The organism is Prevotella sp. AGR2160, from assembly GCF_000424185.1.
In the GTDB taxonomy this organism is placed as follows: Bacteria; Bacteroidota; Bacteroidia; order Bacteroidales; family Bacteroidaceae; genus Prevotella.
Genome location: NZ_AUJK01000016.1, coordinates 1 through 57,671, shown reverse-complemented (window position 1 = coordinate 57,671; position 57,671 = coordinate 1). Strand labels below are relative to the sequence as shown.

49 protein-coding genes, 1 other RNA gene and 1 pseudogene (1 of these 51 running past the window's edge) are annotated in these 57,671 nt (G+C 52.4%); 24 read left to right on the top strand and 27 right to left on the bottom strand.

The genetic code is table 11. The features are described 5' to 3' along the window. Positions 1-837, bottom strand: partial view of a 2-oxoacid:acceptor oxidoreductase subunit alpha gene (locus G604_RS0109770; protein WP_028910400.1) — the beginning only. 1,047 nt of this gene lie to the left of the window's left edge; only the first 837 of its 1,884 coding nucleotides appear in the window; the start codon lies at positions 835-837; its stop codon lies beyond the left edge, outside the window. Positions 838-1,079: 242 nt separating this feature from the next. Here G604_RS0109770 and pckA point away from each other — a divergent pair, with 242 nt between their 5' ends. The 12 genes from pckA to G604_RS0109710 all read left to right on the top strand — a co-directional run bounded on the left by pckA (position 1,080) and on the right by G604_RS0109710 (position 13,515). Further along, complete coding sequence (gene pckA / locus G604_RS0109765; protein ID WP_028910399.1) at positions 1,080-2,696, top strand: phosphoenolpyruvate carboxykinase (ATP); 1,617 nt, start codon at positions 1,080-1,082, stop codon at positions 2,694-2,696. Positions 2,697-2,851: 155 nt separating this feature from the next. Then, on the top strand, positions 2,852-4,201 hold the full coding sequence (locus G604_RS0109760; RefSeq protein WP_028910398.1) for a DUF6242 domain-containing protein: 1,350 nt from the start codon (positions 2,852-2,854) through the stop codon (positions 4,199-4,201). A 13-nt stretch (positions 4,202-4,214) separates the two neighbouring features. Continuing rightward, positions 4,215-4,919, top strand: a complete 705-nt coding sequence (locus tag G604_RS0109755; protein ID WP_028910397.1) for a DUF6089 family protein — start codon at positions 4,215-4,217, stop codon at positions 4,917-4,919. 3 nt (positions 4,920-4,922) lie between these two features. Next, positions 4,923-5,714 (top strand): isoprenyl transferase, encoded by a 792-nt coding sequence (locus G604_RS14130; protein WP_051220350.1) that lies wholly within the window; start codon positions 4,923-4,925, stop codon positions 5,712-5,714. Positions 5,715-5,728: 14 nt separating this feature from the next. Continuing rightward, entirely contained in the window at positions 5,729-8,371 is a 2,643-nt protein-coding gene (locus tag G604_RS0109745) for an outer membrane protein assembly factor (protein WP_028910396.1), read from the top strand. Between the two features lie 47 nt (positions 8,372-8,418). Then, the gene (locus tag G604_RS0109740) at positions 8,419-8,955 is read left to right on the top strand and encodes an OmpH family outer membrane protein (RefSeq protein ID WP_036905270.1); all 537 of its coding nucleotides are present in this window, start codon (positions 8,419-8,421) and stop codon (positions 8,953-8,955) included. Positions 8,956-9,045: 90 nt separating this feature from the next. Further along, on the top strand, positions 9,046-9,531 hold the full coding sequence (locus G604_RS0109735) for an OmpH family outer membrane protein (protein ID WP_028910394.1): 486 nt from the start codon (positions 9,046-9,048) through the stop codon (positions 9,529-9,531). A gap of 9 nt (positions 9,532-9,540) precedes the next feature. After that, entirely contained in the window at positions 9,541-10,044 is a 504-nt protein-coding gene (locus tag G604_RS0109730; RefSeq protein WP_028910393.1) for an OmpH family outer membrane protein, read from the top strand. Between the two features lie 6 nt (positions 10,045-10,050). Next, the gene (gene murI, locus G604_RS0109725) at positions 10,051-10,893 is read left to right on the top strand and encodes a glutamate racemase (protein WP_028910392.1); all 843 of its coding nucleotides are present in this window, start codon (positions 10,051-10,053) and stop codon (positions 10,891-10,893) included. 76 nt (positions 10,894-10,969) lie between these two features. Then, entirely contained in the window at positions 10,970-11,305 is a 336-nt protein-coding gene (rbfA, locus tag G604_RS0109720) for a 30S ribosome-binding factor RbfA (RefSeq protein ID WP_028910391.1), read from the top strand. 13 nt (positions 11,306-11,318) lie between these two features. Next, entirely contained in the window at positions 11,319-12,548 is a 1,230-nt protein-coding gene (locus G604_RS0109715; protein ID WP_028910390.1) for an FtsX-like permease family protein, read from the top strand. Positions 12,549-12,660: 112 nt separating this feature from the next. Next, positions 12,661-13,515, top strand: coding sequence for a PfkB family carbohydrate kinase (locus tag G604_RS0109710; RefSeq protein WP_028910389.1), 855 nt, complete (start codon positions 12,661-12,663; stop codon positions 13,513-13,515). On the opposite strand, the gene G604_RS14125 is transcribed toward G604_RS0109710, so the two are convergent. The 3 genes from G604_RS14125 to aroQ form a co-directional block, all read right to left on the bottom strand. Further along, positions 13,477-14,127, bottom strand: a complete 651-nt coding sequence (locus tag G604_RS14125) for an ABC transporter ATP-binding protein (protein WP_036905267.1) — start codon at positions 14,125-14,127, stop codon at positions 13,477-13,479. The two genes, G604_RS0109710 and G604_RS14125, sit on opposite strands and share 39 nt — an antisense overlap. A gap of 62 nt (positions 14,128-14,189) precedes the next feature. Beyond that, the gene (locus G604_RS0109700; RefSeq protein ID WP_028910388.1) at positions 14,190-14,849 is read right to left on the bottom strand and encodes an O-methyltransferase; all 660 of its coding nucleotides are present in this window, start codon (positions 14,847-14,849) and stop codon (positions 14,190-14,192) included. Further along, entirely contained in the window at positions 14,839-15,267 is a 429-nt protein-coding gene (gene aroQ, locus G604_RS0109695) for a type II 3-dehydroquinate dehydratase (RefSeq protein ID WP_028910387.1), read from the bottom strand. The genes G604_RS0109700 and aroQ overlap by 11 nt, the downstream gene beginning before the upstream one ends. 88 nt (positions 15,268-15,355) lie before the next feature. Here aroQ and xerA point away from each other — a divergent pair, with 88 nt between their 5' ends. Continuing rightward, a complete protein-coding gene (gene xerA, locus G604_RS0109690; protein WP_036905263.1) occupies positions 15,356-16,267 on the top strand; it encodes a site-specific tyrosine recombinase/integron integrase in 912 nt (303 codons plus the stop codon). Between the two features lie 300 nt (positions 16,268-16,567). On the opposite strand, the gene G604_RS0109685 is transcribed toward xerA, so the two are convergent. Further along, the gene (locus tag G604_RS0109685; protein WP_028910385.1) at positions 16,568-17,569 is read right to left on the bottom strand and encodes an endonuclease/exonuclease/phosphatase family protein; all 1,002 of its coding nucleotides are present in this window, start codon (positions 17,567-17,569) and stop codon (positions 16,568-16,570) included. A 705-nt stretch (positions 17,570-18,274) separates the two neighbouring features. Between G604_RS0109685 and G604_RS0109680 the strand changes: the two genes are divergently transcribed. Continuing rightward, a complete protein-coding gene (locus tag G604_RS0109680) occupies positions 18,275-19,816 on the top strand; it encodes an ATP-binding protein (RefSeq protein WP_028910384.1) in 1,542 nt (513 codons plus the stop codon). A gap of 16 nt (positions 19,817-19,832) precedes the next feature. Further along, entirely contained in the window at positions 19,833-21,371 is a 1,539-nt protein-coding gene (locus G604_RS0109675; protein WP_028910383.1) for a phosphoethanolamine transferase, read from the top strand. Here G604_RS0109675 and G604_RS0109670 read toward each other — a convergent pair. From G604_RS0109670 to G604_RS0109645, 6 genes are all read right to left on the bottom strand, one after another. Next, a complete protein-coding gene (locus G604_RS0109670; protein WP_231376133.1) occupies positions 21,368-22,342 on the bottom strand; it encodes an acyltransferase family protein in 975 nt (324 codons plus the stop codon). The two genes, G604_RS0109675 and G604_RS0109670, sit on opposite strands and share 4 nt — an antisense overlap. A 100-nt stretch (positions 22,343-22,442) precedes the next feature. Then, the gene (locus G604_RS0109665; protein WP_036905260.1) at positions 22,443-24,455 is read right to left on the bottom strand and encodes a two-component regulator propeller domain-containing protein; all 2,013 of its coding nucleotides are present in this window, start codon (positions 24,453-24,455) and stop codon (positions 22,443-22,445) included. A 3-nt stretch (positions 24,456-24,458) separates the two neighbouring features. Next, a complete protein-coding gene (locus G604_RS0109660) occupies positions 24,459-25,058 on the bottom strand; it encodes a non-canonical purine NTP diphosphatase (protein WP_028910380.1) in 600 nt (199 codons plus the stop codon). Beyond that, positions 25,055-26,011: a YitT family protein gene (locus tag G604_RS0109655; RefSeq protein WP_028910379.1), complete on the bottom strand. Its 957-nt coding sequence runs from the start codon at positions 26,009-26,011 to the stop codon at positions 25,055-25,057. The genes G604_RS0109660 and G604_RS0109655 overlap by 4 nt, the downstream gene beginning before the upstream one ends. A gap of 1 nt (position 26,012) precedes the next feature. Continuing rightward, on the bottom strand, positions 26,013-28,901 hold the full coding sequence (leuS, locus tag G604_RS0109650) for a leucine--tRNA ligase (RefSeq protein WP_028910378.1): 2,889 nt from the start codon (positions 28,899-28,901) through the stop codon (positions 26,013-26,015). 229 nt (positions 28,902-29,130) lie between these two features. Continuing rightward, on the bottom strand, positions 29,131-29,778 hold the full coding sequence (locus tag G604_RS0109645) for a DUF4294 domain-containing protein (protein WP_028910377.1): 648 nt from the start codon (positions 29,776-29,778) through the stop codon (positions 29,131-29,133). A gap of 124 nt (positions 29,779-29,902) precedes the next feature. Here G604_RS0109645 and G604_RS0109640 point away from each other — a divergent pair, with 124 nt between their 5' ends. Genes G604_RS0109640 through G604_RS14120 form a run of 4 tightly spaced genes read left to right on the top strand, consistent with a single transcriptional unit; the run spans position 29,903 to position 33,857 of the window. Beyond that, a complete protein-coding gene (locus G604_RS0109640) occupies positions 29,903-30,700 on the top strand; it encodes a polysaccharide deacetylase family protein (RefSeq protein WP_028910376.1) in 798 nt (265 codons plus the stop codon). Further along, entirely contained in the window at positions 30,697-31,644 is a 948-nt protein-coding gene (locus tag G604_RS0109635) for a glycosyltransferase family 2 protein (protein ID WP_028910375.1), read from the top strand. The genes G604_RS0109640 and G604_RS0109635 overlap by 4 nt, the downstream gene beginning before the upstream one ends. 3 nt (positions 31,645-31,647) lie before the next feature. Further along, positions 31,648-32,064 carry a GtrA family protein gene (locus G604_RS0109630; protein WP_028910374.1) on the top strand — a complete coding sequence of 139 codons (417 nt, stop codon included), beginning with the start codon at positions 31,648-31,650 and terminating at the stop codon, positions 32,062-32,064. A gap of 5 nt (positions 32,065-32,069) precedes the next feature. Next, positions 32,070-33,857: an ArnT family glycosyltransferase gene (locus G604_RS14120; RefSeq protein ID WP_051220348.1), complete on the top strand. Its 1,788-nt coding sequence runs from the start codon at positions 32,070-32,072 to the stop codon at positions 33,855-33,857. 8 nt (positions 33,858-33,865) lie between these two features. Here the strand turns inward: G604_RS14120 and G604_RS0109620 are convergent, their stop codons facing one another. The 3 genes from G604_RS0109620 to G604_RS0109610 form a co-directional block, all read right to left on the bottom strand. Continuing rightward, on the bottom strand, positions 33,866-35,809 hold the full coding sequence (locus tag G604_RS0109620; RefSeq protein WP_028910373.1) for an LTA synthase family protein: 1,944 nt from the start codon (positions 35,807-35,809) through the stop codon (positions 33,866-33,868). Between the two features lie 95 nt (positions 35,810-35,904). Beyond that, positions 35,905-36,702, bottom strand: a complete 798-nt coding sequence (locus tag G604_RS0109615) for a glycosyltransferase family 2 protein (RefSeq protein WP_028910372.1) — start codon at positions 36,700-36,702, stop codon at positions 35,905-35,907. Beyond that, positions 36,702-37,463, bottom strand: coding sequence for a lipopolysaccharide kinase InaA family protein (locus tag G604_RS0109610; RefSeq protein ID WP_231376131.1), 762 nt, complete (start codon positions 37,461-37,463; stop codon positions 36,702-36,704). The genes G604_RS0109615 and G604_RS0109610 overlap by 1 nt, the downstream gene beginning before the upstream one ends. Before the next feature lie 211 nt (positions 37,464-37,674). On the opposite strand from G604_RS0109610, the gene G604_RS0109605 reads away from it, so the two are divergent. After that, on the top strand, positions 37,675-38,625 hold the full coding sequence (locus G604_RS0109605) for a galactofuranosyltransferase (RefSeq protein WP_231376129.1): 951 nt from the start codon (positions 37,675-37,677) through the stop codon (positions 38,623-38,625). Positions 38,626-38,821: 196 nt separating this feature from the next. Here G604_RS0109605 and G604_RS14115 read toward each other — a convergent pair whose 3' ends face one another. From G604_RS14115 to G604_RS0109570, 7 genes are all read right to left on the bottom strand, one after another. Then, complete coding sequence (locus tag G604_RS14115; RefSeq protein WP_051220347.1) at positions 38,822-39,829, bottom strand: glycosyltransferase family 2 protein; 1,008 nt, start codon at positions 39,827-39,829, stop codon at positions 38,822-38,824. 6 nt (positions 39,830-39,835) lie between these two features. Further along, positions 39,836-40,621, bottom strand: coding sequence for a glycosyltransferase family 2 protein (locus G604_RS14110; RefSeq protein WP_036905257.1), 786 nt, complete (start codon positions 40,619-40,621; stop codon positions 39,836-39,838). A gap of 266 nt (positions 40,622-40,887) precedes the next feature. Continuing rightward, on the bottom strand, positions 40,888-41,832 hold the full coding sequence (locus G604_RS0109590) for a lysophospholipid acyltransferase family protein (RefSeq protein ID WP_036905254.1): 945 nt from the start codon (positions 41,830-41,832) through the stop codon (positions 40,888-40,890). A gap of 50 nt (positions 41,833-41,882) precedes the next feature. Continuing rightward, positions 41,883-43,724: an ABC transporter ATP-binding protein gene (locus G604_RS0109585; protein WP_028910368.1), complete on the bottom strand. Its 1,842-nt coding sequence runs from the start codon at positions 43,722-43,724 to the stop codon at positions 41,883-41,885. Next, a complete protein-coding gene (gene miaB, locus G604_RS0109580) occupies positions 43,721-45,052 on the bottom strand; it encodes a tRNA (N6-isopentenyl adenosine(37)-C2)-methylthiotransferase MiaB (protein ID WP_028910367.1) in 1,332 nt (443 codons plus the stop codon). Before miaB ends, G604_RS0109585 begins: the two co-directional genes overlap by 4 nt. Further along, positions 45,045-46,013, bottom strand: coding sequence for a phosphatase PAP2 family protein (locus G604_RS0109575; RefSeq protein ID WP_028910366.1), 969 nt, complete (start codon positions 46,011-46,013; stop codon positions 45,045-45,047). The genes miaB and G604_RS0109575 overlap by 8 nt, the downstream gene beginning before the upstream one ends. Beyond that, a complete protein-coding gene (locus tag G604_RS0109570) occupies positions 46,010-47,032 on the bottom strand; it encodes an NAD-dependent epimerase/dehydratase family protein (RefSeq protein WP_028910365.1) in 1,023 nt (340 codons plus the stop codon). Before G604_RS0109570 ends, G604_RS0109575 begins: the two co-directional genes overlap by 4 nt. A 141-nt stretch (positions 47,033-47,173) precedes the next feature. Between G604_RS0109570 and rnr the strand changes: the two genes are divergently transcribed. Both rnr and G604_RS0109560 read left to right on the top strand, forming a co-directional pair. Then, a complete protein-coding gene (gene rnr / locus G604_RS0109565) occupies positions 47,174-49,486 on the top strand; it encodes a ribonuclease R (protein ID WP_028910364.1) in 2,313 nt (770 codons plus the stop codon). Next, a complete protein-coding gene (locus tag G604_RS0109560; protein WP_028910363.1) occupies positions 49,486-50,922 on the top strand; it encodes a C69 family dipeptidase in 1,437 nt (478 codons plus the stop codon). The genes rnr and G604_RS0109560 overlap by 1 nt, the downstream gene beginning before the upstream one ends. Before the next feature lie 132 nt (positions 50,923-51,054). On the opposite strand, the gene tyrS is transcribed toward G604_RS0109560, so the two are convergent. From tyrS to metK, 6 genes are read right to left on the bottom strand one after another with little or no spacing between them, the layout of a single operon-like run. Then, positions 51,055-52,359, bottom strand: a complete 1,305-nt coding sequence (gene tyrS, locus G604_RS0109555; protein ID WP_028910362.1) for a tyrosine--tRNA ligase — start codon at positions 52,357-52,359, stop codon at positions 51,055-51,057. A 26-nt stretch (positions 52,360-52,385) separates the two neighbouring features. Then, complete coding sequence (yidD, locus tag G604_RS0109550) at positions 52,386-52,637, bottom strand: membrane protein insertion efficiency factor YidD (protein ID WP_028910361.1); 252 nt, start codon at positions 52,635-52,637, stop codon at positions 52,386-52,388. Next, entirely contained in the window at positions 52,634-53,014 is a 381-nt protein-coding gene (gene rnpA, locus G604_RS0109545; protein ID WP_028910360.1) for a ribonuclease P protein component, read from the bottom strand. The genes yidD and rnpA overlap by 4 nt, the downstream gene beginning before the upstream one ends. 44 nt (positions 53,015-53,058) lie before the next feature. Next, the gene (locus G604_RS0109540; RefSeq protein WP_028910359.1) at positions 53,059-53,808 is read right to left on the bottom strand and encodes a uroporphyrinogen-III synthase; all 750 of its coding nucleotides are present in this window, start codon (positions 53,806-53,808) and stop codon (positions 53,059-53,061) included. A 40-nt stretch (positions 53,809-53,848) separates the two neighbouring features. Then, on the bottom strand, positions 53,849-54,880 hold the full coding sequence (locus G604_RS0109535; protein WP_028910358.1) for a DUF4271 domain-containing protein: 1,032 nt from the start codon (positions 54,878-54,880) through the stop codon (positions 53,849-53,851). Between the two features lie 3 nt (positions 54,881-54,883). Further along, complete coding sequence (gene metK, locus G604_RS0109530; RefSeq protein ID WP_028910357.1) at positions 54,884-56,167, bottom strand: methionine adenosyltransferase; 1,284 nt, start codon at positions 56,165-56,167, stop codon at positions 54,884-54,886. Positions 56,168-56,362: 195 nt separating this feature from the next. Here metK and ssrA point away from each other — a divergent pair. Continuing rightward, positions 56,363-56,761, top strand: a transfer-messenger RNA (tmRNA) gene (ssrA, locus tag G604_RS15045). 686 nt (positions 56,762-57,447) lie between these two features. After that, positions 57,448-57,671, top strand: a pseudogene (locus tag G604_RS15565) (IS4 family transposase); the annotation flags it as partial.

Genomic DNA, 57,671 nt, shown 5'->3' with positions numbered 1-57,671 from the left:
TTCGATGAGGATATCCGATGCCGGCGTGATGGGATAGGAGCCGAGATAGAGTTTCAGCCCCGCTTTCTCCGCTGCCGCCATGAGACCGTAGGCCGTTGCCTTGTTGCCCGTGATATCCATGTAGCGTCCCGGATGGTGCTTGACGGTATCGATGCGGTAAGTGGCGGGCACGGAGGCGTGGGTGTTACTGCCGAAGCGGTAACCGTTCTCGAAGACCTCGATATTGTTCCCCGCCACTTCCGGATGCCGGGCGAACTTCTGCCGCAGGAAGTTGGCCACGAGATGTCGGTCACGCTGGAAGAGCCAGCAGACGATGCCCAGGGCGAACATGTTACGTGTTTTCAGCACCTGTTTCCGTGGCGTCGTCTTGGCGAAGTCCATGGCGAGGATCATCTTCGTCATCGGACAGGCCACGACACAGTCGGTGTCGATGCCAAGTTCGCCGAGATAGTCATCGGTCTTGAACTCCGCCTTCTTTAGGTCCGCGGGACCGAAGTTGTCGGTGTCGATGATGATGGTGGCCTGCGGCTTGCAGTATTTGAGCTGCGTCTTCAGCGCCGCGGCATTCATGGCCACGAGGACGTCACATTTGTCGCCGGGGGTTAGGGCGTTGTCGATGTCGTCGCTGATATGTACTTGTGCGGCACTGACGCCCGTGAGCGATCCTTGCGGGGCGCGGATGTCGGCGGGATAGTCGGGGAGGGTGGAGATGCCGTTTCCGACGATGGCGGAGACGGTGGAGAAGATGTTGCCGGCCAGTTGCATGCCATCGCCGGAATCGCCGGAGAAGCGTACGACAACGTCGTCCAGGTGTTTGGTATGATTCTCTTCTGTCATAATGAGAGTGGTTAGGTCTTGTTCGTATATTTCTTGCAAAAATAATACATTCATTTCGCTTTTGCAAAGTCTAATTGACAAATATCAAGTGCCCTGTAAATATTTTAAATAATTTAACCTAAAAACCGAAACCAATAAGATTTTTTGTAAATTCTGAATTTGCGTTTCTCTTTCTTTTTTGCTAACTTTGCGGTCGGTTTAAGAGTAAAGAATACATTCACAACTTAAATACATTTTATAAAATGGCAAAGTTTGACAAATCAGTTTTAGCAAGCTACGGAATCCAGACAGGTACTGCTGAGGTTCTGTACAATCCTTCTTACGAGGTGCTGTTCAATGAAGAGACCAAGGAAGGTCTTACGGGCTTCGACAAGTGCCAGGAGACAGAGCTTGGTGCCGTCAACTGTATGACCGGTATCTACACGGGCCGTTCTCCTAAGGATAAGTTCATCGTTGACGATGAGACTTCTCACGACACCGTATGGTGGGACTCTGAGGAGTATCACAACGACAACCACCGCGCAAGCAAGGAAGCTTGGAAGGCTGTGAAGAAGATCGCTCAGGAAGAGCTCTCCAACAAGAAGCTGTATGTCGTTGATGGTTTCTGCGGCACACACCGTGACACCCGCATGAAGGTCCGCTTCATCGTGGAGGTCGCTTGGCAGGCTCACTTCGTGACGAACATGTTCATCCGTCCGAAGACTGAGGCTGACTTCGAGCAGGAGCCTGACTTCATCGTTTACAACGCATCCAAGGCAAAGGTTGAGAACTGGAAAGAGCTCGGCCTCCACTCTGAGACCGCTGTTGTCTTCAACGTTACCTCTAAGGAGCAGGTCATCATCAACACATGGTATGGTGGTGAGATGAAGAAGGGTATGTTCTCTATGCAGAACTACTTCCTCCCGCTGCGTGGCATCGCTTCCATGCACTGCTCTGCCAACACCGATATGAACGGTGAGAACACCGCTATCTTCTTCGGTCTCTCCGGTACCGGTAAGACCACGCTGTCTACCGATCCTAAGCGTAAGCTGATCGGTGATGATGAGCACGGATGGGATGACAAGGGTGTCTTCAACCTCGAGGGTGGCTGCTATGCAAAGGTCATCAACCTCGACAAGGAGGCTGAGCCCGACATCTACGGCGCTATCACGCGTGACGCCCTCCTGGAGAACGTCACTGTTGACAAAGACGGTAAGGTAGACTTCGCTGATAAGAGCGTTACGGAGAATACCCGTGTTTCTTATCCTATCTACCACATCAAGAACATCCAGCGTCCGGAGAGCCAGGGTCCCGCTGCTAAGCAGGTGATCTTCCTCAGCGCTGATGCCTTCGGTGTACTGCCTCCTGTTTCTATCCTGAACGCTGAGCAGACGAAGTACTACTTCCTCTCTGGTTTCACCGCTAAGCTGGCTGGTACTGAGCGCGGCATCACTGAGCCGACTCCGACCTTCTCCGCTTGCTTCGGCCAGGCATTCCTCGAGCTGCATCCTACCAAGTATGCTGAGGAGCTCGTCCGTCACATGGAGAAGAGTGGTGCTAAGGCTTACCTCGTGAACACAGGTTGGAACGGTACCGGCAAGCGTATCTCTATCCGTGATACCCGTGGTATCATCGACCGTATCCTCGACCACGAGATCGACAAGGCTCCTACGAAGACCATTCCTTACTTCAACTTCGTCGTTCCTACAGAGCTCGAAGGTGTGAACAAGGACATCCTGGATCCTCGCGACACTTACAAGGACGCTTCTGAGTGGGATGCTAAGGCTAAGGACCTCGCTGCTCGCTTCATCAAGAACTTCAAGAAGTATGAGGGCAATGAGGCTGGTAAGGCTCTCGTTGCTGCTGGTCCCCAGCTCTAATCGTTAAGATTATATCAAAACGAACATAATTGGCCCGGTGAGTTGATGCTCACCGGGCCTTTTTGTATTAAATTTGCGTAATAAAAAGGGCGGATAGCGTGTTTTTTGAATAATAATCTGTAAATTTGCACACAAAAACCATTCTGTAAGTAATCATGCATAAGAAGATTATATTGCTCGCAACGCTGTTGTCTGTCGTTCTCGCCCTCTCCTCCTGTCTGGGAAATGACGATGAGGATACGACGACCTATTCCGACGACACGGCAATTACGGCTTTTAGTATCTCCACATACAAATATCTTGCACATACCACTTCCTCTACGGGAGCGGACAGCACCTATACGACGACGGCTTCCGGTACGAAGTATAAATTCGTCATCGACCAGGCGCAGGGCTTGATCTACAACCCCGACTCTCTGCCTTATGGTACTGATCCCTCGAAACTTCTCATCTCTGTGACCAATGAGGCCAGTGGCGTCACCGCCTATCTGCCCCTCGATGCCGACGGTAACGAGCGTGCGGAGGTCCTCGACAGTATGCGGGCCTATAGCAGCAGCGATACCATCAGCTTCGCCAAGCCCCGTCACCTCTTCGCCTTCAATATCCTCCGTACCGCCTACAGGAAGTATCTCGTGAAGGTCAATGTCCATCGGCAGGACTCCGCCGCCTATCAGACCGTGAAGGTCGCCACCGTGGAGACGTTCAAGACACTCAAGGGCATGAAGGCCTTCGCCTGGGACGACAAGATGGTCGTCACCGGTACCCACGGCTCCGACCTCTGCTTCTTCACCACCGACAAGAACGACGGCACGACGTGGAAGGAGATCATCCCGACATCACCCGCCAACGCCACTTTCTCCTCCGACGCGTGGAAGCGTGTCGTCGCCACCGATGATGCCGTCTATCTCTATGACAACGGACAGATCTACGCCTCCACAGACCTGAAGACGTGGACGGCCAGCAACATGCTCCTCAGCAACCTGGCTACCGACGGCACGACAACTGACTCGCTGCCAACGACGAATGCCAACCTCGCCCTCATCCCCTCGACGACGAATGCCGACATGACCATTGCCGTCCTCACGGGAATGGCCGACGGACATTTCGTCAGCTGGTATGGCTATTATCAAGCCAACCGTCCCTTTGAACTCGTCTACGGACAGCCCCGCGCTTACAAGACCAACAGTGGCGGCACCCTCTCCCAGCAAATGTATTTCCCCGGCACTGTCAGCGCTACGGCTTACGGCTCCGACCTTGAGGCCCTCTGTCGGAAAGAGAATGCCGACGGAACGATTTCCACGACACTCCTCACCTCGAAAGATAAGGGTATCACGTGGCAGACGGATCTTAACGCGTCATGCCCCATCACCCTCTCCTCCGTCTACGGCTTCGCCGGTGACAGCAGCAACTGGCTGTGGTTCATTGACGCCGAGAGCGGACAGATCGTGAAATACCGTCAGAATTATCGCGGCTGGACGATTGAGAATAAGGATTTTACGGAATAAGGAGTTTGGCGGTATGAGAAAACTCGCTATACTGCTCAGTTGTCTCTTCGCAGTCCTCGTCGTGCAGGCACAGGATGAGCCGGAATACCGCATGGAGATCGGTGCCGGTGTCGGCGCCATGACCTATCAGGGCGATTTCTCCGGTAGTCTGGTGAAAAATGTGCAGCCCGCCGCCGGTCTCGTCTGGCGCTATCTCTTCAATCCCCGCAACGCCCTCCGTGTGCAGGGGACCTATGGCAAGTTGAAAGGCAACAGTGATAATTCCGAGACATGGTATCCCGATTATACGGGAACTGATGTCACGCAGCGTGCCCATTACGATTTCACGTCCACAGTGGTCGATGTCAGTGTGGTTTACGAATATAATTTCCTGCCCTATGGCACGGGACGCGACTATTTCCGGGCCAAGCGCTTCACGCCGTTTGTCTTCATCGGACTCGGCGCCACCAATGCCAAACCCAGCAACGGCGACAGCAACATGTCGCTGAGCTTCCCCTTCGGACTCGGCATCAAATATAAGATGGGCACAAGAGCGAACCTCAGCGTCGCCTGGGGCATGCACTTCACCACCGGCGACCAGCTCGACGGCGTGAAAGATCCCTACGGCATCACGAGTTCGGGACTCTTCAAGAATACCGACTCCTTCTCGCTGCTCATGGTCTCGCTGACCTACAGCTTCAAGGCCAAGTGCCGCACGTGTAATAATGATCATTTCTAACGTATGAATATACCCCAGCATATCGCCATCATCATGGATGGTAACGGACGATGGGCCCAAGAGCGCGGCAAGGACCGCTCCTACGGCCATCAGGCAGGCGTCGACACCGTCAGACGCATCACTGCGGAGTGCGCACGCCTGGGCGTGAAATATCTCACCCTCTATACTTTCTCTACGGAGAACTGGAACCGGCCGGAGACGGAGATCCATGCCCTCATGGGCCTCGTGCTGGCCAATCTCGAGGATGAGATCTTCATGAAGCACGATGTACGCTTCCGCGTCATCGGAGATATCGGCCGCCTGCCGCAGGTCGTTCAGGATAAGTTGCAGGAGACGATAAAGCATACGAAGAACAATACGAAGATGACGATGGTCGTCGCTCTGAGCTATTCCTCCCGCTGGGAGATCACGAAGGCCTGCCGCGACATCGTCCGGGAGGCGCTGGAGAAGAATGAGAGCCATCCGATCTCTGCCGCCGACCTCGACACCCTCATCACCGAGCAGACGGTCAGCGACCATCTCGAGACGAAGTTTATGCCCGACCCCGATCTCCTCATCCGTACGGGCGGGGAGCTGCGCATCAGCAATTATCTCCTGTGGCAGATCGCTTATACCGAACTGTATTTCTGTGATACTTACTGGCCCGACTTCTCGGAGGAGGACCTCCACAAGGCCATCGAGAGTTACCAGCACCGTCAGCGCCGCTACGGCAAGACGGAGCAGCAGATTGAGAACGAGGAGGGTGGCTCACAGCAGGCCAACGCTCAGAAAGGCTGCGAGCATTCAGACAAATAGGAAAATCAAAGACGATGAACAATATCAATAAGGTGTTAATCTGCCTCGCCGTCGATATGGGCTTCACCATCGGCGCCGTGGCACAAGACAAGATTCTCAATCCCGACATCTCCTATGCCGGCACGCCCCGTGACTGCGTCATCGGAGGAATCAACGTCTCCGGTGTCGAGGGCTATGAGGATTATGTCCTCTCGGGTATCTCCGGGCTCTCCGTGGGACAGCATGTCACGGTGCCGGGAACGGAGATCTCCGACGCCGTGAAGCGCTATTGGCGCCATGGCCTCTTCTCACAGGTGAAGATTGCCGCCGACTCCCTCGTGGGCGACAAGATTTATCTGCATATCTATCTGAAGGTCCGTCCCCGAGTCTCACAGATCAATTATATCGGTCTGAAGAAGAGCGAGCGTGAGGATATGGAGAAGAAGCTCGGTCTGCTCAAAGGCTCCCAGGTGACGCCGAACATGCTTGACCGTGCGAAGATCCTCGCCAAGAAATATTTTGAGGATAAAGGTTTCAAGAATGCTGATATCCAGATTCGTGAGCGGGAGGATGTTGCTGCCAAGAACCAGGTGATTCTCGATATCGATATCGACAAGAAGGAGAAGATGAAGGTCCATCAGATCTTCATCGAGGGCAACGACCATCTGAGCGACGGCCGCATCAAGGGTGGCCTCTTCCGCAAGGGCGCCTTCTCCAAGACGCACGAGGCCGGCAAGCTCTCCACGTTCCTGAAGTCGAAGAAATATACGCCCGAGCGTTGGGAGAAGGATAAGCAGAACCTCATCGACAAATACAACGAGCTCGGTTATCGTGACGCCACGATCCTTGGCGACAGCGTGTGGAACTATGATGACAAGCACGTGGATATCAAGGTGAAGGTCGATGAAGGAAAGAAATACTATATCCGCAATATCACGTGGGTCGGCAACACCGTCTACACCACCGATTATCTCTCTGCCGTCCTGGGTATGAAGAAGGGTGATGTCTACAACCAGAAGCTCCTCCACAAGCGTCTCTCTGAGGATGACGACGCTGTCGGCAACCTCTATTGGAACAACGGTTATCTCTTCTATAACCTCGATCCCGTCGAGGTCAATGTTGTCGGCGACAGTATCGATCTCGAGATGCGTATCTATGAGGGCCAGCAGGCACATATCAACCATGTGCGTATCAATGGTAACGATAAGCTCTACGATAATGTCATCCGACGTGAGCTCCGTACGAAGCCCGGTGATCTCTTCTCGAAGGATGCCCTCCAGCGTTCCGCCCGTGAGCTCGCTTCCATGGGTCACTTCGATCCCGAGAAAGTTAATCCCGATGTGAAGCCGAACTACGAGGATGGTACCGTGGATATTAACTGGGATTTGGTGCAGAAGAGCAACGACCAGGTAGAGCTCTCCCTCGGTTGGGGACAGACGGGTGTCATCGCCCGCGTCGGCTTGAAGCTGAACAACTTCTCCATGCGAAACCTGTTCAACAAGAACAAGGAGCACCGTGGCATCATGCCGATCGGTGACGGTGAGGTCTTGAGCATCGGCGCGCAGACCAATGGTACTTACTATCAGAGCTACAACATCAACTATTCCACCAACTGGTTTGGCGGCAAGCGTCCTATCCAGTTCAATGTCGGCGCTTACTACAGTAAGCAGACGGATGTGTCGAGTACCTATTATAACTCTGCCTACATGCAGAACTATTATAGTTATATGTATGGTTACGGCAGCAGCTATTACGGCAACAGTTACGAGAACTATTACGATCCCGACAAGTATATCCAGATGTTCGGTGTGAGCATCGGCTGGGGTAAGCGTCTGCGTTGGCCCGATGATTACTTCACGCTGAGCCTGCAGCTCGCTTACCAGCGTTATATGCTGCGCAACTGGAGCTACTTCCTGATGACGAACGGTAATGCCAACAACATTAACTTCAACATCACGCTGAGTCGTAACTCCACGGATAACCAACTCTTCCCGCGTCGTGGCTCCGAGTTCACGGCCAGCGTGACGCTCACGCCGCCATGGAGCAAGTTCGACGGCAAGGATTATTCCAAGCTTGCCCTCAACAGCCGGAGCGCCACCTATGAGGCAGAGATGCAGGAGAAATACCGCTGGGTGGAGTATCACAAATGGAAGTTCAAAGCCCGCACGTTCACGGCCCTCACCAGTGGCCAGAAGTGCTTCGTCTTGATGACGCGTGTCGAACTCGGCTTGTTGGGTGACTACAACAAGTATAAGAAGAGTCCGTTTGAGACCTTCTATGTCGGTGGTGACGGTATGAGCGGCTATTCCTCCGGTTACAGTGAGGAGACGATCGGTCTGCGTGGTTACGACAACGGTAGCGTCAGCTACTCACCCACGACGGGTTATTACGCTTACGCCTACGACCGCTTCACCTTGGAGTTGCGCTATCCGTTCCTCCTCGGCAATACGACGATCTATGGTCTCGCCTTCCTCGAGGGTGGTAATGCGTGGTACGACACGAAGAACTTCAACCCCTTCAGCATGAAACGTTCCGCCGGTCTCGGCGTGCGTATCTATCTGCCGATGGTCGGCTTGATGGGTATCGACTGGGGCTACGGATTCGACAAGGTATGGAATGGTACGAGCTACAGCAAGGGCGGCAGCCAGTTCCACTTCATCCTGGGACAGGAATTCTAATTATGTACCTACTATATAATAAGGTGTAGAATTTAAAACATAAGGAAATGAAAAAATTGAATGTATGGGGGGTAAAGATCGCATGCCTTCTTTGCCTTTTCGCTTTTTCTACCTTCCACGCCCACGCCCAGAAGTTCGCACTTGTGGACATGGAGTATATCTTGAAGAACGTGCCGGCTTATGAGCGTGCCAACGAGCAGCTCAATCAGGTCAGCAAGAAATGGCAGGCTGAGGTCGACGTCCTCAACCAGCAGGCTGCCACGCTCTACAAGAACTATCAGAACGAGGTTGTCTTCCTCTCCCAGGAGCAGAAGAAGAGCCGTCAGGAAGCCATCATGAACAAGGAGAAGGAAGCCTCTGACCTGAAGAAGAAATACTTCGGTCCCGAGGGTGAGCTCTACAAGAAGCGTGAGGCCCTGATGAGTCCTATCCAGGAAGAGATCTACAATGCCGTGAAGGAGATCTCCGAGAACCGCGGTTATAGCCTGATTATCGACCGTGCCAGCAACTCCGGCATCATCTATGGCTCTCCGAAGGTAGATATTAGTAATGAAGTGCTCGAAAAGTTAGGTTATTCCAAATAAAAACATTATATTTGCACCCGAAAACGCGGCGGGGCAGGCTCCGCCCCCTAGCCGTCGAGTAAAAACGTAAATTATAAACAAAGAGTAAATATGAAAAAACTGATTTTGATGTTGTTGCTGTGCGCACCGATGACTATGTTCGCACAGAAATTTGCAAAGGTGAACACGCAGACCATCATGCAGGCAATGCCTGAGGTCGCAAAGGCTAACGGTGACATGCAGGCTCTCCAGAAGCAGAAGGAGAACGAGCTCAAGGCCATGCAGGACGAGCTCCAGCGTAAGGTCGACGAGTATCAGAAGGCTCAGAGCACGATGAACGCCACGGCCAAGAAGGCCAAGGAGGACGAGCTGAATCAGCTGAACCAGAAGATCCAGCAGGCTTACCAGGACGGCCAGAACGAGCTGCAGAAGAAGAGCGCCGAGCTCCTCGCTCCTATCCAGGAGAAGGTCCGCAATGCCATCGACGCTGTCGGCAAGGCAGGCAACTATACTTACATCTTCGAGGATGGCGTAGCCATCTATGCCGGTCCGATGGTAGAGGATGTCACTGCCAAGGTTCAGGCCAAACTGAAGTAAAGAAACAGGATGAAGAAACTCATCTTAATATTCACACTGATGCTGCTGCCGCTCCTTGCGAGTGCGCAGCAGTTTCGTTTTGGCTACTTCTCCATGGAGAAGGTGTTGCCGCAGGTGGCCGGTTACGCTCTGGCCCGTCATCAGGTGGACCAGCTCTCTCAGCAGTATGCCGCCGAGCTGAAGCGTGCCGAGGACGAGTTCAATGCGAAATATGAGGATTTCCTCTCTACGCAGAGCACGCTGGCGCCGTCGATCCGCGACAAGCGGCAGGCGGAGCTGAAGGATCTGCTGATGAAGAATATGGCCTTCAAGGAGCAGAGCCGCAAGCTCCTCGACCAGAGTGAGAAGGCGGCGATGGCACCGTTGCGACAGAAGGTCTACAGTGCCCTGGCACGCATCGGTGAGCAGCAGGGCCTCGCCTTCATCATCAACAACGACCGCGGCACGCTGCCTTATATCAATGCGCAGAATGGCGTGGATGTCACCGACCAGCTGCTGAGCATATTAAAGTAAAAGCCAATGAAACTTCCATCATCTCCCGGACCTATCGGCGTCTTCGATTCCGGTTATGGCGGGCTGACGATCCTCCATGGTATCCGTCAGCTCATGCCTGAGTACGATTATATCTATCTCGGCGATAATGCCCGTGCCCCTTACGGCACGCGCTCTTTCGACGTGGTCTATAAGTTCACGCGGCAGGCCGTCATCAAGCTCTTTGAGGAAGGCTGCCAGCTTGTGATCCTCGGTTGTAACACTGCTTCCGCCAAGGCCCTGCGTACGATCCAGCAGAAAGACCTCCCTGAGCTCGATCCGAAGCGCCGCGTCCTCGGCGTTATCCGTCCTACGGCAGAGATTATCGGCAAGTTGACCCGCAACAACCATGTCGGACTTCTCGGAACGGAGGGAACGGTGAAGAGCCACAGCTACGACATGGAGATTGCCAAGCTCTGGCCCGATATCAAGGTCAGCGGCGTCGCCTGTCCTTTTTGGGTGCCTCTGATCGAATATAATGAGGCCGACAGTCCCGGAGCCGACTATTTCGTGAAGAAGCGCATCGACGAGCTCATGCGCCAGGATCCCGATATCGACACGATCATCCTTGGCTGCACCCATTACCCGTTGCTCATGCCGAAGATTCTGAAATATGTGAAGCCCGGCGTGCGCATCGTTCCCCAAGGCGAGTATGTCGCCGAGAGTCTGAAGGATTATCTCCATCGTCACGGCGATATGGATGCCCGTTGCACGAAGGGCGGCACGTGCCGTTATCTCACGACAGAGAATCCCGACAAGTTCAAGGAGAGTGCCCGCATCTTCCTGAAGGAGGATGTCCTCGTGAGCCATATCGATCTCGGCGAATGCTGAACGGAACATAATAAATGATGTCCCTACTTGCGGCCACGCACCCACAATGGGTCGAAACCATTAAAAGAAAAAAACAATGCAAGAAACAAGACAAAACCGTATAGCCCGTCTCCTTCAGAAGGAGCTGGCTCTTATCTTCCAGCGTCAGACGAGTAAGACCCATGGCACACTGGTGAGTGTCACCCGTTGCCGTGTCTCTCCCGATCTGAGTATCTGTACGGCCTATCTGAGTATCTTTCCCAGTGAGAAGGGCGAGGAGATCATTGCGAATATCCGTGAGAGTGAGAAGACGCTGCGTTACGAGCTTGGACAGCATGTCGGCAAACAGCTGCGCATCGTCCCGGAGCTCCGCTTCTTCCTCGATGACAGTCTCGACTATCTCGAGCATATTGATGAACTGTTGAAGAAGTAAGGCATAGCGTATCATGAATTTCCCGTTCTTCATCGCCCGTCGCTACCTCTTCTCGAAGAAGAGTACCCATGCCATCAATATCATCTCGGCTATCTCGGCCATCGGCATCGCCGTGGCTACGGCGGCCCTCGTCATCGTACTGAGTGTCTTCAATGGTTTCCATGACCTCGTGGCGACACTCTTCACGTCGTTGGACCCTCAGCTCGAGCTCGTGCCGGCGCGGGGCAAGACGGTAGCTGCCGATGATCCCGTGCTGACGAAGGTCCGGCAGCTGCCGCAGATTGCCGTCACTTCGGAGTGTGTGGAGGACCAGGCGTTGGCCGTCTTCGGCGATCACCAGGCGATGGTCACGGTGAAGGGCGTGGATGACAATTTTACGGAGTTGTCGCATATCAATGATATTCTCGATGGCGACGGCTCCTTTCAGACGCATGTCGCCAACCTCGAATTCGGCACGCCGGGCATCCGCCTCGCTGCACAGTTAGGGACGGGTGCTAAATGGAATGGTTATCTGCGCATCTATGCCCCCGTGCGTACGGGCCAGCTCGACCAGGCCAATCCCACGTCGGGCTTTGTCGTTGACTCGCTGATCTCTTCCGGCGTCGTCTTCTCCGTGAAGCAGGCGAAATATGATGCCAACTATATCATCACGTCCATCGGCTTCGCCCGCCGCCTCTTCGGAGACCAAGGGATGATTTCCAGTCTTGAACTTCGTTTGAAGCCCGGTAGTGATCTTGGGGCCGTAAAGGCGGAGATCCAGAAGATCTGCGCGGATAAATATCGTGTGCTCGACCGTTTTGAGCAGCAGGAGGACACGTTTAAGATCATGAATGTGGAGAAGCTCATGGCCTATCTTTTCCTGACGTTCATCCTCGTCGTCGCCTGCTTTAACATCATCGGATCACTGTCGATGCTCATCATCGACAAGAAGAATGACGTCGTGACACTGCGGAATCTCGGCGCCACAGAGAAACAGATCGTACATATCTTCCTTTTTGAAGGTCGTATGATCTCCGTTCTGGGTGCCATCATTGGTATCGGCATTGGTCTTCTCCTCTGTTGGCTGCAGCAGACCTACGGCTTTGTAGCCCTCGGCGAGACACAGGGCTCGTTCATTGTCGACGCTTATCCCGTGAGTGTCCACTACAGTGATGTGCTGATCGTCTTCCTGACGGTCATCGCCGTTAGTTGGATCGCCGTTTATTATCCCGTCCGTTATTTGGCCAAGCGCCTGTTGGCATAACCGGCCTTCGTAGGGGGGCGTCTCAACAGCGCCTCCTCGCGCTTGCAAAGCGCAAGCACATGGCGGCAAGCCATAAAACAAGGGCCGCCCTTATGTAAGAATGATCAAAGAAATGAAGAAAGTAGATATCTGTTGTATCGGTCATTTGACCAAGGACCTGATCATTACGCCCGGCAATGAGGTGAAGATGACGGGAGGTACGGCCTATTATTTCGGCGTTGCCCTCAGCCATCTGCCGAAAGCCGTCTCTTTCAATATTGTCACGAAGATGGCGGAGGAAGATGCGGCTCCTGTTGAGGCCATGCGTCAGGAAGGCATTGATATCACCTGTTTTCCTTCCCGTCATACCGTTTGTTTTGAGAATATCTACGGAGCAGATTTCAATAACCGCCGGCAGCGCGTCCCTGCAAAGGCTGATTCTTTCACGATAGATGAGTTGCAGGATATCGATGCCCGCATCTATCATCTCGGCAGTCTGTTGCAAGATGATTTCTCCCCGGAATTAATCGAAGCGTTATCCCAAAAAGGTCGTATATCCATTGATGTACAAGGCTTTCTCCGAGAGGTACGGGACGAGAATGTCTATCCCGTAGACTGGAAAGCGAAGAAAGCGATCTTGGCGCATACCTGGTATCTGAAGGTGAATGAGGAAGAGATGCAGACGATTACGGGCCTCGATGATCCCCATGCCGCAGCGCAGCAGCTCCGGGAATGGGGTGTTCGTGAAGTCGTGATCACCCTCGGTGACCGTGGCTCCCTGGCTTATGTCGATGGGAACTATGAAGATATCCCCGCTTTTCCCGCCAAGGCCGTCGTCGATGCCACGGGCTGCGGCGATACTTACAGTGCCGGTTATCTCTATGGAAGAGTGCAGGGGTGGAGTCCGTTGGAGAGTGGCCGTTATGCCGCAAGGATGTGTACGGAGAAGTTATCCCATCACGGACCCTTCAAAGGGTTCACCGAGTAGGATAGCGCGGTCAGTATAGGGACGGGCCTGGTCGAGATCGTGTGTAGAAGCGAGGATGGCTTTTCGCTCGTTGTGCGCCAGTTCATGGAGCAGGCGGAAGAGATCGCTCTTGCTGGGATAGTCGAGGAAGGCCGTCGGCTCGTCGAGGAGGATCACGGAAGTCTGTTGCGCCAATGCCTTGGCGATCATGACCTTCTGTCGCTCACCGTCGCTGAGCGTTCCCATCTTCCGGTCACGGAGATCGTCGATGCCCACACGGTGTATGGCGGCATCGACGACGGTCTTGTCTTCCGTCGACAGCCGTCCCCAGAAATTCGTATAGGGCGTGCGGCCCATGGCGACCATATCCTCCACGGAGAACATCTTCGCCCGCGGCTTCTCCGTGAGGACGACGGCGATATGACGGGGCACGCGCATCGTCCCCGAGAGCGGTGGGATGATGCCGCAGAGCGTGCGCAGGAGCGTTGACTTCCCCGTGCCGTTGCGGCCGATGAGACAGACGAACTCCCCCGGACGGACCTGCTCGTTGAGTGGGCCCGCCACGCGGATTTGCTCGCCACGGCGGTGATAGCCGATGACGAGGTTTTCTAATACCAAGCCTTCTTCTTTCATATTCTTGAGGTTTCGTCTGCTTGCAAAGCAGACGCACTTAGCGGCAGGCCCCACTTGACGGTCTATCGTTTGCGGATGAGGGTGAGGCCGTCGCGGACGGGGAGGATGACCTGTTCCACGCGCGGATCACGGGCGATAAAGTCGTTGAAGTCCTCGATGCCGTGCGTCTGCTTGTCTTTATCATAAGCAGGATCGACGACATGGCCGTCCCACAGCGTGTTGTCGGCGAGGATGAAGCCGCCGGGGCGCAGGATCTTCAGCACCATCTCGTAACAGTCGCGATAGGTACGCTTGTCGCCATCGACGAAGGCCATATCGAACGAGATGCCGAGCTGCGGCGCCAATGTCATGGCGTCACCGATGCGGAAATCGATATAATCCGCCACGTCGGAGCCGTCAATCCACGGCCGCGTGAAGTCTTCCATCTCATCGTTGATCTCAAACGTATAGAGTTTTCTCGTAGGCTGTTCTCCGGCTGTCGTGTCTTTCGACAGTTCCTTCAGACCCTCTGCCATACAGATAGCGCTGTAGCCGGAGAAGGTGCCGACCTCCAGGATATGCTGCGGCCGGATCATCTCCACGAACATCTTCAGCAGGCGTCCCTGCAGATGTCCCGAGGCCATACGTCCGTGGATAGTATGGATATTCGTGGCGCGCCAGAGCTGGTGGAGGTAATCACCTTCGGGCTCACTGTGGGAGAGGATATATTCGTCAAGCGTCATGGTTGAGGATGCCCTGGATAGCCATGTCGTAGCCGAAGAGTCCGAAGCCGCAGATCACGCCGAGGCAGGCGGGAGAGAGATAGGAGTGGTGGCGGAACTCTTCACGCTTGTGGACATTACTGATATGTACTTCCACGACGGGACATTTCAGGCTGCGGATACAGTCCTGCAGGGCGATACTCGTATGAGTGTAAGCACCGGCGTTGAGGACGATACCGTCGTAGTCAAAGCCGACCTCCTGCATCTTGTCGATAAGCTCGCCTTCGATATTGCTCTGATAGTAATCAATCTGCAAATCAGGATATTTCCCACGCAAAACGGGGAGATAGCTCTCGAAAGAGTTCTTGCCGTAGATGCCCGGCTCCCGGATGCCCAGGAGGTTGAGGTTCGGACCATTGATAATCTGTATTTTCTTCATCTTATTCTGTTTAGTGTCTTGCAAAAGTAATAGATATTTTTGAGAAACACTGCTTTTTTCCAAGAAAAAATCATTATCTTTGTCACTGATGGATCAGAAAGAATATCTCAAACGCTATATGCGTTATCTCAAACTCGAATGCGGCTACAGTGCCAACACGCAGGCGGCTTATCAGCATGACCTTCTCTTCCTCTTTCATTTTCTGGAAGATCAAGGAAAGACGGTCACAGAGGTAAAGCTCGCCGATCTCGAGACGTTTGCCGCCGGTCTTCATGACCAGGGTATCGGGCCGCGTTCACAGGGGCGCATTCTCAGCGGCGTACGTTCGTTCTATCGCTTCCTTCTTTTGGAGGGCGACGTGAAGGATGACCCCACGGAACTGTTGCCGTGGCCGACGATCGGCGAACATCTTCCGGAATACCTCACTACGGAGGAAGTGGACCAGCTGGAGGCGTCCATCGATCTGTCGAAATGGGAAGGACAACGCAACAAGGCGATCATCGAGACGCTCTTCTCCTGTGGCCTCCGCGTATCGGAGCTCGTCAATCTTAAAATTTCAGATATTTATTTTGATGAGAAATTCATCCGTGTGCTGGGAAAGGGCAACAAGGAACGTCTGGTGCCGATCTCCGATGAGGCGATCAAACAGGTCAACCTGTGGTTTGTCGACCGCCGTCAGATGAAGATCAAGGAAGGAGAGGAGGATTATGTCTTTCTCAACCGTCGCGGCCATCATCTCACGCGTACGATGATCCTCATCATGATCAAGCGTCAGGCCGTGGCAGCGGGAATCACGAAAACCATCTCTCCCCATACCCTCCGCCATTCGTTTGCTACGGCACTCTTGAAGGGCGGCGCTGATCTGCGTGCCATCCAGATGTTGCTCGGTCATGAGCGCCTGGAGACAACGGAGATTTACACGCACATGGAAGTCTCCGATCTGCGTCGTGAGATCCTGGAACATTTCCCGAGAAATATCAAAAAGAAAGGGAAAATGTAGGGACATGATTTATCATGTTCCGCGCTTACCGCATGGTACGGCATATCAACTCTTTATATCATAGAGAATCAAAGTATTTATCAATATCCTCATGCGATGATAGTTTGATACAGTTGCCTTTTTTACATTCCTCGTGGGCTTTGTCAATTTTTGCTTTTACACTTTTTGTAATTTTCAATGTCTTCATATTTCTATATTTTATAAATTAGACCGATAGGAATTTGGGGTAACATCCGACCTGTCGGTCGGCGGGCCGCCACAAGGGACGGCCCCTGCAAATGGATCGTTGGTTATCTATTATTACGGGAACCACAGCACCAATGGCAGGTGATCACTGTATCCGGGCTGATAACGGGGACCGTAATAGGTGCGGAAGGGTTTGACACTGCCGTACTTCTTCTCTTCCTCCATGAGCCAGGGGAGATCGCCGATGATACAGGCATGCGAACGGGCGGCAAGGGAAGGCGAGAGAAAGAAGTGGTCAAGGCTTCCCCATTCGCCCTGATAGCGGTAGGTTCCGCGGGCACCATGGGAGCCTGTGGCATCACGCGAGACCTCTGTCATGTCGTGCCAGGAGAGTTTGATGAGGGCGGGCGAGGAACTATAGTCGTTGAAATCACCGCCGATGAGGATCATGGCTTCCGGTTGTTGTTGTCGGATGGAGTCGATGCAGTTCTCGAGTCGTTGTTCCACCGCCAGACGATAGGGCCGTGAGAACGCCTCTCCGCCGCTGCGGCTCGGGGCATGGACCACAAGGACATGGAGCGTGTCTTGGAGTGCCTCGTTCTGTTGAGGAGTAGTACCGATCTGTCCGAGTACGATGCCGCAGACGTAGAGAATATCGCGCGTTGGACGAAAGTGCTTATCGGGTGGGGCAATACGGAGGCTGTGCCAGGAGAGCGGGTGGAAAGCAAAGGGATTATACATCAGTGCCACGTCAATGCCGCGGAGATCAGGACTGTTGGTCATGAGATACTGGTAGCGGGCCCGCCGGAGCAGCGACCGCTGGGTAAGATCGCGCATCACGGAGTCGTTCTCCACCTCACAGAGCAGGACGAGATCGGGGAGATGTCCGTCGTTCTCTTGCCCGTCGTTGGCTTCTTTTACCGGCAGTTCACCGAGCGCGATGAGTTCCTGTCCGATATGATTCACTTTCCGCCAGTAGCGTGTATGAGTCCAGTGGTGTGTGGACGAAGGCAGGAATTCCTGATCCTCTTTCAACGTGTCGTGCTGACAGTCGAAGAGGTTCTCGCAGTTAAGTTCCACGACGGTGAATAGGCTGATGAGGAAAGAGACGAGCATAGGCGAATAGATTTTACCGATAAGACAAAGATACGGCTTTCTTTCGGGAGAACAAAAAACTTTGGGGAAAAATTGAGGAGTTACATACAAATTCTTGCTAATGCAACAGCGGTTACAGTAACGGCCGTTGCATTAATTCGTTTAAAATGTATCGACGAAACCGGGGTAGTTTTTCAGGCCTCAAAACTCGCGGATTTTCGAAGAACTTGTCCTCTCTTCTGAAATTCGCGATTCTCAGCAATTTTTGCAACTTGTTGATTGATAAGGAATTGTAAAAACAAGGGATTTTATATTGCATAAATATCTGTATAAAACCCTAAAAATAGCGTCGAAAATGGCGGAATATGCAAAATTTTGATCGTGTTTTCGCCTCGTAAACATCGTGCAGAATTTCATAAACATCGTAGATAGCAAAATATCTCCGAAAGACAGGCCGGAAAAGACGTTGTTTTTGTCTTTCCGGAGCCTTTTGGAGCCAAATTTCTCTCTAGTTTGCAAGTACAGTTTGTCAAGATTTTTGAATTTTCTGAATTTTTCGATTGATTTTTGATCACGAATAAATTGATATCACCGACGGATAGGGTGTAGTTTGGTGAAGAAAAAAGGCTATTACCCAGTTAGACTTTTTGTGATAAAATAAATACCGGAATAGCGTGTGAATATCAGAATTTATTTGTATTTTTGCCTTGTAATAAAGACAAGCGTATGAAGTATCCCATCGGTATCCAAAATTTCGAAAGCCTTCGTCAGGATGGTTATGTATATGTTGACAAGACCGCCCTTTTGTATAAACTTGCGTCTGAAGGTCGTTATTATTTTCTGAGTCGTCCCCGTCGATTCGGAAAGAGTCTGCTGATTTCTACGCTGGAAGCCTATTTCTCCGGAAAGAAGGAACTGTTTCAGGGATTGGCCATCGAACAGTTGGAAAAAGATTGGACCGCCTATCCCGTATTGCACATGGATCTGAACAGTCGGAATTACCTCAATGAAGAATCCTTGGAGAATGAGCTGAAGAAACACCTGGAACTATGGGAAGACCGTTATGGCGATAGATATCGTGACCGTGCGATCGAGGAGCGCTTCTATCATATTGTCCGGTTAGCCTATGAGAAGACTGGGAAACGTTGTGTCATCCTGGTCGATGAATACGACAAGCCCCTCCTTCAGACACTCAGCAACAGTAGTCTGCAGGATAGTTATCGGGCAACGTTGAAAGCCTTCTATTCTGTTTTGAAGACTCAGGATCAATATATCAAGTTTGCCCTACTCACCGGCGTGACGAAATTCGGAAAAGTCAGCGTGTTCTCCGATCTGAATAACCTCATCGACTTATCAATGGATGAGCGTTACCAGACCATTTGCGGTATTACGCAAGAAGAGATTCTCCGCTATTTCCCAACGTCTATCCACGGCCTTGCCCAAGCCTATCATATCAGTGATGAGGAGGCCCTTGCCCGGTTGGAGCGAGACTATGACGGTTATCATTTCGTGGAGCATGGCGTGGGCATCTATAACCCTTTCAGTTTGTTGAATACCCTCAGCAGACAAAAATTCGGTCGCTATTGGTTTGAGACGGGTACGCCATCTTATCTTGTGGAGGTGATGAAACAAGATAATTATCCGCTTCCCGACCTTACACAGGAACAGGTGACGGGCGATTTCCTCAACAGTATTGACTCCATGTCGAAGAATCCCATTCCTTTGATTTATCAGAGTGGTTACCTGACGATTAAGGATTATGATGAGCGTTTTGGATTCTATACGCTCGGTTTCCCGAATAAGGAAGTGGAGGAAGGTTTCACGGATTATCTGTTGCCTTTCTACACGAATATCCAGCAGGGAGAGTCCGCCTTTTATATCGGTAATTTTGTGAAGGATCTGGAAAAGGGACGTGTGGATGACTTCATGCGTCGCATGGAGACCATGCTGTCGGATACCGACTACAAGATCGTCGGTGACAGTGAGTTGTATTTCCAGAATGCCTTTTATCTTATTGCCCGCATGCTCGGCTTCTATACGGAAGTGGAACGGACAACGAGCAACGGCAGAATGGATATGACTGTAAAAACCAAAGACTATATTTATATCTTTGAGTTCAAGCTTGACGGCAGTGCCGATGATGCCCTGCGACAGATTGATGAGAAAGGTTATGCCAAGCACTTCGCCCTCGATCCTCGCCCGCTGATAAAGGTTGGCGTGAACTTCTCGCTGAAGAAGCGGTGCGTGGAAGAGTGGAAGAAAGACTAATAACACGTGCAGCATCATGGAAGAACTTAGAAATGACGAGAAGAAAAAGGGGTGGAAAAAGGAAATTCTCTTTCCGGTCCTCTTAAGTTTATTTTATGGTATCGCCTTCATCTTTGCTGATTTTTACAATATGCCTGTGGCAGGGATGAAGGACTTTGTGATACTGGCGCTGCAATGGGATGTCATTGTGTTGGCGACATATGGATTGCTGTTGCTGTTATCGCTGAATCGTTACGTCTTTGCGGTGACCTTTCCCCTATTGACGTTGGCCTGTACGGTATTGACCTATTTTAAGTACACGGTGAAGGTGTCATTGACGGCAAGCGTATGGGATTTGGTACTTGTAAACGATTTCCAAACATCGATGGAGGTTGTCTCTTGGGCTTTGGTAGTACTCGTCATTCTGTCTATAGCTCTGTCGCTGGCGGTAGTATATGTTCGTTTCAGGTATATACGGTATTATCATCCGGTCTTTTGGTTGATTGTGGCTTTGGCCCTTGTTGGTTTTACTAATAGCTATTACCCTATACAGCGTCCTGTGAGTTATCGTATGCCTTATAATATCTACTATAGTTTCCGTGATTACCAAGGCATCAAGCGAACAATCAGTGAGCATCGTCCACCATTCTCGCGTAAGATTAAGAGCGATGATGACAGTGTGACCGTTGTTTTCATTTTGGGAGAATCGTTACGGTCGAAGAATCTCCCGGCGAACGGTTACGGAAGGAATACGACACCGCGGCTGCTTAAAGAACACAATGTGGTATGGTTGCCGAATATCCATTCTCCTTATGGCTATACCCATACAAGTGTACCCTATCTACTCACGCGTGCTGACAGGCTCCACCCCGAAAGAGCCTATGAGGAGCGGTCGTTTATTGACCTGTTCAAGGCTGCAGGTTTCAAAACCTCGTGGATAGGCAATCAAGAGTCAGACCCTACATTCCTTTATTTCATGGAGGAAGCTGACACGCTGACATTTGTCAATGGTGGGAAGACCGTCTACAGCCTTGATCAATGGCTGGACGGGAACCTTCTGCCGCCTTTCCGTCAGCAGTTGGATAGGGATGGCGGCAAGAAACTATTTATACTCCATACAATCGGCTCTCACTGGTATTACCGTTCTCATTATCCTGATGCTTTTGCCTGCTGGAAGCCGGAAATCCACAGTAAGATCGTTTCTTCGAACAGTCATGAGCAAATGGTGAACTCATATGACAATACCATTCTCTATTCCGATAGTATCTGGGAGGAGATTATCAATAGCGTCAGAAACAATGACGCAATCGTTGTCTACCTTTCTGATCACTCGGAATGCATGGGAGAGAACGGAGAATATACCCACGGAGGAACGGAAAAAGAAGCCCTCCACTATCCCGCATGTTGGGTGTGGTATTCCGATCGTTATGCCCAAAAACACGGTGACAAGGTAAGGGCATTGCGGGAGAATAGCCGACGTCGCTACGATTCTTCCTTCCTCTTTCATTCCCTTCTCGATGCTGCAGATCTGGAGACTCCTTATCTAAACCGTAAATTCAGCATCTTCAGTCATTAACGCCTCTTGCCCGTGAGTACCGGAGGTAGGAAGCGATAGCAGAGCCATGTAAGGAGGGTGATGGCCATAAAGTTGAGGAGGAAAGCGATGGGGACCTTCCAATACTCGCCGTTGAAGTAGAATCCTATTTTCCGCAGAAGAATGGCCATAACAAGGGGTATACCGCTACAGAAGAAGTAGTAGACTAGACTATGCCTTCCTGTCCACTCGATGAATGATATCCGTGGTATCTTCTTCGCTAAAGGGCAGATAAGAAATATGCTTGTAAGAGAGTCGACTAGGAAGAGAGGATAATGGGAGATATTAATGGGACTGATGATTTCCTCATAATGATGGGTATAGATAATAGTCTTCACAGCGAAGAAGATGACGGCAAGGAGGACGAGGAGAGGGGGCGTGACCTTCTTGAATAAATCGTAACGATGGACGAGATAGCCGAGGAGGAGGAAGGGGAGGACGACAATAGCTTCGTCTGCATGCCAGAAATTATAGGGCGTGGTGAGAAAACCTGTGCCCCAAAGAAAGGAGAGGATGGTGGATGCTGCCAGGAACATGAGGAGCCAAGATAAGCGTAGACTCCTGATGCTAAGGATGGCGGTGAGGAGAACTTCCACTACGGATAGGGCTGTGACGAACCACGACTGTTGACCTGTGAGCACATTGGTGAGAAGGGCGCCGAGTTGGAAGTCGTTACCATGGAGGAGACTCTTAGGCAGCGAGAGGGCAATCATGAAGAAGAAATAGGGGATAATGATACTGTGAAGGATGGACTTCAGCTTATGGACGGGTTGGAAATCGGTAGGACGGTAGAAGAGATACCCGGAGATGAAATAGAAGATGACGAGGACATTGCTTACATAAAGGCTGTAGGGGATGATATGGTAGTCTACGAACCATGATTCTGTATGATCGTATACGATAGCGGTCATACAGCATCCGCGGAGAAGGTCAATCCATAGTTCACGTTTCATCATCACTGTAAATAAGAAGGTTCACGACGTGTAGCCATCAAGATCGTCATAGACTCACCGATGAGGGTCATGGCTGGGAGGAAGCAGAGATCATTGAGGCTTATCTGACGATAGCGATCTTGCATACTGTACCCTTTTCTCCTGTTTCCGTCGCGGTCTCCACCATATAGATACCGCTGGCGACGGCCTTGCCCTTCTGGTCATTGCCGTCCCATTCGTAGCGTCCACCCGTACTCTTGCCCTCATTAACGAGGGTGCCATTGCTGCTGACGATCTTTACGTCGGCATCATAGGTCAGGCCGACAATGGTGATCACGCCCGTATAACCTGGTTTCACGGGATTGGGATAGGCATAAGTTTTGTCCTTATTCATTTCCTCGGCGGGCGTAGTGGCGTCGCTCTGCCAGGAACAGAGGCCGTTGGTGGTGGCAAAGAATACCTCGCCCGTCTCACCGTTGATGGCGATGCTGCTGACGACATCGGAGAGGAGGCCACTGTTGGCGGCCGTGAAATGCTGCACCTGCGTGTAGTTATCCTCGCTGATGAGATAAGCGCCCTGGCCGTTCGTACCGAACCATTTGCGGCCGGCACCGTCGATGGCGATGCACGAGATATCGATACCCGTCAGGAGGTAGTCGGCGAGATTCGTACCGTCGTTGCGCGGCACTTTGATCTGGTTGAAGACCGGCGTGTCGTTGTTCATCTCACTGCTCTCGAGATAGAAGGGCCCCTTCGTGGTGCACACCCATAGGTTGTTGTCCTTGTCTTCCACAACTTCATGTACACGTACATCGGTATAGCTCGTGCCGTCTTCATTATAGAATATGGTAACCGCCTTGGCGGCATCCGTGGACGTGTTCAGGGCGAAGAGGCCCGGCGTATACCAGTGCTGGTTGCCGAACCACAGGATGCCACGGCTGTCGACCATCGGTGACACCATATTAAATAAGGAGAGGTTATTCTCGTTGGAGATGAAGGTGGAGGAGTGATGCGACACCCATTGGCCGGCGTTCGTCATCTCTACAACAGACTGGTTCTCAGCGCCACTGTTCAACAGCCACAGATTACCGGCGTTGTCGAAAGTGATGCCTTCGACGAGTGTATAGGCGGGATTGCCTGTTACGGCAGACTCGAGCGGCGTGTTGTTGAAATTATATGTGGTGACATATCTTCCCCGGTTGAACTCATAGACACCCGTACGACCGGCGACGAGGACACGGCTGGTATCCGTGGGGTCGACATCGATGTCCGTATTGTCGAGAAAGGCATAGCCCGTGATCTTGTTAATGGTATCGGGAAAGATCTGCCACGTGTCATTGGACCGCAATACCTGTACCGTTCCCGGATACTGCTGTTCCACACCGGCGGCGAAACCTCCGCCGACCGTATACAGGTTGCCGTATTTGAATTTGATCTTACCGAAATGATTATATTTCGGTCCGCCGGGCTGCAACGTCTTCGCCACGGCGATGTCCGCGCTCTTGTCTTCCGCAGGCTGGGCCTGATAGGCGCCGACGCGTGACCACACGCTCTTGTCGAGGAGATTATCGGTGAGCAAGGCGCGGTAATGGCCGCTGGCTTTGCTCTGCGCATGGATATAGCCGTCAGCGATCGTGCACCACTGCACCTTTATGCCAAGCTGATAGGTGTCGGCGATGAGGGCGTCGCTGACGTCGACCTTCATGATGCCGAAGTCGGTGCAAAGATAGGCGTATCTGCCTTGGCAATAGATGGAGTAGACCGTCTTTCCCGTCGTGAGGTTGGCATTGTAGAGATCACTGATGTTCGTTACGGTGCCGTTGGCATCGAGAATGTCGATGTTGCTGTCGTCGTAGACGATGATGAGGCGCTGTGCCGTACGGTTGTATTTGATGAGGCTGACATGAGTATCAGAGAGTCCCGTCGCCTTGTCGTAGGTCGTGATACTCTTGTCATTGGTGTTATAGACATAGAGGCCGTCTGACGCCTGCACATAGAGCAGCGTCCCTGCTTTCTCCACATCCTGTACCTCTGAATAGGCGAGATAGTCTTTCCAGCCGGAGGCATAGAGAGGTAAAGAAGTAAAGAAGTAAAGAAGTAAAAAGGCTATGCCTTGAAAACACCCATGTCTCATACTTTATTCTGCTAACAGATGCTCAGCCAACTGTTTCACGGCGCGGGCACGATGGCTGATTTGATTCTTGATATCCTCACCGAGTTCGGCGAAACTCTTGTCGTAACCATCGGGGATGAAGAGGGGATCATATCCGAAGCCGGCAGTGCCGTGCTTCTCCGTGTCGATACGGCCTTTCACCTCGCCCTCGAAAGCATACTCACGGCTGCAGACGGTACTGTCGCCCTCTTTCTGGATCAGAGCGATGACGGTACGGAAGCGGGCCTTGCGGTTGGGCTTTCCGTCGAGCTCACGCAGCAGTTTCGCCATGTTGGCCTCACTGTCATGATCCGTCCCTTCGGCATAACGGGCACTGTGGACGCCGGGGGCACCATCGAGGGCTTCCACCTCGAGGCCCGTGTCATCGGCGAAACAGTCATAGCCGTATTTCTCAAAGACATAGCTGGCTTTCTGATGGGCGTTCTCCTCGAGCGTCATGCCTGTCTCGGGGATATCCTCATGGCAGCCGATGTCATTGAGGGAGAGTATTTCAAATTTATCTCCAAGGATCTCACGGATCTCCTGGAGCTTATGCGCGTTGTTCGTTGCAAAAACAATCTTCATTCTTCTTTCTTTGTTAAATTCAAACTCTTCCGGTGGGCATCGGTGATCTTCACCTTCATCTCATCGAAGCCCTCACCATAGACACCGACGACGGCACTCTGGCTGACGAAAGCATTGGGATCGATCATCTTGATGAGGCGCTGCATCGTCACGCTCTCACGCTTACGGGCCAGGATGCACAGCACCTTCACCTCATTGCCGGTAAACCAGCCGTGGCCGTCGAGGATCGTCACGCCATGTTCCATCTGTGTGCCGATGGCATTGGCGATCTCCTGCCATTTCTTGGAGATGATGAGGAACTGCACGCTCTGTCGGCGCGCGTTCATCACGTAGTCGAGGGTGAAATTCTCGATGACCATCGTACAGAGACCGAACACGCATTTATGGATTCGGGGCAGCGTGTCACCGAACTCAGGGATGAACATACAGGATCCGATGATACAGAGGTCAACGAGGATGAGCACCTGACCGAGTGAGAGGTTATAGTATTTGTTGACGCAGGCGGCGATGATATCCGTGCCTCCCGTCGACCCGTTGTTCAGGAAGACGATGGCGAGGGCGGAGCCCGTGAAGGAGCAGCCGATGATCAGCGACATGAACGCCTGGTCGGGTCCGAGAATCTGATAGAACTGATGTGTGGCGGGATCGGTCATGAGCACCTGCGCGTATTTCAGCATGAGGAAGAGCATGATGATGGCGTAGATCGTCTTCACCATGAACTTCAGGCCGAGGATCTTCAGGGCCACGACGAGGAGGGCGATATTGATGAACAGATAACTGTCCTGGATCGGGAACCGCGTGGCGTAGAAGATGATAGCCGCCAGACCGGTCACTCCTCCCGTCACGATCTGATAGGGGAGGAGGAACACGCACCACCCGAAGGTGTAGAGCATCAATCCAAGTGTGATGAAGGTATAGTCCTTCACCTCACGCATCACATTCTGATGAACCATTTTACTTCTTCAATACTACATTGACGATCTTCTTCGGGACGATGATGACCTTCAGAATATCTTTACCACCAATATATTTCTGACTCTTCTCATCTTCGAGGACGGCCTTCTGGATATCCTCACGGCTGGCATCCACGGGGAATGTCTTCTGGAAACGGGCCTTGCCGTTGAAGGAGATGGTCAGCTGCATATCACTCTCCACGAGATACTTCTCGTCATACGTCGGCCATTGGGCATCGCATACCGTCGTCGTCTCACCGAGGGCGCTGTGCCACAGTTCCTCGGCGATATGGGGCGCAAACGGCGCGATGAGGATCACGAGGTCGCGGAGGAGCTCACGGCTGTGGCATTTCTGCTGGCCGAGCTCGCCGACGGCGATCATGAAGGCGGAGATAGATGTGTTGTAGGAGAACTTCTCAATGTCCTCACTGACTTTCTTGATGAGTTTATGGACACTCTTCAGGCTGTCCTTCGACGGCGCGTCGTCATTGACGAGGAGCTCGCCGCTGCGGTTGTCGTAGAAGAGGTTCCAGAACTTCTTCAGGAAGCGGAAGCAGCCGTCGATACCATTCGTATCCCACGGTTTGCTGGCCTCCACGGGACCGAGGAACATCTCATAGAGACGCAGGGTGTCGGCGCCGTAGTCCTTGATGATATCATCAGGGTTGACGACGTTGAACATACTCTTACTCATCTTCTCGATGGCCCAGCCACAGACATACTTGCCGTTGGCTCCGTCGACAGACTTCGTGCCATCGTCGAAGATGAACTGCGCGTCCTTGTACTCCGGGCGCCACTGGCGGAAGGCATCGATGTCGAGGACATCGTTCTTCACGAGGTTCACCCATACATGGATCGGTGTGGTGTCGTAGTTGTCCTTCTGTCCCTTGGAGACGAAGACGGGTGCCTTGTCGTGATCGGCATCATTGATACGGTAGACGAAGTTGCTACGGCCCTGGATCATACCCTGGTTGACGAGCTTCTGGAACGGCTCTTCCTTGCAACTGTAGCCGTAGTCGTGGAGGAACTTATTCCAGAAACGGCTGTAGATCAGGTGACCCGTGGCATGCTCCGTACCGCCGACATAGAGGTCGACATTCTGCCAGTACTCGTCAGCCTCCTTGCTCACGAGAGCCTCGTCGTTGTGCGGGTCCATATAGCGGAGGTAATAGGCGCTGCTGCCGGCGAAACCGGGCATCGTGCAGAGCTCGATGGGGAAGACCGTCTGGTTGTCGATCGTTGCGACATCAACGACAGTGTTCGTCTTCGTGTCCCAAGCCCATTTCTTGGCACGGCCCAAGGGCGGCTGGCCGTCTTCCGTAGGCTCATACTTGTCGATCTCCGGGAGCTCCAGCGGCAGGCACTCTTCGGGGATCATCTGCGGCATACCATCCTTATAATATACCGGGAACGGCTCGCCCCAGTAACGCTGACGACTGAAGATGGCGTCACGCAGACGGTAGTTGATCTGCACATGACCGAGGTGATGTTCAGTGACGAACTGCTTCGTGGCAGCGATGGCCTCTTTCACGGTCTTGCCGTTGAGGTTGAAGCCGTCGAGGGCCTTGACACCGTCCTTCGGACTGTTCATGACGATACCCTCCTTGGCATCGAAGCTCTCCTTACTGACATCGGCGCCCTCGATGAGCGGGATGATGGGGAGATTGAAATGTTTAGCGAAGGCATAGTCGCGGCTGTCGTGGGCCGGCACGGCCATGATGGCGCCGGTGCCATAACCGGCGAGGACATATTCGGAGATCCAGATAGGAATCTTCTCACCCGTGAACGGGTTGATGGCATAGGAACCGGAGAAGACGCCCGTGACCTTACGGTCGCTCATACGCTCCAGCTCCGTACGCTTCTTCACATAGTCGAGATATTTGTCGACCTCGGCCTTCTGGGCCTCGGTGGTCAGTTGTGCCACAAGCTCACTCTCCGGGGCGAGGACCATGAAGGTCACGCCGAAGATGGTGTCGGCACGTGTGGTGAAGATGACAAACGACTGGTCGGAGTCAGCGACGCGGAACGTCATCTCCGTTCCCTCGGAGCGGCCGATCCAGTTGCGCTGCGTCTCCTTGATGGAGTCGCTCCAGTCGATGGTGTCGAGACCGTCGAGGAGGCGCTGGGCATAGGCGGAGACACGCAGGCACCACTGCTTCATCTTCTTCTGTACCACGGCGAAGCCACCACGGACACTGACGCCGTTGACGACCTCATCATTGGCCAGTACGGTGCCGAGGCCCGGACACCAGTTGACGACCGTCTCACCGAGGTAGGCGATGCGGTAGTTCATCAAGGTCTGCTCCTTCTCCTTCTCGCTCATGGCCTTCCATTCGTCAGCCGTGAAGGAGAGCTCCTCGCTCTGCGCGACGTCGAGGCCTTCCGTTCCCTTCTCCTCGAGATGGGCGACGAGCTTAGAGATCGGCTGCGCGCTCTGGCATTGGTTGCAGTAGAAGGAGTTGAACATCTTCTCGAAAGCCCACTGCGTCCAGTGATAATAATGGGGATCACACGTGCGCACCTCACGGCTCCAGTCGAAGGAGAAGCCGATCTTGTCGAGCTGCTCACGGTAGTGGTTGATGTTCCGCTCCGTGGTGATGGCGGGATGCTGGCCCGTCTGGATCGCATATTGTTCGGCAGGAAGACCGTAGGCATCATAGCCCATGGGGTTGAGGACGTTGAAGCCTTTCAGCCGTTTGTAGCGGGCATAGATATCACTGGCGATATAGCCCAGCGGATGACCTACATGCAGGCCGGCCCCTGACGGATAGGGGAACATGTTCAGCACATAGTACTTCTGCTTCGTCTTGTCCTCTGTGACACGGTAGGTCTGGTTCTTCACCCATTCCTTGTGCCATTTCTCTTCAATCTCCCTGAAATTATATTCCATATTGTTTAATAATTTTGTTTTCGTGTGGTTATTATTGAATTTTCTGCAAAATTACAAAAAAACAGTCGAACGGCAAAGCGGTTTCACTTTTATTATTTTCCGAATAATCCACATTGCAGGGGCCGTCCCTTGTGGCGGCCCGTCGGCGGTACGCCGAATCGGAATGCGCATATGGATGGAATGCCGTTCCGGCATCGGGCCGCCACAAGGGCCGGCCCCTGCAAGGGAATCAAAGCTGTCCGCTCTCCACTTTGCGGACGATGCGCTCGGTGACACGGTCGGCGCCGTTGGGATCATATTTCTTCATCAGTGAGGCTCCGAAGGTCCAGGCAAAGGCCTGGTAGAAACCGGCACGGACAGGACCGAGGAAAGCCTGGATGAGCTGGTAGCCGCTGCTGTTGGTCTCGCGGTATACGAGTTTGATGAGGAGCTTACCCTGACTGTAGGTGAGCTTCTTCATGCGCGGCGTATACTCCTTCTTGATCTCTTTCTCCACAATTTTCATGTGGGCGTCCTTGGCCTTCTTGTTCGGCAGCGTCTGGAGATACTGGTAGGTCTCAATGACAATCTGATTCACCTCCTTGGCGATGGGCAGCACTTTCTTGATGTTGTAGACCAGTCGGTTGTAGGCCGCCCGCTCCTGCGCGTTCTTGAAGACGGGAACAGGGTAGACATACACGTTGTTGAGCTCCACATACTGGATGGAGTCATGGTTGAGAAGGACCTTTCCCACTTTGACTTTCGGCTCCATCGTCGGCGTGTTCATATCCACTTCCAGATCTTCGGGGTTGACATGTCCGGGCCGGTCGTCCTGAGCCCGCAGCGGAGCGCAGACGACGGTGAGCAGGAGAAGGAGAAAAACTATTTTCGTTTGCATAAAATTACCTGATACGCTTTTTACGCCGCAAAAATACAACTTATTTATGAAAAAGCGAAGAAATCATCTTGGAAATCAAAGAAAAGTCGTAACTTTGCCGAATAAAAGAAATAAAGAGCAAATCATGGTATTACTGAGTTTTGACACGGAGGAGTTCGATGTCCCCCGTGAACATGGTGTAGACTTCCCTTTGGAGGAAGCCATGAAGGTGTCGCGATACGGTACGAATAAGATATTGGATGTTTTGAAGGCCAATGGCGTCCATGCCACATTCTTCTGTACGGGCAATTTCGCCACGCATGCCCCCGAGGTCATCAAACGGATCATCGACGAGGGCCACGAGGTGGCGTGCCATGGTGTCGACCACTGGCAGCCGAAGAGTGATGATGTCTTCCGCTCGAAAGAGATCGTGGAGGGTGTCGCCGGCATCAAGACCTATGGCTATCGTCAGCCGCGCATGTTCCCCGTCTCCGATGAGAATATCAAGAAAGCCGGATTCCTCTTCAACTCCTCGTTGAATCCCGCCTGCATCCCCGGTCGTTATATCCATCTCCTCACGCCCCGTACGGCTTTCGTGAAGGACGGCGTACTGCAGATCCCGGCATCGGTGACGCCGGTCGTCCGTTTCCCGCTCTTCTGGTTGGCCCTTCACAACCTCCCCGAGTGGCTCTATTTCGCCCTCGTGCGCCGTGTGTTGCGTCATGACGGCTATTTCGTGACCTATTTCCATCCCTGGGAGTTCTATGAGCTGAAGGAACACCCGGAGTTCAAGATGCCGTTTATCATCAAGAACCACAGTGGTGAGCAGATGGCCCAGCGCTTGGACGACCTGATTAAGATGTTGAAGAAACAAGGCGAAATGTTTGTGAAATTCACCGATTTCACCAATGCCTACATGAAAAAACTTGCATCGAAGAAATGATCAAACTGGCTACTGTTTCCCCTTGTTACAATGAGGAGGAAGTTCTCGAGAGTTCCGTGCAGCGTCTCTCTGCCCTCTTTGAGCAGATGATCGCCGACGGGAAGATCTCTCCCGACTCGGAGATGGTCTTTGTCAACGATGGCAGTCGCGACCACACCTGGGAGCTGATCTGCCGGCTGCAACAGGAGAACAAATTCGTGCGTGGCATCAACCTCGCCCATAACGTCGGCCATCAGAAAGCCATCATGGCGGGAATGATGACGATGAAGGACTATGCTGATGCCGTCATCACCCTCGATGCCGACTTGCAGGATGACATCACGGTGATCCCGCAGATGGTCGACGACTTCGCCAACGGCTACGACATCGTCTATGGCGTAAAGGTCAGCCGTACCGCCGATCCCGTGCTGAAGCGCATGAGTGCCTTGGCATTCTACAAACTTCAGGAGAAGATGGGCGTGAGATGTATCTTCAATCATGCCGACTTCCGCCTGATGAGCCGCCGCGCCTTGAACATGCTCGCGGAATATCCCGAGCGCAACCTCTATCTCCGCGGACTCATCCCGATGATCGGCCTCGACAGCACCACCGTCGACGACACCATCAGTGAGCGGCAGGCAGGCCACTCGAAATATACGCTGAAGAAGATGCTGAACCTCGCCCTCGACGGCATCACGTCGTTCAGCGTCAAACCCATCTACCTCATCTTCTGGACGGGACTGCTGTTTCTGCTCATCTGTCTGGGGATCTTTTTCTATGTCCTCCACGCCCTCGCGGAAGGAACGGCCGTCGCCGGTTGGTCCTCCGTGATCCTGAGCATCTGGCTCGTAGGGGCGTTCATGCTCTTCGGCATCGGCATCATCGGTGTCTATATTGGGAAGATCTATCAGGAGGTGAAGCACCGTCCGCTCTATCATATCCGTGACATCCGTGGTAAACTATAAGTGATGAACGAACGGCTGAAAACATACTGGCAGGAGAATCCGAAGGTCAGACAGGAGGTGGGGCGTATCTTCCGCTTCGGCATCACGGGCACGACGTGCTCGCTGATCCATTACGGCATCTACTGTCTCATCCTCCTCGTGGCGAATTACAACATCGCCTATACGGGAGGATATATCGGTGGACTGATCGTCAACTATTTCCTTACGACCTACTTCACGTTCCGTAAGCGGCCGAGCAAGGGAAATCTCGCGGGGTTCATCGGCAGCCATGCCCTGAACTATCTGTTGGAGATGGCTTTGTTGAACCTCTTCGTATGGATCGGGCTCAGCGACTGGCTGGCACCGATCTGCGTGATGATCATCGTCGTACCGATCAACTTTCTCATTCTGCAACTCGTATATACATTTAGAAAAAAATAAGGACTATGCAATTATCGCACTATTGTCATTCCAAGGAAGGAAAATACTTTCTCTGTCTGCTGGTTGTTGCCATGCTCACGTTACTACCTTTTATCGGCCTGGCAGAATATCATACAAAGGGTGAGCCACGAGAGGCTATTGTCTCCTATTCTATGATACATAGTGGCAACTGGATACTGCCACGAAATAACGGAGGTGAAACGGCTTATAAACCCCCTTTCTTCCATTGGTGCGTGGCAGCCGTTTCCCTGGTGCGCGGTGATGTCACAGAAGGCTCATCACGTCTGCCTTCTGCGCTGGCCCTCATAGCTATGACCATGGCAACATTTTCTTTCTTTGCAAGAAGGAAAGGGGTACAGATGGGGCTGCTCACGGCATTGGTGGCCTTTACGACTTTTGAACTCCATCGGAATGGTGTCAATTGTCGTGTGGACATGGTGCTTACCGCTCTTACCGTAGGAGCTCTCTACGCTCTTTATCACTGGTATGAAAGAGGAATGAGGGGTATTCCGTTATGGGCTATCTTGTGGATGAGTCTTGCCACACTGACGAAAGGTCCTGTGGGCATCATTATTCCTTGTCTGGTGACGGGTGTCTTCCTTTTGCTGAGAAAAGAGAATTTCTTCAAAGCTTTCTTCTTACTATTCGCCTTTGCCGTCATCAGTCTGATTATTCCGGCACTTTGGTATTATGCAGCCTATCGTCAAGGAGGACAGGCATTCCTCGATCTTGTGTATGAAGAGAATATCGGGCGGATGACCAATACCATGGCTTACGATTCCTGCGTCAATCCTTGGTACTATAATATCTTTACACTCGTGAGCGGTTTCCTTCCTTACACGCTTTTGGGACTGTTCGCTCTCTTCGTTTTATCCTATCATAAGGTGCAGACGCCTGTCAGAGAGTGGGCTGGCAAAGGTTGGAAATGGTTGACAGACATGAATCCCGTGGACCTCTTCGCCTTCGTGGCAGTAGTCATCATCTTTGTGTTCTATTGTATCCCACAGAGTAAGCGTAGCGTATACCTCATGCCGCTCTATCCTTTCCTGAGCTATTTCGTGGCTCGCTTCCTCCTTTTCATGGCGGATCAGCACAAGAAGACTTTACGTGCATATGGCGGGGTGTTGGCGACACTGGGTATTGTTGCTTTTATCCTCCTGATCATCGTGATGACGGGTGCTATTCCTACCACCATCTTTCATGGCCGGCATGCCGCAGATAATATCGCGACTTTACAGGCTTTGGAACATCTGAGTGGTTTCTTTACCTGGCTGTGCTTGCTCCTCCCGCTTATGGGCGGAATCGGTTGGTGGATATTCCTGAGAAAGGACACAAGGGCTGACCGGATGGTGTTTGCGCCGATCATCCTGACGCTTTTTCTTTATATCGGTATCGATGGTGGCTATTCCCCGGCGGTGCTCAATGTGAAATCCGTGAAATCTATTTCCGCAGAGATAGACAGGGTGGCTCCTGAACGGGAGGGAAAGATGTATGAGTTTATCGCTGCTTCCGTCCGTGCCAAGGGTGATCCCGTACATTTCTTTGAAGTGAATTTCTATCTCCATAACCGGATCGGCAATTTCTATATCCAGTGCCCACAGAAGGGATTTTTGCTGATCACCCGAGATGATGCCAAACAGTTCTTCCCGGTATTCGAGCAGGAAGGCTATTCCTTCCAGCCTGTCTACCGGGCACCTAAGCGTGATATGGTCGTTTATAGATTTCAATGTCGGCAAAATCCGGCCGGGCTGCAAAAGTTGTCCGCACAACGCCGGAAAATGGTAAGGCAGTAAATGCTGCCTTACTGGTTTTTCCTATACAGCCACTCCGCGCACTGTTCCATCGCAAAGACATAGTGGCGCAGGGGAGAGAATTGCTTCTCCTTGCGGTTGACACGCAGTTGCCAATGGGGTCGCACATCATAACAAAAACTGCGGTTGATGTCGGGCTCATAGATGTAACAACGGTCCTTGCTACGGGCGATGACTTGGTTATCCGCACTGTAGAAGATCATCGGACGTTGCCGGCGGAGGAGGTCTATGCCAAATCCGCCATAGCTGTAGCTGCGATGGAGGATGCCAAGCAGGGTGGGCATGACATCAATTTGTCCGGCGAGACCATCATACTGTCTTGGTGAGATACCAGGACCGAAGATGATCAGAGGGATGTGGTTGTATGATTGTGGTACTGCCGCGTCTGTCGGTCCTACCACTTTCCCGTGGTCAGCACTCAGCACAAAGATGGTGTTTTTGTACCAAGGCTCCCGACGGGCCTTCCTCAGAAAGTCGCCGATCGCCCAGTCGGCATATTCCACGATCTGTGTCTCCGGCTTCTTTGTCTTAGGATGGAAGAAGGAAGGGACGACATAGGGCGGATGATTGCTGATCGTCAGCAGCGTAGCCATCCAAGGCCCCTTCTTCCGGGCTTGCGCATTGATTTTTCCCAGCGCATAGTCGAAGAGGAAATGATCACTCACGCCAAAGGCGTTGACACGCTGACTCCTCGGATAGTCTTCCTGTGAATAGATATCATCATATCCGTTGGTTCGCAGAAAAGCGTTCATATTGTCATACTGTGCCTCATGCGTCATGAAGAAACTGTTGCGGTATCCGGCGGCGTGAAGCACGGTAGGTATTCCTTCCCGATGTGGCGTTACCGTTCCTTTCATGAGGTTGCGTGACATCAGGGCAGGGAAGGAATAGAGCGTTGCTGTAATACCTATGTTTGTATGAGTACCGGCGGAATAATAGTTCATGAAGGCCAAGGAGTGATGATACAGACTGTCAAGGGTCGGCGTGAGGTGTTCCTGCTGACCAAAAGTCTGCATGAGCTTGCCAGACATCGACTCCATGAGAATGATCACCACATTATATTTCTTCGGGGCTCCTTCTGCTGTCACCTGGCGTCGTAATACGTCCAGACTATCCACGTGCCCCGTAATATTCAGGCTCTGACGGGCAAAAGAGATGGCCTGAGGATAGGGCATGAGGTGCAGTTCCTGATTCTCCTTGCGCATGTCGTCAAGCGCACTCGTGAGAAGGTTAAAGGAGGGTGAGATGCCGAGTTGGTTGAGGAAGGGATCATCACAGTAGTAAGCCTCGCTGATCTTGATGGGGTTGTAACCGGTACGTCCACGGATACCCAAGAGACAGAGTGCTAACAAGGCCACCGTGATAACTCCTCTTGTCGTATAGGAGCCCCATGAGTGGCTGTCGGTAGTTTGCTGGCCTATCCAACGGTTGAAAACCTTTTGTATCCTATGGTTGGCATAGATCAGCAAGGACAGAGAAATAAAATAAAGGAGGATATATCCCCACCATGACTTTTCCTGAAAGACCATTCCGGCCGTTGTCCCCGCATAGCCGAACCATCCGAAGATACTGGCGTTGATATTCTTCAGGAAATAATGGAAATAGGGGATATTGGCGGCAGAAGTCATCAGCACGATGCCCAGTAGGATATCATACCAGATCACGGCTCCTTGTCTCCAGCCTTTCTGTACCTGTCCCAGGAGGGCGGCAATGAGCAATACCGCCATGGGAAGGATGAGGATGTAGCATCCCACCACATTATCAAACCATAATCCACGTAGGAAGGCCTGAAGGATACTGGCCCCCTTTTCCACGATCATCCCGTGGAGGCAGAAAAATTCTATCAAACGAAAGAGGGACATCAGCAACAGTCCCACCACATGTAACGACAACAGGAACACTGCCGTCTTTAGAAATTGAGAAACACGCTTCATTTTGCTCTTTTCCAGATTTATTGCTATGGACTTGCAAAGGTACGACAAGAAAATGAGAAAACAAAGAAGAGGGAGTGATTCTCTTCAAGTAAGTGTTATAATCCGTGTTCTGTTGCAACAAGATGTTTTTCCCTTGTCTCTTTCCGAATGGCATTGTTCCGGGCCCATGCTTCCTGATTGACATAGGGGCGTTTATGATCCAGATGCAGTACAATGGCACTGTAACGGATCTGCTTGGAATGAATGCCTGCGTTTCTCAGTCGTTCACCCAACTCACGGTCCTCGCCACCATAAGCCATCCGTTCATCGAAACCATGGGAAGCAAGGATATCCTGTCGCCATCCACTGGAGTTCATGCCGTTCCAAGTGGCATGCGTGGGAGTGATATGGTTCATCAGGATGGAGAAAGTATGGCTTTGGAAAAGTTTGGTACATTTGAAACTTGTGGGCACTCCCTGACTCTTCAGCCATCTCAGCTGAAAGGCCCTTCCGCTTTGTATGTCTTCTCTTGTCAGTTGTCGGCTGATACTCATGGGAAGTTTGAAATAGCCGCCGGAGAGGAAAAAGCCCTCTTCGGCATACTTCTCATGGACCGCGAGGAAATCAGAGCGTGGCACACAGTCCTGATCGGTAAAAACAAGATAATCACTCTCCGCAATACGTAAAGCCTTGTTGAGGATGATCGTCTTTCGGAAGCCTTGATCTTCGTGCCATACATGTTTGATGGGTAACAGTCGGGCATAATCTTCAATAAGCCGTGCCGTCTCCGGTCCGGATCCGTCATCAGCAATGATGATCTCATCGGCTTTCCGCTTCTGGCAGGCATATCCCCATAAGGTCTTCTCAAGCCATTGGGGATTATTATAAGTAGATATGATAACTCCTAGGGTCATTACAGTTCGAGTTGAAAGGGTACGTCGTGTTTCTTCCTGAATCTTGTCCAGAACTTCCTGCGGGCCTCGAGGGCGATCACTACGGCCTTCTCCTCGTCGAAATGGCGCTGACGGGCATAATCGCGCACAAGGATTTCGATGAACCGCTTCGGGCCCCACAGACGGGCGAAGTTGGCGCAGCCGCGATGGATATCGATATCTCCGAAATACATGCGGTTGATATCCACGAGAGAGAAGACGATGTTGCCGTCCTCTTTTCTGTCCCAGAGAATATTCCCCGGTGAGAAATCCTTATGCAGGATCCCCTCGTCATGCATGTGAGCCGTAAAGACGGCAAGGGCATGGGCCACGGGCTCATAGACCTCCGGCTCCGCCGTGCCCATCTCATAGAGCAGATGCCCGTAGGGACATTGTGAGGTGATCAGCCAGCTCTCACGCAGCAGGCCGCCCTGCCGCTCCTCGATATAGGCGATGGGCTCCGGCGTGCCGATATGATGGTCCCGCAGCACGGCGGCATAGCGGCAGGCCCGTTCACCTTTTGGCTTGCGCAGGCCCCAGGAATAGACGAGGATGTTGAGGAACCGCGGCCGGTGGAACCGCTTGACGATGAGCTGTTCCCCATCGGGTGCCGTAAAGCGCTTGATGAGGTTCCGCTTGCCGCCATACACGTATTCACCCTCCCGGTCCATCCGTGCGGGAAGGGCCAGGAGAAAATCCCGGTATTGCTGATAGCGCGTGCTGAGGAATTGCATTCTGATCATATTGTCTGCAAAAGTACTACATTTCTTTTTGGTAAACAAAATATCGGGACATTTTTTGTTGGGATGAATTTGTTGGGATGAATAAAAAGCGATACCTTTGCATGCGAATCAAATAGAATGGCTGAAAATGGGACGAATGGTGTATCTTTCCAGATGTTATCGGAATCTGACTTCCGCAGGAAACAAAGCGAAAACAGATAATGAAAAGACAATGGAACTCATGGGCTTCCGAAATATAGGATTGCCTCAAACGATGGGCAAAAACAAGGTATATATCTTCTTTTACGATTTGCTCAGTGTCTTGAAGGCAATTATTATGTTGCGTAGAGGAGACAAGCTGGTGTTGCAATACCCCGTGAAGAAATATTTCTCTTTTATTTGTTTCATGGCTCATCTCAAAGGGGCAAAGACGATGGCGTTAATTCATGATCTGGGGTCTTTCCGTAGAAAGAAGTTGACGGTCCGGAAGGAGATCCATCGTTTGTCGCATGCTGATTTCGTTATTGCTTCCAATGACAGGATGAAGTCTTGGTTAGAAAACCATGGCTTGACGACTCAGATGGGAGCATTAGGCTTGTTTGATTATCGTTCCCCCTCTACTCCTCAGTCCTATCAACATACGATAGGGCAACCCTATCATATCGTCTATGCCGGAAGTCTGGCCATGAGAAAGAATGCGTTTTTCTTGCAGACGCCTCCATACGTCAAAGGTTTTGAACTGCATATTTATGGAGATGGGGATAGAATGCCGGCACTGAAGCGAGAGAAGAATTTTATCTTTCATGGCTTCCAGCCTGCTGATAGGTTTATTACTTCTGTCGGCGGCGATTTTGGTCTCGTCTGGGATGGTGATAGCTTGGATGGCTGCACGGGGTCTTTTGGAGAATACCTAAAGGTAAATAGTCCGCACAAAGTATCTTTCTATCTGCGTGCCGGCTTGCCGGTTATTATCTGGAAAGAGGCTGCCCTAGCCCCTTTCATAGAGCAAGAAGGAATCGGTATCACCATATCCAGTATTCGTGAGCTCCCTCAGCGGTTGGCAAACATTAGCGCAGATGATTTCTCCTTGATGAGACAGCGTGTCTGTCGGGTAGCCCGTCAACTGTCTCAGGGTACCTTCTTCCAAAAAGCCATCGAAGAAGCTTTGAGGAATATGGAGTGAAACGGAGATCAAGTTACCCCGGAAATTAAAATTCGCCACCGAAGTCTTTCCGGTATCTTCTGCTTTTGAGATGAAGGGCGATGAGCAACTTTGAGAGGAGGGCTTTTCGTCTCCAATGAGCAGAAATTTGTGGCCGTTTGCCGTGGAAGGTTGTCATGTCGAGGTATTTGAAATTAGGGTGTCTTTCTTGATTTTATTAATGTATCATCTTGTATAGTTTCAAGGCAACGCGAAGCTTTCTGCTATGAGGGGCGCGGCGCCAAAGCTTAATATACCGTATTGGAAGCAGGGGCTTGCTGAGCAAGATATCGCCTACTGCCTTGTACAGATCGGGTGTAAACTGATGTAAGACATCGTCGAGATGCTGCAGATTCGGATCATTGAGCATACCTTGTTTAACGATATAGGTGCGGTATATATATCGGAGTCTTCGGTAAAGCTTGTATTCAAGGAACTGACGTATAGCCTCCGGTGCATTCTGAAATGTCGTGTAGAGCTGGATCATATGGCATGTGCAGACAATGTTATCAGCGAAGTGTGATTTCTGAAACGCGTTGCTCATGGTCTGTCCCTCTCTGCCTAAAGTATACCGATACAAAGGAAGATTCAGATAGACAACTGTTCTTACGGCTGTAAAAGGTTGGAAGATCCATTCTTGGTCAGTGTATGAGATGCCTTCCGTCTGATGGTATCTCAGATCCTTGAGGTGCTGGGTAAGATAAGTGACATTGTGCATCCACAGATTCCAGATCTTTCTCTCTTTGCAGAGTGGGAGAAAGTCTAAAGGCTTGCTCGGGGTAAGCGGACAATGCATCCGCTCCTCTTTGTCAGGCCACACTTTGACATAGTCGGTGATGACCATATCGACAGAGAGGTTGCTCAGCTTCTCAAGCAGTTGGTTGAGAGAAGCCGGATCGAAGCAGTCGTCGGCGTCGAGCACCTTGATGTATTTACCTTTTGCCAATGGCAGAGCCGCATTGATGCAGGAGCCATAGTTGCCGTTGGGCTTGTCAATGACCTGATAGATGTCAGGCCATTGCCGCTCATACTCCCTGGCAATATCAAGCGTGTGGTCTTTGCTGCCGTCATTTACGATGATCACTTGCAAGCGTGACTGCAGCGGATATTTGAGGGAGTCGAGACAACGTCCTAAATAGCTCTGCATGTTGTAGGACGGTATAATAACAGTGAGGACCTTCGTCATAATAGTCTAAATGTTTGACAATGTTGTTAATCCCAGGCGGCATCTCTTACGATCAGGTTGGTCGAAAGCAATATGCATATTCTTTTCTAATACATCCTCTCTCTTATGGTATAGATGATGCCCAATGGCGCAGAACTGGGCATACTTCTTCTTGATACCACAGTTCTCAAGACGGTTAAAGACATCCACATCTTCTCCGCCGTATCCTTTTATCTCTTCATCAAAGCCGTTGATCTGTTCTAAGTCTGCTTTCCACATGGCCATATTGGCCCCTCTGCCATAGAGCGGTTTCCAACAGTACATATAGCGGGTTATAGGATGCAGGAAAGGCAGATGAAGCATGTTTATCTTTCTGTGGATGCCTTTGTTGAAGAAGTTAAGGTTACTCTTGCCTCCTTGTAGCAAATAGTCTGTAAGAGGCTTCAACAGTTTAGTACGGCCTCCGGTAACGAAACACCCCTTTTGGGCTATCCGCTCATGGTCACGAATGAAATTCTTGTCAAGAATAATATCCTGATCTATAAAAATGATGTAATCACTTGTGCAGTAGTTGCGTATGGCATTATTACGCGATTTAGCCAGTTGGAAGCCCTCGTCGGGTATCCATGCATGCTTGAGCGGACATGGAAATTTTGGCTGGAAGGATTCTATCAGTTCTTTTGTTGCAGACTTTGATCCGTCATCTGCAATGATCACTTCATTGGGCACCCGCGTTTGTGCCATAACGCTCTGAAGACAAAGTTTGAGAGCTTCCGGCCAGTTGTAGGTTGAGATGATAAGAGCAATCTTCATTTTATGATTGGTTTATTCTATTATTGATTTTCCTCTCCGTATGGTTATAGGAACATTTTTATTGTTACAAAGTTACAGCTATTTTCTGTATCTCCGAAAAATTTTAGTCATTATTTCTATGGTTCCATTAAAATGTTCAATTCGTCGAAAGAAGATGATGAAGGGTGCAATCTTGGTCTTGCCATTGGTATATCTTATTATTAACGGTACAAAGGTACTAATAATAATTGATATATCCAAATGTAATAAAATAAGGAGAAATCATTTTATCTTTTCTCAACCACTTTCCCGTGTACAATGGTAAAGCGGCGGTCGAACTCCTCCTTCGTCCGCTTCCAGCGGTTATGGGTCCAGAGATAATAGGCGGGCTCACGGCGGATGGTTGCCTCAAGATGCCGGAAGAAGCGGCGCGTGATCTCGTTCTCGGGAAGTGTAGCGGCATCATCGGCGAGGAGCCGGTATGTACAGGTGTAATAGCCGCGGTGCGGACGGCTCATCTCTACATAGACCACCTTGTTGTGCATTTTCCGCATAATCTTCTCGCCACCAGTGAAGACGGGTGTCTCGGGATGATTGAGGAAGGGTAGCCACAGATGGATATTCTCCCATTTCGGCCCCTGGTCGGAGATATAACCGAAGATGTTGGGGATACCACGGCGGCGGTAGTCAATGAGATGGCGAAGGATATCCTTCTTCGGGATAGCCACGGCATGGCGCTCACGGGAGCGGATGCGGCGGAAGAGATCATCGAAAGCCTTGTTGCGCAACGGGTGATAGATCATTCCCGTCACACAGTTGTCGGGGAGTTCAATACCTACGCAGGAGAGCCACTCCCAGTTGCAGTAATGTCCGAGGATGGCGGCGACATTCTGTCCTTTCGTCAGACTGTCCGCGACAAGGTCGTTGTTGACGATGGTGAAGCGGCGGCGCAGTTCCTCCTCGCTGATGCTGAGGAGTTTGATGGTCTCGAAGAAATAGTCGCAGAACCAATGGTAGAATCTTTTCTCAATGACCTTGATCTCCCGGAGGTCCTTCTCGGGGAAGGAGGAGACGAGGTTACGGCGCACGATGCCCCGCCGGTATCTGATCACGTCCTTGACAAAGAAACATTCAATGTCGGCGAGCAGATACAGCAACCGCAACGGCAGCAGACTGATGAGATAAAAGAAATAATATACCACAGTTTCTAATATTCTATTGTTTATCCCCATCTTCCTTGCGTGGCCGCAATAGGACGGCCACCTACAATGGGATCGATGAATTATATTTCCTGCATGTCGTGCAGGCGCTTGTAGACGCCGTTGAGCTTCACGAGCTCGTCATGGGTGCCACGCTCGACGATGCAGCCCTCATGGAGGACACAGATCTCGTCGGCATTCTTGATGGTGGAGAGACGGTGGGCCACGGCGACGGTGGTGCGCGTCTTCATGAGTTTCTCCAGGGCGTCCTGCACGAGGCGCTCACTCTCCGTATCGAGGGCCGATGTCGCCTCGTCGAGGATGAGGATCGGCGGATTCTTCAGGATGGCACGGGCGATGCTCACGCGCTGGCGCTGACCACCGGAGAGGCGGCCGCCACGGTCGCCGATATTCGTGTCGAAGCCTTTCTCCGTCGCCATGATGAAGTCGTAGGCATTGGCGATCTTCGCGGCGCGGATGACATCCTCCTTCGTGGCCTTGTCGTTGCCGAACGTGATGTTATTATAAAAGGTGTCGTTGAAGAGGATAGCCTCTTGGTTGACATTGCCGATGAGGGAGCGGAGGTCATGGATGCCGAGGTCCTTGACATTGACACCGTCGATGAGCACCTCACCCTCCTGCACGTCATAATAGCGGGGAATGAGGTCGACGAGCGTCGACTTGCCACTGCCGCTCTGGCCTACCAGTGCCACCGTCTTTCCTTTCGGAATGACTAGGTTGATGTCACGCAGCACGTATTTCAGCTCGCCTTCCTTCTCGTCGGTATAGGCGAAGGAGACATGACGGAACTCGATCTGATGCTCGAAAGAGGAGACATGTACGGGATTCGGCTTCTCCTGAATCTCGATCTCCGCCTTCAGGATCTTGTCGATGCGCTCCATGGAGGCGAGGCCCTTGGGGATGTTGTAGCTGGCCTTGGAGAATTCCTTCAACGGGTTGATGATACTGTAGAGCATCACGAGATAGTAGATGAAGATCGGACCGTCGAGGGCGGAGTAGTTGAGCACGAGGATACCACCGACCCAGAGTACGACGATGATCATGATCGTACCGAGGAACTCACTCATCGGGTGTGCCATCTGCTGACGGATATTCACCTTCATGATGAGGTTACGGTAGCCGCTGTTCGTCTTGTCGAAGCGGTCGTTCATCTTCTCCTCAGCGCAGAAGGCCTTGATGATGCGCAGGCCGCCGAGCGTCTCCTCCACCTGACTCATCGTGTCGCTCCACAACTTCTGCGCGTCGAGGCTCGAGGCTTTCAGCATCCTGCCGATGCGCCCCATGAGAGAACCGAATATCGGCACGAAGAGGATGGTGAAGAGCGTCAGCTGCCAGGAGATCAGAAGAAGGGTACCGAAATAGATCATGATGAGGATGGGATTCTTGAAGAGCATGTCGAGACTCGACATGATGCTGTTCTCCACCTCACCGACATCGCCGCTCATGCGGGCGATGATATCGCCTTTGCGCTCCTCACTGAAGAAACTCAGCGACAGCGACGTGATCTTCTTATACAGTTGGTTGCGGATATCGCGGACGACACCCGTGCGGATGGGGATGATGAACGCGGAAGAAAGGAAATAGGCACCCGTCTTCAGAAAGGTCATAAAGGCCAGGAAGAGACCGATGACGAGGAGTGTCGTCGTGGCACTCGTTTCGATGATCATCTCCTGGACGTAATACGACATATTGTTCTGCAGCACTTCCTTGCTCAGCGACCACGGCTCGAGCACCGTGGCCCGCAGACCGCCGTCTACCTGAAAAAGGATCTGCAGGATCGGTATCAGGGCGGCAAACGAGAAGATATTCAGGAATGCCGACAGGATATTGAAGATGATGGACAGTACCAGATACTTCTTGTAGGGTGGTACAAAGCGCCGTAAAACCTTTAAAAATTCTTTCATACCTCTTCACCGAATAATGTTGCTGACGTGGACCCCGTGATTCTTACCTTTACAAAGTCACCGATGTGGTGGTTGCCCTTGTCGATGACCACGGCCTTGTTCTGTTCCGTACGGCCCATGAGCTGCTGACGGGAACGCTTGCTGAAGCCCTCGATGAGGATGACAAACTCCTTGCCCTCATCCTTCTTGTTCACTTCTGCGCTGATGGCCGTCTGCAGATGGATGAGCTCGTTGAGGCGGCGGATCTTCACGTCCTCGGGGACATTGTCGGGGAGGTGCTTGGCGGCATAGGTGCCGGGGCGCTCACTGTATTTGAACATGAAAGCGCTGTCGTAGCCCACCGTGCGGACGAGGTCGAGGGTCTGCTGGTGATCCTCCTCCGTCTCATCGTGATAGCCCACGAAGATATCCGTCGTCAGTCCGCAGCCGGGGATGATGCGGCGGATGGCGTCGACCTTGGCGAGATACTGCTCGCGCGTATACTTGCGGTTCATGAGCTTCAGGATCTTGTCGCTGCCGCTCTGCGCGGGGAAATGGATATGGTTGCAGAGATTGGGCTCCTCGGCGATGGCGTGAAGGATGTCCTCACTCATATCCTCGGGGTTCGAGGTGGTGAAGCGAACGCGCATGTCGGGCACGAGGCGGGCGACCTTACGGAGGAGCTCGGCGAAGGACGTGCCGTTCTCCGGCCGCTGACCGTTGGGCAGCAGACCGTAGCTGTTGACATTCTGTCCGAGGAGCGTGACCTCCTTATAGCCTCTGTCGTGGAGGTCCTGTACTTCCTTGAGAATACTCTCCACGTCACGCGAGCGCTCACGGCCGCGGGTATAGGGCACGATGCAGTAATGGCAGAAATTGTTGCAACCACGCATGATCGATACGAAGCCGCTGACATGGCTGCCGCCGATGCGCTGCGGCACGACATTGCGGTAGGTCTCCGTCGTCGACAGTTCGGTGTTGACGGCGTTATGGCCGAGCTCACACTGCGCGATCATCTCCGGCAGGTCGAGATAAGCGTCGGGGCCACAGACGAGATTGGCATAATGATTTTGGATGAGGTCGTCCTTTACGCGCTCAGCCATACAGCCGAGGACACCGAGGATGAGCTTGCGGCCCTTCTTCTGTTCGGCGTGGAGGGTGTCGAGACGGTGGTAGATCTTGTTCTCCGCGTTCTCACGAACGCTGCAGGTGTTGAGGAAGACAGCGTCGGCGTCATCCTCGTTGTCGCAGATGTCGTAACCGGCCATCTTCATCACGGAGGCCACGACCTCACTGTCGGCGACATTCATCTGGCAGCCGTAAGTCTCGATGTATAATTTCTTAGTCATGCGTTTTGATCTTTTTCGTTGTTAATAAAAGGATGCCGTAGACGGGAATGGCGGTAAGGAAACCGGCAATGGCGTCAATGGCATAATGGGCCTGGATATATACTGTCGCCAGGCAGAGACAGAGGTAGAAAGGCAGCGCCACGAGAACGACACGCTTGTTATGCAGACGGAGCAGGAGGAGCATGCAGAGGGTGCTGATGCTCACGTGGCTGCTCGGGAAGGCTGCCGTGGGCCGTTCTCCCGCTGCCTTGGCATCTTCCACGAGGTGGTAGAAGAGTCCGTCTTTCCATCCCGGCATGTCCAGGCAGTCGTTGTGACTGTTGAAATAGTTGCCGAGGTCGGGGAAGATTCCCTGTGCGATCTGGTCCGTTCCTATGGCATCATAATAATAGGTGGGACCTACGACGGGGAAGAAAATGAACACGACATAATAGAGGAAGAACCCCGCGAGGATGATGAATCCCACGCGGTGGAACTCCTCATGCCGGAAGATCATGTAGACGGCCACGGTGAAGACGATCAGCGGGTAATACATGAAGTATCCGCAGTCGAGCTGCTCACTGATGATGGCCGACGGGAAGTTCTTCGCGAAGACGAGGGCCGGCTGGAACCCGAAGAGCGACTGTTCCCATGAGGCCACGAGATAGTCGAAACTCGGAAACATCCGGTTCAGCTCATACGTGTCCGAATACCACCAGGCGAGGGCCAGCAGGGAACAGATGACGCGCATGGCATAGGTGAAGCGACAGGGGATCATGCGGTAGACGAGCCACAGGGCGAGGGTCGTGAAGAGGATGTTCAGGCGACCCATGATCATTGCCCGCGGGTTCACCACCTTCGTCCAGCAGAAGAGCATGATGCAGAAGGTGAAAGCCATGTAGGCGATGGTGAGCCATTCGATGGCGATGAGCCCTTTCTTCGGTTGCGGGTTGATTCTGAAGATATCAAGGATCCGTCTCATAGCCATCCTGCCTCCTTATACCAGCTGATGGCCTTGTGGACCCCCTCACGGAGCAACACCTGCGGCTTGTAGCCGAGTTCGTCGATGGCGGGCCGGATGTCACAGCGCCAGTTGCGTTGCTTGAGAATGTTGTACTTGTCGTTGTTGAGCACCGTCATGCTTTTCGTCAACTGGCCTTTCAGCTCACCGCACCAGGTGATGAGGCGGAGCAGCCACAGCGGTGCCGTGATCCTGATCCACCAGGGCCGTCCGAGCTCGTCATGGATATAGTCGCTGAAGGCGCTGCTCTGGTATACCTCCCCGTCGGAGAGGAAATAGCGGCTGCCCGTCTGTCCGTGGTCAAGGGCGAGGAAGACGGCCTGGACGACATCGGTGACATAGACGAAGGTGATGTCCTGACGCTTGAAGCCGACAGCGAAGTCGGTATGTTCCTTGATGGATTTCGCCATCATGAAATAGTCTTTCTCCCGGGGTCCGTAGACGCCCGTGGGACGGAGGATGACGTAGGGGAACCGGTCAGCCTCACCCTTCGCCTTCAGCTCGGCGGCGGTAGCGTCGAGCCATTGTTCGGCGGCGAGCTTGCTGCGGCCGTAGGCCGTGTTCGGCTGTGGCGTGTCGGTAGGCTCGATCTCCTGGTAAGGCTGCTGCTCACGGATAGCCCCGAAGATGCTCAGCGAACTCATGTAGACGAAACGCTTCATGGGCATGCCCAGTCTGAGCAGGGCCGTGACGAGATGCTTCGTGCCCTCGGTGTTGACCTTGAAGAAGTCTTGGGCATGTAGACATTTCGTCACGCCGGCAGCATGGACAACATAGTCGAAATGATGTCCGCGCAGCTGTTCCTCCAGCCGCTCCTCCGAGGAGAGGTCGAGGGATATGAAATGGATGCGCTTGTCCTGCAGGTAGCGGCGGGAGCTCGTCGGCCTCACGGCAGCCCACGTCTCCAGTCCCCTCCGCAGAGCTTCCTCGACGATAAAGGAGCCGATGAAGCCGGAAGCGCCGGTAATCAATATGTTCATTACGGTGTAAAATTCGAATTCCGCTTGCAAAGATACTTGTTTTCCGTGTGATGAGCAAATTTCTTGTGAAAATATTGTAAAAAATAAGGCTATGTGGAAAATATTTTGTTTCTTTGCTTTTAGAAACCAAAATATACTGCTATGGGAAAAGGAAAGAAAGGCGGAAAGCGCATGAACAAGAAGCAGCTTACCGAGCAGTTGGAGCAGTTCTTCTCCACGCAGCCCGGCAAGACATTCTCCTTCAAGGAGATTTTCCGCAGCCTCAAGCTCAACACCCATCCTCTGAAGATGCTGGCGATAGACATCATGGAGGAGATGGCATGGGACGACTATCTCGTGCGCGTCTCCGACAACAGTTATAAACTCAATACCGAGGGGCAGGTCTTCGAAGGGACCTTCATCCGCAAGACCAACGGCAAGAACTCCATCAAGCCCGATGAAGGCGACAAGCCCGTGTTCTGTTCGGAGCGCAACTCCCTCTTCGCCCTCAACGGCGATCATGTGAAGGCATCGCTCATGGCGCGCCGCAGTCACCATATCCGTGAGGCGCAGGTCATCGAGATCATCAGTCATGCCAAGGACCAGTTTGTCGGCCGTCTGCGCGTCGACAAGGACATGGCGTTCCTCATCACGCCCGATAACACCTTCGCCACCGATATCCTCATCCCGAAGCGGAAGTTGAAGGGCGGCAAGACCGACGACAAGGCCGTGGTGAAGATCACGCAATGGCCGGATGCCGAACATAAGAATCTCGTCGGTGAGGTCGTCGATGTCCTCGGTAAGACCGGTGACAACGACGTGGAGATGAATACCATCCTCGCCCAGTATGGTCTGCCCTATGTCTACCCGAAGAAGGTGGAAGAGGCCGCCGACAAGATCACGGGGAAGATCACGAAGGCTGATGAGGCCGAGCGCGAGGACTGCCGCAATACGTGGACCTGTACCATTGACCCGAAGGATGCCAAGGACTTCGATGATGCCCTGTCGATCAAGAAACTCGACAACGGGCTCTATGAGGTCGGCGTGCATATCGCCGATGTGTCTCATTATGTGAAGGAAGGCGATATCATCGACAAGGAGGCCCAGAAGCGGGCCACGTCCATCTATCTCGTCGACCGTACGATCCCGATGCTCCCCGAGCGCCTCTGCAATTTCGTCTGTTCGCTCCGTCCTGATGAGGACAAGCTGGCTTACAGCGTCATCTTCAACCTCGATGACCAGGCCAATGTGAAAGCGTTCCGTATCGTCCATACCATCATCCGCTCCAACCGCCGCTTCTGTTATGAGGAGGCGCAGCAGTTGCTGGAGGACAACGGTGTCGTCGACGGCACCGGAGAGCCCGCGCCTCCCGCTCCTGCCGGCGGCTACAAGGGCGAGTATGCCACGGAGATCATTACCCTCGACCGCCTCGCCAAACAGTTGCGCAAGCAGCGCTTCAAGAACGGCTCCGTGAAGTTTGACCGTGAGGAGCTCCATTTCGATGTCGACGAGAAGGGCCATCCCACACGCTGCTATTTCAAGCGCTCGAAGGATGCCAACAAACTCGTGGAGGAGTTCATGCTCCTGGCCAACAAGACGGTCGCCGAGAGTGTCGGCAAGGTCAAGAAGGGCCGCAAGCCGAAGACGCTGCCCTACCGTATCCATGACAATCCCGATCCCCAGAAGCTTGAGACCCTGCGGCAGTTTGTCGTCAAACTCGGTTATAAGTTCGGCTCCTCTTCTACGAAGGGTGCCACGGCCCGCAGCCTGAACAAGCTCATGGATGAGTGCGGCAATAAGCCCGAGGGCAAGATGATTGAGACGGTGGCCCTGCGTGCGATGATGAAGGCGCGCTACAGCGTACATAACATCGGCCACTTCGGTCTGGCCTTCGACTATTATACCCATTTCACCTCACCGATCCGCCGTTATCCCGACACGATGGTCCACCGTCTGCTGACGAAATACCAGGCCGGCGGTCGCAGCGCCAACGAGAAGCACTACGAGATGCTCTGTGAGCACTGCTCCGACATGGAGCTCGTGGCGCAGAGTGCCGAGCGTGACTCCATCAAGTATAAGATGGTGGAGTTCATGGGTGATAAGGTCGGCAACAGTTATGATGCCCATATCAGCGGTATCACGAGCTACGGTATCTATGCCGAGATCGACGAGAACCACTGTGAGGGTATGGTGCCGATGCGTGACCTCGATGATGACTACTACGATTTCGACGAGCGCAACTTCTGTCTCGTCGGCCGCCGCCGCCATCACCGTTACCAGCTCGGCGATCCTATCCGCATCAAGGTCGCCAAGGCGAACCTCGAGCGTAAGCAGCTTGACTTCGCCATCGATAACGGAAAAGCTGACAAGAAGGTAGACAAGGACAAGGTGACGGAAGAGACGACAAAGGCGGAGAAGCCCGCAAAGCCCCGTCGTACGAGAAAAACGAAAAAAAGTTCTAAAAGCAAAGACTAATGAATAACAACAGAAAGAATTTATCTGAGTGTACGACGATCATCGTCGGTGACGAGGCAACGACAGACGGCTCCCGCTTTCTCTGCCGCTCCTCCGATTTCGACGCGATGATGGCCATCAACTATGAGTTTCACAAGGACACGAATTTCGGACCTACCGAGTTCGTTGCCAAGGACAGCGCCTTCCGCTGTCCGCTGCCGCAGCAGGCTCTGGGCTATACGGGACTCCCCGACTATCAGTTCCCCGGTGAGTGGGGCTCTGCCGGTTTCAACACCGCCGGTGTGGGTATGTCGAGTACGGAGACGATCTTCAGCAGTGCGGAGGCCTTGAAATATGATCCTTATGTGAAGGACGGACTGGCTGAGAACTGTACCTATAATATTGTACTGCCTTATATCCATACTGCCCGTGAGGGTGTGGAGCGCCTCGGTGGTCTCATTGAGAAATACGGCAGTGCCGAGGGCTTCGGCATCGGTTTCATCGATGACAAGGAAGTTTGGTATCTGGAGAATGCCTGCGGCCACCGCTGGCTCGCCACACGTATCCCGCGTGATGAGTATTTCGTGACGGGCAACCAGAGCCGTTTCCGCGACTATGATCCCAACGACAAGGAGAACTTCCTCGCTGCCCCCGACCTCGTGGAGTTTGCCGAGAAGAATGGTCTCTATGATCCGAAGAAGGGTAAGTTCGACTTCCATACCGCCTACAGTCATGACGGTAAGGACGCCCAGGACGATACAACATATAACTATCCGCGCGTATGGGGCTTGCAGGGTATCTTCTCCCCGCAGATCAAGAACGACGTGACGAAGAACACGTTCCCCGTCTTCGCCAAGGCCGAGAAGCCCTTCGATCTTGAGACGCTCCGTCAGGCCTTCCGCTTCCATTATGACGGCACCGATCACGATCCCTATCTCCACAACAACGGCAAAGAGCCTTATCGTCCGGTTTCTATCTTCCGTACGACGCAGACCCATATCATCCAGGTACGCAAGGACCTGCCGGCCGCCATCGGACATATCACGTATGTCGCCCTCGGCATGGCTGACCTCGGCGTCTTCCTGCCCCTCTATCAGGGTGTCACCGATGTGCCCGAAGAGTATAAGACGGGCAACGGCCACTGCAGCGACGACAGTGCCTACTGGATCTTCCGTAAGGTGATGACGCTCGCCATGACCGACTACAACCGTTTTGCGCCCATCGTCAAGGAGACTTATCATAAGCTCGAGCAGGAGAATGACCAGCGTCAGAAAGAGTTTGAGGCCGACTATCTGAAGGTCTGCAAGGACCAGCCGGTGAAAGCCCAGGAGATGCTCCAGGCCTTCAGTGATGAGCTCCTCGTCCGTGCCCTCGTCGTTGCCGATGATCTCGCCAACGATCTGCTGACGCGCATGACGAAGAGCACCATGGAGGAATATCTGTTCCACGGAGCATAGAAAAGTAAAGAAGTAAAAAAGTAAAAAATTAAAGCTACCGCAAAGGGAGTTTGTAAAAGTAAAAAAGTAAAGAAGTAAAAAATTAAAGCTACCGCAATGGATCCTCTGCGGTAGCTTTACTTTTTTACTTTTTTAATCTTTCACAGTAATGAGGTAGTAGTTCTTCTTGCCTCTTTGGACGAGGAGATACTTGCCGTCGATGAGATCCTCGGCAGTGACGGGGCGGTCGAAGGCCGTGATCTTCTCCTTGTTGAGACTGACGCCATTGCCTTTGACGAGCTTGCGCATCTCACTCTTGCTCGGGAAGATCTCCCAACCATCCTGACAGAAGAGGTCTACGGCGGGCTGGCCGAGCTGATCCTTGCCGATGGTGTAGTGGGGCACGTCCTTGAAGACATCATTCAGCGTAGCCTCGTCGAGCTGCTTCAGACTGTCCTTCGTGGCCTTGCCGAAGAGGATATTGCTGGCGGCGATGGCCATGTCGAGGTCCTCCTTGCTGTGCACTAGCGTCGTCACCTCAGCGGCGAGGCGCTTCTGCAGCGTACGGCGGCCCGGATCCTGCTCATGCTCGGCGATGAGACCGTCGATGGTCTCCTTGTCGAGGTCGGTGAAGATCTTGATATAACGTGCGGCATCGGCATCACTGACATTGAGCCAGAACTGGTAGAAGGCATAGGGCGTCGTACGGTTGCGGTCAAGCCATACATTACCGCTCTCCGTCTTGCCGAACTTCTTGCCGTCGGCCTTCGTGATCAGCGGACAGGTGAGGCAGAAAGCCTGAGCGTCGGCACCGAGGGTGCGGCGGATGAGCTCCGTACCCGTCGTCATGTTGCCCCACTGGTCGTTACCGCCCATCTGGAGGCGTACGCCCTTGTGCTCGTAGAGATAGAGGAAGTCGTAGCCCTGGAGGAGCTGATAGGTGAACTCGGTGAAGCTCAGACCGTCACGGGCCGTACCGTTGAGGCGCTGCTGCACGCTCTCCTTGGCCATCATATAGTTGACGGTGATATGCTTGCCGATGTCACGGACGAAATCGAGGAAGCCATAGTCCTTCATCCAGTCGTAGTTGTTGACGAGCTCGGCCTTGTTGGGCTCCGTGCCGTCGAAATCGAGGAACTTGCTGACCTGCTTCTTGATGGCCTCCTGGTTATGATAGAGGGTGTCGGAATCGAGGAGGTTGCGCTCCTGGCTCTTTCCCGACGGGTCACCGATCATGCCGGTGGCCCCGCCGACGAGGAGGAAGGGCTTGTGGCCGCAACGCTGGAAATGACGGAGCATCATGATCCCGCAGAGGTGTCCGATGTGGAGGGAGTCGGCAGTCGGATCCGTGCCGAGGTAGGCCGATGTCATGTTCTTCAGAAGATATTCTTCTGTACCTGGCATGATCTGAGCAAGCATACCACGCCATTTCAATTCTTCTACAAAATTCTTTGCCATCTTATGTATGAGTGTTATAGTTGTGTTTACGGGACGGGGTCATACCCTGATCCGCCCCAGGGATTGCATCTGAGGATGCGCCAGATTGCCAGCGCCAGCCCTTTGACGGGGCCGTATTTCAAGAGGGCCTGCCGGGCGTACTCCGAACAGGTCGGCGTGAAGCGGCAGGAGGGAGGGGTGTAGGGGGTGATAAACTTCTGATAGAAGAGTATCGGAAGGACCAGGAGCCATGTGACGGCCCTGGAGAGGTAGTGGAGGAGACGACGGAACAGACTCATGGCTGATGATGTGAGAAATGTTGCAAAATCGTCTGCACATGATCCTCGACGGTAGCGGAGTCGTGGAGCTTGTTGTCGAGCCAGATGAAGGCGAGGAGCCCTTTCTTCCCCTCGGGGACGGTGAGCTCGCCCTTGTGGCGGCGGAAAGCGTCACGGACCTGCCGCTTCACGCGGTTGCGCTTCACGGCACGCTTGAAACAGCGCTTGGGGACGCTGATGAGCATCTCCACCGCCGGCTCTCCTTCCGTGCGGTCGGTGAGTCGGAAGATGCCACGGAGAGGCCAGGCGGCAAAACCCTTGCTGCCTGCGGAGAAGAGCAGATCTATCGACTGTTTCAGATAGAGGCGCTCCTGCTTGCTAAGTCCTTCTTCGTGCATCATATCGTTTTTTCGTTAGGCGCGGAACATGATGAATCCTGTCCCTACCGGCGTTGTCCCTTGAGGAAGTCCTTCAGCGCCTCTGTCATACTTGGGAATTTCGGTGTCGGAGCCTGAAGGTCGAGACGCAGACCGACCTCCTTGACGGTCTTCGCTGTCGCGGGACCAAAGGCGCCGATCTTGATATCGCCCTGCTCGAGGTCCGGGAAATTCTTCTTGAAAGCTTTCACGCCCGTGGGACTGAAGAAGACGAGCATATCGAAATCGAAGGCTTTCTTCTCCTCGTCGGTGAAGTCATTGCTGATGGTACGGTACATCACGCACTCATGGTGCTGCAGATGATTCTCGTCAAGGAGCTTGCTGATCTTGTCATCATGGACATCACTCAGCGGCACGAGATATTTCTCGGCCTTGTGCTTGGCCATGAGTGGGACAAGTCCGTCGATCTTTCCCGTAGTACCGAAAAAGACCTTACGCTTGCGGTACTGTACGTACTTCTGAATATAGAGGGCGATGGCCTCGATGACACAGAAATATTTCATGTCCTCGGGTATCGTCACACGCAGCTCCTTGGCCAGTTTGAAATAGTTGTCGACGGCATGACGGGAGGTGAACACGACGGCGGTATAGTCCAGCAGGTTCACGTGCTGCTGGCGAAAGTCCTTACTGCTCACACCTTCTACCTTGAAGAAAGGGCGGAAGACACAATCCACACCGTACTGCTCCTTCATATCATAGTAGGGAGATTTCTCACTGGTCGGTTTGGGCTGTGATACCAAGATCTTCTTAATCATCTTTGTCTAATATTGACTGAAACTTATACGTATAAACGTCTTAAAAACTTATCTTCAAAATATTGCTCATAGTCATCAAAACACCCCATAGGGTTATCAATGGCATGATTTCAAGGGCACAAAAGTACAAAATTATTTGCAGAAAAGCCCCTCTTTTTTCGAAAAAGATCATGTAAGTCTTGTAAAAGGCCAGTATTTTGAACAGAATGACCACTGCAGAGGTATAGATGACGGCTGCGGAGATGCTGAGATCAAAATAAGCCAGAAGCATGATCATCGGGAAAAGGCAAACGCCCTCCATGGCGGTGAGGAAGAGAAAGGAGCGGTCCCACTCCATATTCTTCTTCGGTTCGAAGAACACCCAGTCGACGAGGGCATAGATGCCCCCCTTGAGGAGGAAATATCCGGCCATGGCGAGGGTATAGAGTCCGATGACGCTGTAGGTGCTGATGGTATAGGTGTCGCCGAACACCGTCTGTGACCAGAAGAAATAGGTCAGCGCCATCATCAGACAGGTCTGCAGGACGAGGAAGAACTGGAATCGTACCTCCGTGAACGTCTCCGTGATCTCTGTCGTGGCACCAATCTGCGATGTGCGGAAGAAGTTGTGGATCTGCCGCATGATGAAGTTGCGGGAGTTGGCGAAGGCGATGAGGGCGAAGCAGAAACAGGCGATGAGCAGTCCTGTGAGGAGGTTGTCGGAGGCAACGGTATAAGGTATTGGGTCACCGGCGACTCCCTGACGTCCTCCCGGCAGTTCGGGGTGGAAGAGGCTGTCGTTGGAGAAGAAACTTTCCTTATAGTATTTGGGCAGGGAGATGTTGTAGATACTCTCTCCCTTACCCTGACCCGGCAGATGGAGCGTGTCGGGGCACTGGCTCCAGTTGACGGGCGCCGGCTTGATATGTGCCTGGATCATCGAGTCCTGCTGCTCCGGCGTGGCATTGGCGGGGAGCCAGCTGAGGACTTCGTGAGGCGTGAGCTGATGGCCCTGACGAGACGAAGGGGCAGAATGTGATACTTTCTGCCCCTCCTCTCTGATCGTTGTCGTCGATATGGAATCGTTTATCATTACTTAAAGATTAAAAGCCTCACGCAGACGGTCTACCTGGTCAAGCTTTTCCCAGGTGAAGAGCTCTACATCAAGGGTTTTCGTCTTGTGGTAACGGGAGGTGAAGGTCTTCTTGACGACCTCGTTCTTCCGTCCCATGTGTCCGTAGGCAGCTGTCTCGAGATACATCGGCTGACGGAGTTTCAACTGGCGCTCAATAGCTTTCGGACGGAAGTCGAAAAGCTGCTTGATCTTCCCGGCAATCTCACCGTCCGTCATGTTCACATGACTGCGGCCATAGGTGTTGACATAGACGCTGACGGGCTCGGCAACGCCGATGGCGTAAGCGAGCTGTACGAGGACCTCATCGGCAATACCCGCGGCAACCATGTTCTTGGCCACGTAACGGGCGGCATAGGCGGCACTGCGGTCCACCTTCGAAGAGTCCTTGCCCGAGAAAGCACCACCGCCATGGGCGCCCTTGCCGCCGTAGGTGTCGACGATGATCTTGCGACCCGTCAGACCGGTATCGCCGTGGGGACCGCCGATGACGAATTTACCTGTGGGGTTCACGAGGTATTTGATATCATCGTTGAAGAGGGCGAGGACCTTGGCGCCGCACTGGGCTTTCACGCGTGGGATCAGGATATGGATGACATCCTCGCGGATGCGGGCGAGCATCTCCTTGTCGGCTTCGGCCTGACTCTTGCCGCCAACGGCCTTTACAAAGTCGTCATGCTGCGTACTGACCACGATCGTGTCGATACGCTGCGGGATATTGTCGTCACTATATTCAATGGTCACCTGACTCTTGGCATCGGGGCGGAGATAGGTCATCTCCTTGCCCTCCTTGCGGATGTCGGCAAGCGTGCGCATGATGAGCTGGGCGAGGTCGAGGCTTACGGGCATGTAGTTCTCCGTCTCGTTGGTGGCGTAACCGAACATCATGCCCTGGTCGCCGGCACCCTGGTTGTCGTCATCACCATTGTCGACACCGCGGTTGATATCGTCACTCTGCTCGTGGATGGCCGTGAGGATGCCACAGCTGTCACCATCAAACTGGTATTCGGCCTTCGTATAGCCGATCTTCTTGATGGTGTCGCGGGCAATCGTCTGCAGGTCGATATAGGCGTCGGAACGCACCTCACCCATGATCACCACCTGTCCTGTGGTACAGAAGGTCTCGATGGCGCAGCGGGCCTTGCCGTCGTAGGCCAGAAACTGGTCGAGGAGGGCGTCGGAAATCTGGTCGGAGACTTTATCGGGATGGCCCTCTGAGACTGACTCAGAAGAAAAGAGATATGCCATATCGTTTCTTTTATTTTTGTTTTGAATGAATATTTCGGGGCAGTACTTGGACAACCGCCCTGTTGAGGGTGCAAAGTTACGAAGATTTTATGACGTGACAAAGGAAGAAGTAAAAAATCCGACAAAAAATTTGGCTATCTCACGAAAAGACAGTATCTTTGCACACTGATACATGCGTTGTATCTCTTTTGTCATGGGGTTGTATGGACTTGACGGCAAGATGAGATGGTATGTAAGCATGCAGAGCCTCGTTGGCTAGCTCTTGAATCTGAGTGAACAAAAATTAATTGGCGAAAACAATTACGCTCTCGCTGCCTAACTGAAGTACAGTAGGTTACTGGCTTTATCGCGTCACCAGGTGACGCGACGAGACATCGCTCCGAGGATGTTGTTCCGAATCCGAAGGTCAAGCGGTGCAGGTAAATCGGAAATAGCCCGCCGCGGCCCCGCACGGCTGGTGAATTTTGAGGGGATAAGGCGGCAGTTGGTGGTCCGGGTCTTGCTGTCGCACGAAAATCAAAGGCCGGAATAAGCATGTAGAAAGCGTATGGTCCCCTTGTGCGGACGCGGGTTCGAATCCCGCCAGCTCCACAAAAATATCCCTCCAGCGGCCTTGGCCGCTGGAGGGATATTTTTGTAATGGAGAATGGAGAATGGCTGCTACAATTATCCATTATCTATTTTCTGTTCTCCATTTTGCTTCAGCAAAACGGGCACAAAAAAAATCGGATGGAAATTCCGTCCGATTTGAAGGCTCGCACCGTCACGGTGCAATGCCTGTAAATCTTCGTGTGTGTTATCCTTTTACAATTACAATCTTTTACCTTAGAACTAAAACCAATCTATGAAACAATCTTTACCTAATAACTAAAAACCTAATCTAATACTACTAACCTAAACAATCTATTAACCTTTTGACGCTGCAAAGGTACGCATTGTGTTCGAACACACCAAACTTTTTGAATAAAATCTGCATTTTCTTAACTCTTTTTTTCATTACAGCCCCGTTTGAAAGGTTTGTTAGCAGAAAAAAGCGCATACCCACTTGGGAGTACGCGCCGCAAAAAAGTATGGGGAAATGGCAACGGACGACACGGATTTTCACGGACAAACAAAAACATCCTTGGATGCAACGTGGCGGTTTGATTTTTAACCTCAACTTTCGCAAGTGAATAAAAAGGTCAAAATAGGGTGAATAAAAATAGCTAAAGGTTTCCGTAAGTCGCGGAAAATTAGTATCTTTGTAATGTCAATAAACAAAGTACCAAATACCTTTAGCTATGCGCAAAGATACATCAATTTTTTCAGAGCTGCAAGAATTTTTCCAACAAAATGACAGTCACAGGGCTATAATCCGCATTGTCGGCATTATGCGTTCTTTGCATATTCATGAAAAGCAGATAGGTCTCACCAAGAAGCCTAACTGCAAATTTACTGTATTGCAGGTTTTCCATTTACTGCTTCTTTTCCCGTTCTTCTGTATCAAAGATGCCTTCCACTACAA

What these genes read in the sequence shown, in the direction of transcription:
- pckA (WP_028910399.1), top strand. Translation starts at nt 1,080, where the DNA reads ATGGCAAAGTTTGACAAATCAGTTTTAGCAAGCTACGGAATCCAGACA.
- G604_RS0109760 (WP_028910398.1), top strand. Translation starts at nt 2,852, where the DNA reads ATGCATAAGAAGATTATATTGCTCGCAACGCTGTTGTCTGTCGTTCTC.
- G604_RS0109755 (WP_028910397.1), top strand. Translation starts at nt 4,215, where the DNA reads ATGAGAAAACTCGCTATACTGCTCAGTTGTCTCTTCGCAGTCCTCGTC.
- G604_RS14130 (WP_051220350.1), top strand. Translation starts at nt 4,923, where the DNA reads ATGAATATACCCCAGCATATCGCCATCATCATGGATGGTAACGGACGA.
- G604_RS0109745 (WP_028910396.1), top strand. Translation starts at nt 5,729, where the DNA reads ATGAACAATATCAATAAGGTGTTAATCTGCCTCGCCGTCGATATGGGC.
- G604_RS0109740 (WP_036905270.1), top strand. Translation starts at nt 8,419, where the DNA reads ATGAAAAAATTGAATGTATGGGGGGTAAAGATCGCATGCCTTCTTTGC.
- G604_RS0109735 (WP_028910394.1), top strand. Translation starts at nt 9,046, where the DNA reads ATGAAAAAACTGATTTTGATGTTGTTGCTGTGCGCACCGATGACTATG.
- G604_RS0109730 (WP_028910393.1), top strand. Translation starts at nt 9,541, where the DNA reads ATGAAGAAACTCATCTTAATATTCACACTGATGCTGCTGCCGCTCCTT.
- murI (WP_028910392.1), top strand. Translation starts at nt 10,051, where the DNA reads ATGAAACTTCCATCATCTCCCGGACCTATCGGCGTCTTCGATTCCGGT.
- rbfA (WP_028910391.1), top strand. Translation starts at nt 10,970, where the DNA reads ATGCAAGAAACAAGACAAAACCGTATAGCCCGTCTCCTTCAGAAGGAG.
- G604_RS0109715 (WP_028910390.1), top strand. Translation starts at nt 11,319, where the DNA reads ATGAATTTCCCGTTCTTCATCGCCCGTCGCTACCTCTTCTCGAAGAAG.
- G604_RS0109710 (WP_028910389.1), top strand. Translation starts at nt 12,661, where the DNA reads ATGAAGAAAGTAGATATCTGTTGTATCGGTCATTTGACCAAGGACCTG.
- G604_RS14125 (WP_036905267.1), bottom strand. Translation starts at nt 14,127, where the DNA reads ATGAAAGAAGAAGGCTTGGTATTAGAAAACCTCGTCATCGGCTATCAC.
- G604_RS0109700 (WP_028910388.1), bottom strand. Translation starts at nt 14,849, where the DNA reads ATGACGCTTGACGAATATATCCTCTCCCACAGTGAGCCCGAAGGTGAT.
- aroQ (WP_028910387.1), bottom strand. Translation starts at nt 15,267, where the DNA reads ATGAAGAAAATACAGATTATCAATGGTCCGAACCTCAACCTCCTGGGC.
- xerA (WP_036905263.1), top strand. Translation starts at nt 15,356, where the DNA reads ATGGATCAGAAAGAATATCTCAAACGCTATATGCGTTATCTCAAACTC.
- G604_RS0109685 (WP_028910385.1), bottom strand. Translation starts at nt 17,569, where the DNA reads ATGCTCGTCTCTTTCCTCATCAGCCTATTCACCGTCGTGGAACTTAAC.
- G604_RS0109680 (WP_028910384.1), top strand. Translation starts at nt 18,275, where the DNA reads ATGAAGTATCCCATCGGTATCCAAAATTTCGAAAGCCTTCGTCAGGAT.
- G604_RS0109675 (WP_028910383.1), top strand. Translation starts at nt 19,833, where the DNA reads ATGGAAGAACTTAGAAATGACGAGAAGAAAAAGGGGTGGAAAAAGGAA.
- G604_RS0109670 (WP_231376133.1), bottom strand. Translation starts at nt 22,342, where the DNA reads ATGAAACGTGAACTATGGATTGACCTTCTCCGCGGATGCTGTATGACC.
- G604_RS0109665 (WP_036905260.1), bottom strand. Translation starts at nt 24,455, where the DNA reads ATGAGACATGGGTGTTTTCAAGGCATAGCCTTTTTACTTCTTTACTTC.
- G604_RS0109660 (WP_028910380.1), bottom strand. Translation starts at nt 25,058, where the DNA reads ATGAAGATTGTTTTTGCAACGAACAACGCGCATAAGCTCCAGGAGATC.
- G604_RS0109655 (WP_028910379.1), bottom strand. Translation starts at nt 26,011, where the DNA reads ATGGTTCATCAGAATGTGATGCGTGAGGTGAAGGACTATACCTTCATC.
- leuS (WP_028910378.1), bottom strand. Translation starts at nt 28,901, where the DNA reads ATGGAATATAATTTCAGGGAGATTGAAGAGAAATGGCACAAGGAATGG.
- G604_RS0109645 (WP_028910377.1), bottom strand. Translation starts at nt 29,778, where the DNA reads ATGCAAACGAAAATAGTTTTTCTCCTTCTCCTGCTCACCGTCGTCTGC.
- G604_RS0109640 (WP_028910376.1), top strand. Translation starts at nt 29,903, where the DNA reads ATGGTATTACTGAGTTTTGACACGGAGGAGTTCGATGTCCCCCGTGAA.
- G604_RS0109635 (WP_028910375.1), top strand. Translation starts at nt 30,697, where the DNA reads ATGATCAAACTGGCTACTGTTTCCCCTTGTTACAATGAGGAGGAAGTT.
- G604_RS0109630 (WP_028910374.1), top strand. Translation starts at nt 31,648, where the DNA reads ATGAACGAACGGCTGAAAACATACTGGCAGGAGAATCCGAAGGTCAGA.
- G604_RS14120 (WP_051220348.1), top strand. Translation starts at nt 32,070, where the DNA reads ATGCAATTATCGCACTATTGTCATTCCAAGGAAGGAAAATACTTTCTC.
- G604_RS0109620 (WP_028910373.1), bottom strand. Translation starts at nt 35,809, where the DNA reads ATGAAGCGTGTTTCTCAATTTCTAAAGACGGCAGTGTTCCTGTTGTCG.
- G604_RS0109615 (WP_028910372.1), bottom strand. Translation starts at nt 36,702, where the DNA reads ATGACCCTAGGAGTTATCATATCTACTTATAATAATCCCCAATGGCTT.
- G604_RS0109610 (WP_231376131.1), bottom strand. Translation starts at nt 37,463, where the DNA reads ATGATCAGAATGCAATTCCTCAGCACGCGCTATCAGCAATACCGGGAT.
- G604_RS0109605 (WP_231376129.1), top strand. Translation starts at nt 37,675, where the DNA reads ATGGAACTCATGGGCTTCCGAAATATAGGATTGCCTCAAACGATGGGC.
- G604_RS14115 (WP_051220347.1), bottom strand. Translation starts at nt 39,829, where the DNA reads ATGACGAAGGTCCTCACTGTTATTATACCGTCCTACAACATGCAGAGC.
- G604_RS14110 (WP_036905257.1), bottom strand. Translation starts at nt 40,621, where the DNA reads ATGAAGATTGCTCTTATCATCTCAACCTACAACTGGCCGGAAGCTCTC.
- G604_RS0109590 (WP_036905254.1), bottom strand. Translation starts at nt 41,832, where the DNA reads ATGGGGATAAACAATAGAATATTAGAAACTGTGGTATATTATTTCTTT.
- G604_RS0109585 (WP_028910368.1), bottom strand. Translation starts at nt 43,724, where the DNA reads ATGAAAGAATTTTTAAAGGTTTTACGGCGCTTTGTACCACCCTACAAG.
- miaB (WP_028910367.1), bottom strand. Translation starts at nt 45,052, where the DNA reads ATGACTAAGAAATTATACATCGAGACTTACGGCTGCCAGATGAATGTC.
- G604_RS0109575 (WP_028910366.1), bottom strand. Translation starts at nt 46,013, where the DNA reads ATGAGACGGATCCTTGATATCTTCAGAATCAACCCGCAACCGAAGAAA.
- G604_RS0109570 (WP_028910365.1), bottom strand. Translation starts at nt 47,032, where the DNA reads ATGAACATATTGATTACCGGCGCTTCCGGCTTCATCGGCTCCTTTATC.
- rnr (WP_028910364.1), top strand. Translation starts at nt 47,174, where the DNA reads ATGGGAAAAGGAAAGAAAGGCGGAAAGCGCATGAACAAGAAGCAGCTT.
- G604_RS0109560 (WP_028910363.1), top strand. Translation starts at nt 49,486, where the DNA reads ATGAATAACAACAGAAAGAATTTATCTGAGTGTACGACGATCATCGTC.
- tyrS (WP_028910362.1), bottom strand. Translation starts at nt 52,359, where the DNA reads ATGGCAAAGAATTTTGTAGAAGAATTGAAATGGCGTGGTATGCTTGCT.
- yidD (WP_028910361.1), bottom strand. Translation starts at nt 52,637, where the DNA reads ATGAGTCTGTTCCGTCGTCTCCTCCACTACCTCTCCAGGGCCGTCACA.
- rnpA (WP_028910360.1), bottom strand. Translation starts at nt 53,014, where the DNA reads ATGCACGAAGAAGGACTTAGCAAGCAGGAGCGCCTCTATCTGAAACAG.
- G604_RS0109540 (WP_028910359.1), bottom strand. Translation starts at nt 53,808, where the DNA reads ATGATTAAGAAGATCTTGGTATCACAGCCCAAACCGACCAGTGAGAAA.
- G604_RS0109535 (WP_028910358.1), bottom strand. Translation starts at nt 54,880, where the DNA reads ATGATAAACGATTCCATATCGACGACAACGATCAGAGAGGAGGGGCAG.
- metK (WP_028910357.1), bottom strand. Translation starts at nt 56,167, where the DNA reads ATGGCATATCTCTTTTCTTCTGAGTCAGTCTCAGAGGGCCATCCCGAT.